Origin of the sequence: Streptomyces sp. NPDC052012 (assembly GCF_040689265.1) — a bacterium.
In the GTDB taxonomy this organism is placed as follows: Bacteria; Actinomycetota; Actinomycetes; order Streptomycetales; family Streptomycetaceae; genus Streptomyces.
On the sequence record NZ_JBFAXA010000002.1, the window covers coordinates 55,321 to 111,726 of the forward strand.

The following is a 56,406-nucleotide window of genomic DNA, read 5'->3' on the forward strand; positions in this document are numbered from 1 at the left end:
GCGCTCGCTGTACAGGCGCTTGGTCAGGATCCCCGCCTCGACGAGCCGCTTCAGCCGCGTGGCGAGGATGTCGCGCGGTGCGCCGATGTTGCGCACCAGCTGGTCGAAACGGCCGTTCCCGAGGCACACCTCGCGCAGCACGAGCAGGGAGTACTTCTCACCGACCAGCGCGAGCGTGTCGGCGATCGAGCAGGGGCGCGGTTCCTTGGGGGCGGCCATGGAGGCAAGTCTAGGGGAGGGTTGGATTTTCCAACTCACGCCGCTATGGTGAGTCCAGATTTCCTACTCACTGGTAATCGCCGCGGTCACCGCAACCGATGACCCCACCGGTCACCACACCAGTCACCGCCCGGACGGCCAAGGAGGCCCGCACCATGCGTGACGCAGTCGTCGTCGAAGCCGTACGCACCCCGATCGGCAAGGGCAAGCCCAACGGCGCCCTCGCCCACGTCCACCCCGTCGATCTCCTCGCCCACACCCTGCGCACCCTCGTCGAGAGGTCCGGCGTCGACCCCGAGCTGATCGACGACGTCATCGGCGGCACCGTCGACCAGGTCGGCGAGCAGGCCATGAACACCACCCGCTACGCCGTGCTGTCGGCCGGCTTCCCGGAGTCGGTGCCCGCGACCACCGTGGACCGCCAGTGCGGCTCCTCCCAGCAGGCCGTGCACTTCGCGGCCCAGGGCGTCCTGTCGGGCGCGTACGACCTGGTGGTCGCCTGTGGTGTGGAGTCGATGAGCAGGGTCCCGATGTGGTCCAACGTGCCCCCCGGCGCGGACCCCTTCGGCCCCGGTGTCGCCGAGCGCTATCCCGAGGGTCTCGTCCCGCAGGGCATCAGCGCCGAACTCATCGCCGCCAAGTGGTCCCTCACCCGCGAGCGGATGGACGCCTTCGCCGTGTCCTCGCACCGCAAGGCGGCGGCCGCCTGGGACACCGGACTGTTCGACGCCGAGGTCGCGCCGCTCGCGGGCGTCACCCGCGACGAATGCGTCAGGCCGGACACCAGCCCGGAGGTCCTGGCCGGCCTCAGGCCCGCCTACCACGACCCGGCGTTCGCCGAGCGCTTCCCGCAGATCGAATGGAACGTCACGGCGGGCAACGCCAGCCCCGTCAACGACGGCGCCTCGGCCGTGCTCATCACGTCGAGCGAGACGGCGGCCCGCCTCGGCCTGCGCCCGCTCGCCCGGCTGCACAGCTTCGCCGTCACCGGATCCGACCCGCTGCTCATGCTCACCGGCGTCGTCCCGGCCACCGAGAAGGTCCTGCGCCGCGCCGCCCTGTCCCTCGACGACATCGACCTCTTCGAGGTCAACGAGGCGTTCTCCAGCGTCGTCCTGGCCTGGCAGCAGGAGACCGGCGCCGACCTCGCCAAGGTCAACGTGCACGGCGGGGCGATCGCCCTCGGCCATCCGCTGGGCGCCAGCGGCACCCGCCTCACCACCACCCTGGTCCACGCGATGCGCGAGCGCGGCGCCCGCTACGCCCTGCAGACCATGTGCGAGGCGGGCGGACTCGCCAACGCGATGATCCTCGAGGCGGTCTGACGAACGTGGCGGAGTGACGGAACGTCAGTGCCCGCGCAGCCGGTGCCGCTTGCGCCACGCCACCACGGCGCCCACCAGGCCCGGCACGGCGATACAGGCCAGCGCGATCAGAAAGGCCGGTGACGTCGGCGTCGAGGCGCGGGCGCCGGCGACCACGTAGGCGGCGGTGTTCGGGATCGAGCCGAGCGCCGTCGCCAGCAGGAACGGCAGCAGGCCCATCCGCGAGACGGCCGCGCAGTAGTTGGCGGCGGCGAACGGCACGCCCGGGAACAGCCGGGTGGCCAGCATCGACCGGAAGCCGTGCCGGCTGAGCTGACGGTCCGCCGCCTTCAGCAGCCGCCCGCGCAGCAGCGGGCGCAGCGCGTCCTGGCCGAGCGCCCGGCCCAGACAGAACGCGATCCCGGCGCCGAGCACCGTGCCGGCCAGCGCGGAACCCAGGCCCAGCTGCGCGCCGAACAGCGCGCCTGCGGCGAGGTTCAGCAGCGGGCGTGGCACGAACGCCACCGTGCACACCCCGTACGCCACCGCGTACGCCACGACCGCCGCCGCTCCGGACAGCTGCGGGGGCCAGCCGTCGGTCAGCAGTTTCTGCGGCTCGAACAGCAGCACCGTCGACGCGGCGGAGGCCAGCAGCACGACGAGCAGGGACAGCCGCGACCACGGCGAGAGCAGGACTCTGGCGCAGCGGGCGGCCAGAGGTGGCGCGGGGACGTGGCCGAGCGCGCCGTCGGGGACGGCGAGATCCGTCGCGGTGGCCCGGGGAGAGGCCGTGGCGGTGCCCCCAGAGCGGGTGGTGGCATCGAGCATCCGGTGACACTAACCGACATATGTGTGTGATCGCCGTAGTGTTCGTCTCATGGGTGTCACAGGGAAGCGATCACCGCGCATACCGGACAGCGCGCTCGCGGACACCGTGCTGGAGCGGCTCACCGCCGCCTACGGGCCCGCCGCCGACCCGGAACGAGCGGTGGCGGTCCGGGCGTACATGAAGGACATCGCCCCCTTCCTGGGCCTGACCGCCCCCGTCCGCCGTGCCCTGGACCGCACCGTCGTGCAGGGCCTGCCCCGCCCCGGCGAGGCCGACTGCACCGCCATCGCCCTGCGCTGCTGGGAACTGCCCGAGCGGGAGTACCGGTACTTCGCCGTGGACCATCTGCGCCGCCATGTACGCAGCTGCTCCTCCGGCTTCCTGCCCGTCGTCCGGCATCTCGTCACCACCGACCCGTGGTGGGACACCGTCGACCTGCTCGCCGCGCATGTCGCCGGCCCGCTGGTCGCCGCCGACCCGAGGCTCACGGCCGTCATGGACGAGTGGATCGCCGACGACGACCTGTGGCTCGCCCGCGCCGCCCTGCTCCACCAGCTGCGCTACAAGGAGCGCACCGACACCGGGCGGCTGTTCGGTTACTGCCTGCGCCGGTCCGGCCACCCGGACTTCTTCATCCGCAAGGCCGTCGGCTGGTGCCTGCGCGAGTACGCCAAGACCGACCCGGAGGCCGTGCGTGCGTTCGTGGCCGAGCACCGGGAGCGCCTCGCTCCCCTGTCGGTGCGGGAGGCACTCAAGAACATCGGCGAGTGAAAATCGTTCGACGGACGGTCACGCGTCGGCGATGATCGTCGTCATGTTCCGGTACGCCTTCCACCTCGCCGCATCCGCCGCCGCGGATGCCCCGAAGGCTGCCGTCTCCTTCTTCCTGGCCGCCGTCGACGGCGCCCGAAGCTGACCCTCCCCGGATCGTTCCGGCGGACCCCGCAGGGGGAGGGTCGGCGAGTGACCGGGGTCCCCGTCCCACCTTCACCAGGCTTCGAGGTACCGCCATGCCCAAGACGGCGTACGTCCGCACCAAACCGCATCTCAACATCGGCACGATGGGCCATGTCGACCACGGCAAGACCACTCTGACCGCCGCCATCACCAAGGTCCTGGCCGACCGGGGCGCCGGCACGTTCGTGCCGTTCGACCGCATCGACCGGGCGCCGGAGGAGGCCGCCCGCGGCATCACCATCAACATCGCGCACGTCGAGTACGAGACCGACACCCGGCACTACGCGCACGTCGACATGCCCGGCCACGCCGACTACGTGAAGAACATGGTCACCGGCGCGGCGCAGCTCGACGGGGCCATCCTCGTCGTCTCCGCGCTCGACGGGATCATGCCGCAGACCGCCGAGCACGTCCTGCTCGCCCGGCAGGTGGGCGTCGACCACATCGTCGTCGCCCTCAACAAGGCCGACGCGGGGGACGAGGAGCTGACCGACCTGGTCGAGCTGGAGGTCCGCGACCTGCTGTCCGCGCACGGCTACGGCGGTGACTCGGTGCCCGTGGTACGGGTCTCGGGGCTGAAGGCGCTGGCGGGCGACCCCCGGTGGACGGCGTCGATCGACGCGCTGCTCGACGCGGTGGACACGTATGTGCCGATGCCGGAGCGGTATCTGGACGCGCCGTTCCTGCTGCCGGTCGAGAACGTGCTCACCATCACCGGGCGGGGCACGGTCGTGACCGGTGCGGTGGAGCGGGGCACCGTGCGGGTCGGGGACCGGGTCGAGGTGCTGGGGGCGTCCGTGGAGACGGTCGTCACCGGTGTGGAGACCTTCGGAAAGCCGATGGAGGAGGCGCAGGCCGGGGACAACGTGGCGTTGCTGCTGCGGGGGGTTCCCCGGGATGCCGTGCGGCGCGGGCATGTGGTGGCCGCGCCGGGGAGCGTCGTGCCGAGTCGGCGCTTCACGGCTCAGGTGTATGTGCTCTCCGCCCGTGAGGGCGGGCGGACCACGCCGGTCTCGTCCGGGTACCGGCCGCAGTTCTACATCCGTACCGCGGATGTGGTGGGGGACATCGACCTCGGTGAGGCGGGTGTCGCGCGGCCCGGGGAGACGGTCACGATGACCGTCGAGCTGGGGCGGGACGTGCCGCTCGAGCCGGGGCTCGGGTTCGCCGTCCGTGAGGGTGGGCGGACCGTCGGGGCGGGGACGGTGAGTGCCCTTCTGTGAGGGGTGGCTTGTGTGCGTGGGGGACTGCGGGCCGGTTCGGGGCTGGTCGCGCCCACGCGGCGGAGCCGCACATCGATGCAGCCCCGCGCCCCTGAGGGCACGCCGCAGGGGGGCACAATGACGAGGTGAACGAGCCGATTCCCGTCACACGGGTCACCGCCCACGGCACCGTCAAGCTCCTGCCCGACGTCGATCGGGAGCGGGCCTGGCTGCTGACCGTGGACGGGGCGCCTCAGTCGTACGTCGATCTGGACGAACCGGCGCATCTGGAGTTCGAGTACGCGCGGCGGCTCGGGCATGTGCTGGACGTCGTGGACGAGCCGGGGCGTGCGCTGGACGTGGTGCACCTCGGGGGCGGGGCGCTGACCCTGCCGCGGTACGTGGCGGTGACCCGGCCCGGCTCGCGGCAGCATGTCGTCGAGGCCGACGGTGAGTTGCTCGAACTGGTCGTGGAGCATCTGCCGCTGCCCGAGGGGGCCGGGATCGCGCTGCACGCGGCGGACGCCCGTCTCTGGGTGGAGGCCGCCCCGGACGACAGCGCCGACATCGTCGTCGGAGATGTCTTCGGCGGCTCACGCGTTCCGGCGCATCTGACGTCCGTCGGCTACGTCCGTCAGGTCGCGCGGGTGCTGCGGGACGGTGGGGTCTACCTCGCCAATCTGCCGGACGCGGCGCCGTTCGCCTTCCTCCGCGCCCAGCTCGCGACCCTCGGCACGCAGTTCGAGGAGCTGCTGCTGATCGCCGAGCCGGGTGTGCTGCGCGGGCGGCGGTTCGGCAACGCGGTGCTGGCCGCCTCGCACCGGCCGGTGGACATCGCCGCGCTGAGCCGGCTCACCGCCGCCGACGCCTTCCCCGCCCGGGTCGAGCACGGGGCCGCGCTGAGGGAGTTCACGCGCGACGCCCGGCCCGTGCGGGACGAGGACGCCGTGCCGTCACCCGAGCCCCCCGACGGGGCGTTCGGCATCGGCTGAGTCGCCGGCCTTCTCCGCCGTGGCGCCGGTGACGTGCACGGCGCGGCGGCGCAGCCGGCGTACGTCGGGCACGCACAGCACCGCCGCCGTGGCCACGACGACCAGCGCGGCACAGCCCCACAGTGCCTGCGGGCGCCCGAACGTCGTCTCGGCGGGGCCCGCCAGCGCGGTCGCCAGCGGCACCAGGGCGACCGAGCCGAACCAGTCGTAGGCCGAGATCCGGGACAGTTTCTCCTCGGGGATCTCCTGGTGCAGCGCGGTCATCCAGGAGACGCCGAACACCTCCACGCTCACACCGGTCACGAGCATCACCGCGCACAGGACCGCCGCCGGGACCGGCACGGCCAGCGCCGCGGACGGCAGGGCGAGCGGGAACACGCACAGGGTGCCCACCAGCAGCAGGCGGCGCGGCTTCCAGCGGGTCATCAGCAGCGCGCCCACCACGGTGCCCGCGCCGAAGAACGCCAGCGCGAGACCCCACGGGCCGGCGCCGCCCAGATGGTCCCGGGCGACCAGTGGTCCGTAGACCGCGTCGGCCGCGCCCACCACCGCGTTGGCGAGGGAGAACTGCACGACGATGCCCCACAGCCAGGGGCGGCCGGTGAACTCCCGCCAGCCTTCCCTGAGGTCGGCCAGCAGTCCGCCGCCCGGGGCGCGCGGCGGGATGTGCCGGACGTCGAGGAAGGCGCGCAGCCCGGCCGCGACCGCGAAGGCCGCCGCGTCCGCCGCGAGCACCCAGCCCGGCCCGATCACGGCGACCATGGCCCCGCCCAGGGCGGCGCCGCCGAGGGACGCGCCCTGCATCGCCATCCGGAACACGGCGAACGCCCGGCCCGCCTGCTCGCCCCGGACCGAGGACAGCAGCATGCCCTCGGCGGCGGGGCTGAAGAACCCCTGGCCGGTGCCTCCGAGCGCGCTGAGCAGCATCATGTGCCACAGCCGCGGCTCGCCCGCCAGCACCAGGGCGGCGAAGGCTGCCTGCGAGCCGCAGTTCAGGACATTGGCCGCGACCATCACCCGGTGCCGCGGCAGCCGGTCCGCCACCGCGCCGCCGATCAGCAGGAACAGCACCAGCGGCAGGGTGCGGGCGGCGGCCACCAGACCGACGTCGGCGCCGTCGCCGCCCGCCTCCAGGACGGCGAACGCGGCGGCGATCAGCGCACCGCTGCTGCCGAGGCTCGTCACCACGGCGGAGGCGGTCAGCAGACTGTAGTTGCGGCCCGCCCAGGAGGGCCGGCGGCCAGAAGCGGTGGCCGGCACCACGTCGCGGCGGTCGACCACCGCCCTCACCTCATCTCTTCTGTCGTCTCACCGATGCGGATACCTGACGATGCGCCAGGCGTTGCGCAGGGTGCCCGAGACTCGAGGTGCGTGATGATGTGACCAGGTGCTGTCATGAACCTGTTGGTTCACCAGCCAGGCGAACTGTACTCAGGATCTTCATGATGGTCGCGTCGGAGAGTTCCTCCGAAACGCCGTGCGCGCCGTACAGGTTGAAGGCGACGAAGTCCCCCGCACTGTTCTTGAAGCCGAAGGAGATGGCCTTGCCGTCGCTGGAGCACTTGGACTTGCCCTTCTGCGGGCTGTTCTTGGACCGGGCCCAGGCGTAGTGCCCCTCGATGCCGGCGTCCGTCTTGAAAGCCTTGGCCTTCTTGTCGAAGGTGATGCTCTTCTTGTCCGGCTGCGTGTAGCCCCCGTAGACCCACCACGGGACCTGGTTGACGGCGACCTCCTGGGTGTTCTTCGCGCCGTTCGCCCCCTTGGTGCCCGCGGTGGCGAGCGCCGTGTCCTCCTCGCGGCCGTCCTTGTCGTCGTCCGACGTGCACCACTTGGACTTCAGGTACGCGGGAGCCGACATGGTGATGAGCGGCTTGCCGCTGTCGTCCTTGTCGTCCTCGAAGCCGATGTAGGTGTCCGGGGAGTCGATCTCCCAGTCGGCCGGGACGTCGAAGGCGGTGCCCCACTTCGGATTGACCACGACCTTCCAGCCCGGAATGGTTGCCTTCTCCTCCTCGCCGCCCCGCGGGTTGTCCGCGGAGGCGGACGTGCTCGGCTCGGCGGAGGAGTTCTTGGAGGCGCTGGCGGAGGGTTTCCCGTCCTTCTTGCCCGCCGTGTCGTCCTTGTCGCCGCCCAGCACCAGGAAGCCGGTCACACCGGCGGCCACCACCACGGCGGTCGCCGCCACGATCGCCACCAGCTTGGTCCGGTTGCCGCCGCCTGAGCCCTGCGGCGGCTGCGGCGCCCCCGCCGGGGTCGGCGCACCCCACTGCGGCTGCTGGCCGTAGGGGTTCGGCTGCTGATAGCCGGGCTGCTGATACGGATTCGGCTGCTGGTACCCCGGCTGCTGATACGGGTTGTTCGCTTGCGGGTTCTGCTCGCCCCCGGGCGGCTGCTGTCCTGGCCACATGGGCAGCAACCCTAGCCGTGCCAGGGACACGATTGGGTCACCGCCCTTTGACAGGGGCGTAGCAACTCGGTCCCGTGCCGGTGCCGGCCGGTCCCGCCCTGGTCAGCCGAGGCTACTCGTGGGTAACCTTCGGTCATGAGCGCAGACCAGATGTCCATCGGCGAGATGCTCGCCGCCACGGTGCCCATGGCCCGGACCTTGAACCTCCAGTTCCTGGAGACCACCTCGGAGCGGGCCGTGGTGGCCCTCCCGGACCAGGCCGACTACCACAACCACGTGGGCGGGCCGCACGCCGGCGCGATGTTCACCCTCGGTGAGTCGGCGAGCGGTGCCATCGTGCTCGCCGCGTTCGGCGAGCAGCTCTCGCGCGCCGTGCCGCTGGCCGTCCGCGCCGAGATCGCCTACAGGAAGCTCGCGATGGGCCCGGTCACCGCCACCGCCACCCTCGGCCGGCCGGCCGCCGAGGTCGTGGCGGAGCTGGACGCGGGGCAGCGGCCCGAGTTCCCGGTGGCCATCGAGATCCGGCGCGAGGACGGCGCCGTCACCGGCGAGATGACCGTCGTGTGGACCCTGCGCCCCAACGGCTGAGGACAAGGACCTCACAGGCGCCGGCGTCTCCCGTCCCACGGAGACTCCGGCGCCTTGCCACATCCCGAGGGTGATCAGGCCCAGGACACCCCGGTGCACGGGCCGGTCAGCCGGCTCCGGACGGCGTGCTGCCCCGGCGGGTCACCGCGGCACTGTGGCAGCGTCGCGGTCGCCGCAGCCGCTCGCACCGCGGTCGCCGCCTCCACCCGCACCGCCGCCGCACCTCGGTCGCCGCGCGTCCCGCCGCCGTCGCACCGCGGCGCGTGGCCGTCCAGCATGGGCCGGTCATCCGGCGCCGGACGGCGTGCTGCCCCGGCAGGTCACCGCGGCACTGTGGCAGCGTCGCGGTCGCCGCAGCCGTTCGCACCGCGGTCGCCGCCTCCACCCGCACCGCCGCCGCACCTCGGTCGCCGCGTGTCCCGTCGCCGTCGCACCGCGGCGCGCGGCCGTCCGGCGCGGCCGGTCAGCCGGCTCCGGAGCGGCGCGTGGCCGTCCGCTTCCGGGGTGGGTATTGCGCCGGATGCCACCGTACGGGCGCGAGGGGCATCGGAACGCCGCAGACTGGTACCCCTCCTGATGCCCGGCGCGCAGCGCACACGCCGACCACCCACGGAGTCACCCATGCCCGAGGAGCAGGACACCCGGACCGTACTGAGCGACGACGAACTGCGCACGCTGGACGCCCACTGGCGGGCCGCCAACTACCTGGCGGCGGGCCAGATCTACCTGCTGGCCAACCCCTTGCTGACCGAGCCCCTGCGGCCCGAACACATCAAGCCGCGGCTGCTGGGCCACTGGGGCACCTCACCGGGCCTGAACCTGGTGTACACCCACCTCAACCGGGTCGTCCGGGCCCGCGCGCTGGACGCGCTGTGCATCTGGGGACCGGGCCACGGCGGGCCCTCCGTCCTGGCCAACTCCTGGCTGGAGGGCAGCTACAGCGAGACGTACCCGGACGTCGGCCGGGACGCGGCCGGCATGGAGCGGCTGTTCCGGCAGTTCTCCTTCCCCGGCGGTGTGCCCAGCCACGTCGCCCCCGAGGTCCCCGGCTCGATCCACGAGGGCGGCGAACTCGGCTACTCCCTCGCCCACGCCTACGGAGCCGCCCTCGACAACCCCGGCCTGCTGGTCGCCTGCGTGATCGGCGACGGCGAGGCGGAGACCGGGCCGCTGGCCGCCTCCTGGCACTCCAACAAGTTCCTCGACCCGGTCCACGACGGCGCCGTCCTGCCGGTCCTGCACCTCAACGGCTACAAGATCGCCAACCCGACCGTCCTCTCCCGCCTCCCCGAGTCCGAGCTCGACGAGCTGCTGCGCGGCTACGGCCACGACCCGATCACGGTGAGCGGCGACGACCCGGCCACCGTCCACCGGGCGCTGGCCCGGGCGATGGACACCGCCCTCGACCGCATCGCCGAGGCACAGCACGCCGCCCGCCAGGACGGCTCCACCGAACGCGTGCGCTGGCCGGTCGTCGTGCTGCGCACCCCCAAGGGCTGGACCGGCCCCGCCGAGGTGGACGGCACACCCGTCGAGAACACCTGGCGCTCCCACCAGGTCCCCCTGCCCGGCGTCCGCGAGAACCCCGAGCACCTGCGGCAGCTCGAGGCCTGGCTGAAGTCGTACCGCCCCGAGGAACTCTTCGACACCGAGGGCCGCCCCGTCGCCGACGTCCTCGCCTGCGTGCCCGAGGGCGACCGCCGCCTCGGCGCCACCCCGCACGCCAACGGCGGACTGCTGGTCCGCGAACTGCCGCTGCCGTCCCTCGACGACTTCGCCGTCCCCGTCGACAAACCCGGCACCGCCCTGCACGAACCCACCCGCATCCTCGGCGACCTCCTCGCCCAGGTCATGAAGGACACCGAGGGACGCCGGGACTTCCGCCTCGTCGGACCGGACGAGACCGCGTCCAACCGTCTCCAGGCCGTGTTCGACGCCAGCGGCAAGGCCTGGCAGGCCGGCACCCTCGACGTCGACGAGCACCTCGACCGGCACGGCCGAGTGATGGAGATCCTCTCCGAGCACCTCTGCCAGGGCTGGCTGGAGGGCTATCTGCTCACCGGCCGGCACGGACTGTTCTCCTGCTACGAGGCGTTCGTGCACATCGTCGACTCGATGGTCAACCAGCACATCAAGTGGCTGAAGACCTCCCGGGAGCTGCCCTGGCGCGCCCCCATCGCCTCGCTGAACTATCTGCTCACCTCGCACGTGTGGCGACAGGACCACAACGGCTTCTCCCACCAGGACCCCGGCTTCGTCGACCACGTCCTCAACAAGAGCCCCGAGGTGGTCCGGGTCTACCTGCCGCCGGACGCCAACACCCTGCTCTCGGTCGCCGACCACGCCCTGCGCAGCCGCGACTACGTCAACGTGATCGTGGCCGGCAAGCAGCCCTGCTACGACTGGCTGTCCATCGACGAGGCCCGCGTCCACTGCGCCCGCGGCGCCGGCATCTGGGACTGGGCGGGCACCGAGAACGGCGGCGAGCCGGACGTCGTCCTGGCCTGCGCCGGCGACGTCCCCACCCAGGAGGTGCTGGCCGCCGCGCAACTGCTCCGCCGCCACCTGCCCGACCTCGCGGTCCGCGTCGTCAACGTCGTCGACATCGCCCGGCTCATGCCCCGCGAGGAGCACCCGCACGGCATGACCGACTTCGAGTACGACGGCCTGTTCACCGCCGACAAGCCGGTGATCTTCGCCTACCACGGCTACCCGTGGCTGATCCACCGCCTCGCCTACCGCCGCACCGGGCACCAGCACCTGCACGTCCGCGGCTACAAGGAGTCCGGCACCACCACCACACCGTTCGACATGGTGGTCCGCAACGACCTCGACCGCTACCGGCTCGTCATGGACGTCGTCGACCGCGTCCCCGGCCTGGCGGTGCGGGCCGCCGCCGTACGGCAGCGGATGGCCGACGCCCGCACCCGCCACCAGGCGTGGATCCGCGAGCACGGCACCGACCTGCCCGAAGTCGCCGACTGGAGCTGGAACCCGTGAGCGCCGAGCACCCTCTTGTGACCCGGTAGGCTTCCGGACCGTGCGCCGGGACCAGGCGCACGGTCCGAAAACGCAGGTCGGGGATCGGAAGGAAACGGCGTTGCACGTCCAGGAGTGGCTCGAGACCGTACCCGCGGTCGCCGTCTACGCGCTGGTGGGTCTGGTCATCGGACTGGAGAGCCTGGGCATCCCGCTGCCGGGCGAGATCATCCTGGTGTCCTCGGCGCTGCTCGCCTCCCAGCACGGCGACATCGACCCGGTGATCCTCGGCGCCTGTGCCGTCGCCGGCGCGATCATCGGCGACTCGATCGGCTACGCCATCGGCCGCAAGGGCGGACGCCCCCTGCTCGCCTGGCTCGGCGCCAAGTTCCCCCGCCACTTCAGCGAGGGCCACATCGCCACCGCCGAACGCTCCTTCCAGAAGTGGGGCATGTGGGCCGTCTTCTTCGGCCGCTTCGTCGCCCTCCTGCGCATCTTCGCGGGCCCCCTCGCGGGCGTCCTGCGCATGCCGTACTGGAAGTTCCTCATCGCCAACGTCCTCGGCGGCATCCTGTGGGCGGGCGGCACGACGGCCGTCATCTACTACGTCGGCATCGTCGCCGAATCCTGGCTCAAGCGCTTCTCCTGGCTGGGCCTGGTGGCAGCGGTGCTGATCGGCGCGACATCCATGCTGATCCTGAAGCGCAAGGCGAAGAAAGCGGGGACGGCAACCCCGGAACCTGCTGTCGCCGGGGACTGAGACGCGCCCCTCAGGGGCGCGGGGCTGTATCGATGTGCGGCTCCGCCGCGCGGGCGCGACAAGCCCCCACGCACCCGCAGCCCGCGACGCTCCTTACTTCCCGAGCTCTTCCCGGTGAAGCTTCCCCAGCTCCGCATACATGGTCCCGTTCAGCGTCACCCCTTGACGCTCCTCCTCGCTCAGCTCCCGCCTGACCTTCGCCGGCACCCCCGCCACCAACGACCCCGGCGGCACCACCATCCCCTGGGGCACCAACGCCTGAGCCGCAACCAAGGACCCCGCCCCGATCACGGCGCCGTTCAGCACGGTCGCCCCCATCCCCACGAGACAGTCGTCCTCCACGGTCGCCCCATGCACGACCGCGTTGTGCCCGACCGAGACCCGCGCACCGATCCGCACCGGAAACCCGGGATCCGCATGCACCGTGCAGTTGTCCTGCACATTGGCGTCGGCGCCGACGGAGATGCTCTCCACGTCGCCCCTCAGTACCGCCCCGTACCAGACACTCGCCCCCGCCTCCAGCGTCACGTCGCCGATCACACTCGCCGTAGGCGCCACGAACGCCCCCGGGTCCACCTTCGGTTCCCTGCCGCCAATGCCGGTGATCAGTGCCTCGTGCGTCATTTCGCCTCCTCGTCGGGTTCGAGAACGAACCGTACGCCACGCCCGTGGGGCGAAGATCACAGCCCCTGGACGGCATGGCACCGCCGTCCGCTCAGTACCGTGAACCCGTGCCGAAAAGCAGGAACACGTTCTCGTCCTGGCCGCGTCGCCTCGCGCAGCGCGCGGTCCATGCGGGCTGGGCGTGGGTGCAGCGCACGGGCTCGGTGACCGCCGCCCACCCGGGCCGCTTCCGCTTCGGCGCCATCGGCGAGGCCACCCGCCTCGCCTTCCCGCTCGGCACCGTCTTCGGCGAACCCTGGATCCATCTGGGCTCCCACTGCATCGTCGGCGAGCAGGTGACCCTCACCGCCGGACTCATGCCCGACCTGGACCTCGGCCCCGAGCCGATCCTGCGCATCGGCGACGGCGTCGTCCTGGGCCGCGGCAGCCATGTCATCGCCGACACGACCGTCACCATCGGCAGCGACTGCTACTTCGGTCCGTACGTCTACGTCACCTCCACCAACCACTCCTACGACGACCCGCACGAGCCCATCGGCAAGCAGTGGCCGCGGATGGAGCCGGTGGAGATCGGACCGGGCTGCTGGATCGGCACCGGCGCGGTGATCCTGCCGGGTGCGCGGATCGGGCGGAACGTGGTGGTGGCCGCGGGTGCGGTGGTCCGGGGCACGGTTCCCGACCACGCCGTGGTCGCGGGCGCCCCGGCCCGTGTCGTACGGCGCTGGACTCCCGCCGACGGCTGGCAGCCGCCCCTGCGCACGCCCGCGCCGGTGCCGATCCCGGCGGGGATCACCCCGGACCAGCTGCGGGCGCTGTCGGAGCTCGACGAGGCGGACGTGGAGCGGCTGGCGGCGCTGGAGCCCGAGGGCTGAACCCCGCCCCACGGGGACGCACCGCAGTACAGTTCGCTGCACAACCAGGTGCACCCCACCGTAGTTCTGCACCGTAGGACTGCGTTCCGCACCGTAGGACTGCCGTACACCGCCGGCCCTCGAACGGAAGCGAACCGAACGGATCCATCGTGTCGGACCTCGACCTGCTGACCCAGTCCCTCGCGCGCAACGTCAAACGCTGGCGCACCGAGCGCGGCTTCACCCTGGACGCGCTCGCGGCCCGCGCGGGGGTGAGCCGTGGCATGCTCATCCAGATCGAGCAGGCCCGCACCAACCCCAGCATCGGCACGATCGTCAAGATCGGTGACGCGCTCGGCGTCAGCGTCCCCACCCTGCTCGACTACGAGCGCGGTCCGCAGGTCCGTATCGTCCCCGCCGACCAGGCCGTACGGCTGTGGCACACCGAGGCCGGCAGCTTCAACCGGCTGCTGGCCGGCACCGAGGCCCCCGGCCCGCTGGAGATGTGGGACTGGCGGCTGATGCCGGGCGAGTCCAGCGACTCCGACCCCCACCCGGCGGGCACCGTCGAGCTGGTGCACGTCACCGCGGGCGAACTGACCCTCACCGTGGACGGCGTGGAGCACCACGTCCCGACGGGCGCGAGCGCGTCCTTCGAGGCGAACACGCCCCACACCTACGGCAACCGGGGCGACGTGCCGATGGAGATGGTGATGGCCGTCTCGGTGCCGCCCGTCCACTGACGTGGGTTACCGTGCGGCCATGCGCGCACCTATCGGAGACTTCGACCACGCCACCCCCGCCCCCGACTGCCTCGACGAGCTCACCGCCCCGGTCGCCGCCGCCGTCCGTACCTGGACCGGCACCGTGCCCGCCGACCAGATCCTCTACGTGGACACGGACCCGCGCTGGGCGGACACCGCCGTCTTCGTCGAGCACTACGGGCAGGACCTGCTGGAGCGGTCGGCGAACTGCGTGGTCGTGGCCGGCAAGCGGGGCGGTGAGACCACGCTGGCGGCGTGCGTGGTGCTGTCCACGACCCGGGTCGACGTCAACAACGCCGTACGCCGCCAACTCGGCGCCCGCAAGGCCTCGTTCGCCCCGATGGACACGGCGACGGGGGAGACGGGCATGGAGTACGGCGGCATCACCCCGCTCGGCCTGCCGGACGGCTGGCCCGTGCTCGTGGACGCGGCGGTCGTCGACCTGCCGTACGTCCTCGTCGGCAGCGGCCGCCGCCGCGGCAAACTGCTGATCCCGGGCAAGGCCTTCGCGGAACTGCCCGGTGCGGTCGTCCTGGAGGGCCTCGGCATCTGACGGCCGCTCTACGCCGTCGCGTGGTGGGCCAGCGCCCGGTGCGGGTCCGCCTCGCCCGGCGCCGCTTCCGGGTCGGCGTGGACCAGCGCGGCCGTGAGGCGGGGGACGGCGTGCAGCAACGCGTGCTCCGCGTCGACCGCGATGCGGTGCGCCTCGCGCACCGTCGACTCGCCGTCCACCACGACCGCCACCTCCGCCCGCAGCCGGTGCCCGATCCACCGCAGCCGCAGCTCGCCGACCCCGCGCACGCCCGGCACGCCCGCCAGGGCGTGCTCGGCGCGGTCCACCAGCGCCGGGTCGACGGCGTCCATCACCCGCCGGAACACCTCCCGGGCGGCGTCCCGCAGCACCAGCACGATCGCCGCCGTGATCGCCAGCCCGACGACCGGGTCGGCGAACCGCCACCCCAGAGCGGCGCCGCCGGCGGACAGCAGTACGGCCAGGGACGTGAACCCGTCCGTGCGGGCGTGCAGTCCGTCGGCGACCAGCGCGGCCGAGCCGATGGCCCGGCCGACGCGGATGCGGTAGCGGGCCACCCACTCGTTGCCGGCGAACCCCACCAGCGCCGCGACGGCGACGGCCGGCAGGTGCTGCACGGGGCGCGGGTCGAGAAGCCGGTCCACTGCCGTCCACCCGGCGAAGGCCGCGGACGCGGCGATGGTGAGCACGATCACCAGGCCCGCCAGGTCCTCGGCCCGCCCGTATCCGTAGGTGAAGCGGCGGGTGGCCGCGCGGCGGCCGAGGACGAACGCCATCGCGAGCGGTACCGCGGTGAGCGCGTCCGCGGCGTTGTGCACCGTGTCGCCGAGCAGCGCCACCGAGCCGGAGACGGCCACCACGACCGCCTGCGCCAGCGCCGTGACCCCGAGCACCGCCAGGGACACCCACAGGGCGCGCATGCCGCGCGCGGAGGACTCCAGGGCACGGTCCACCTTGTCCGCGGTCTCGTGGGAGTGCGGGGCGAGGAGATGGCCGAGACGATGCCGCAGGGAGGCCCGCCCGGCTCCGTGGCCGAGCTGGTGCGGGTGCCCGTGCTGGTCATGGTGCCCGTGCCGGTGGTGGTGCCCGGGCTCGTCGTGGTGATCGTGTCGGTCGCTCACGTGGGGCCCCTTCCGGTGCGCGAGGTGGACGCGATGCCGCCCACGGCGCCATTATGTGCGTATGAGCGCACGCATGCACCTGTCACCTGCGCAGGATGCGCACCCACGCACTCCCGGCGAGGAACAGTTCGCGCTCGCCGCGGAACTCCTCGCCCTCCTCGGTGACCGCACCCGGCTGACCCTGCTGCACGCCTTGAGCTCGGAGGAGGCCGATGTCACCACCCTCACGGAGGTCTGCGGGGCGGCGCGGCCCGCGGTCAGCCAGCATCTGGCTCGGCTGCGCCTCGCGGGACTGGTGGACACCCGCAAGGACGGCCGCCGGGTGATCTACTCGCTGCGCGACGGTCATCTGCGCCGGTTGGTGGACGAGGCGCTGAACGTGGCGGACCACCGGCTCAGCGACCGCCCGCCGCACGACTGACCGCCGCGGGGCATCGCCGCTCAGTATCGCGCGGCCGTACCCAGGTACTGCTCCGCGAAGGCCGCCGCGGCCGTGCGGGAGGTGAACAGGCGCCGCAGGCGGGCCAGCGTGGTGCCCGCGCGGAACGGGTCACCCGCCGCGCTGCCGTGGAACAGCTCGGACAGCCACTGCGAGAACTCCTGGTAGTCCCACACCCTGCGCAGACACGCCTGCTCGTACTCGGCCAGCCCGTCGTCGTCGCCCTTCGTCAGCCGCGCGGCCAGCGCGTCACCGAGCAGAAAGGCGTCGTGCAGGGCGAGATTCATGCCCTTCGCGGCGATCGGTGCCACCAGGTGCGCCGCGTCCCCGGCCAGGAAGAGCCGGCCGTGCACCATCGGCTCGGCGACGTAGTCGTGCATGTCCAGCACGCGCTTCTCGATCAGCGGGCCCTCGGTCAGCGGGGCGGCACCGTCCGCGCCGAGGCGGCGCCGAAGCTCGGCCCATACGCGCTCGTGCGGCCAGTTCTCCGGGTCGTCACCGGGCGGGCACTGGAGGTAGTAGCGGGTCACCTGGGGGCTGCGCGGCATCTGACCGGCGAATCCGTCCGGGTGACAGCCGAACAGTACGCAGTCGGCGGACGGCGGCGCCTCGGCGAGCAACGCCAGCCAGCCGATGCCGTAGTCGTGCCGGGCGATCCGCGCCCGCCCCGGCGGCAGCGCGGCCCGGCTCACCCCGCGGGCCCCGTCGCAGCCGGCGACGAAGTCGCACTCCACGACCTCCCGCCGGTCCGTCTCCGGGCAGACGTACGAGACCGACGGCCCCTCGCTGTCCAGGTCGTGCAGTCGTACGTCCCGCACGCCGAACCGGATCCCTCCGCCGCGCTCGTCCGCGTACTCGCGCACCAGGTCCGTCACCAGCAACGGCTGTGGATAGACCCAGTGATGACTGCCCGTCAGTTCCTGATAGGAGAACCGGTACCGCTCCCCGTCGAAGCGGAACTCGCAGGCGGTGTGCCGCTCGGCCCGCTCCAGCAGATTGCGCGCCAGTCCCCGCTGCTCCAGGCCGCGCACGGCCCACTCCTCGAGCACGCCGGCGCGGGGCCGCCGTTCGATGAACTCCCGGGTCTCGGCCTCCAGGACCAGACAGTCCACACCGGCGGCCCGCAGGATGTTGCCGACGGTGAGACCGGCCGGCCCGGCGCCCACGACCACGACCGGAAACCGTTGCCGGGAAGGGGAGTTGAGGGTGGGGGGCGTCTGGGTCACCGGGTCATTATGGCGGGGGCGCGGAGGGTTGGGGACGCCTTCGCGAAGGGCCGGGGCCGCGGTTACGGGAGCAGGGGGATCTCGATCGCCGGGCAGCGGTCCATCACCATCTCCAGGCCCGCCGCGCGGGTCCGCTCGTAGGCCGCCTCGTCGACGACGCCGAGCTGGAACCACACCGCGTCGGCGCCCTTGGCGACCGCCTCGTCCGCGACGGCACCGGCGAGGTCACTGTTGACGAACACGTCCACGACATCCACGGGGAAGGGGATGTCGGCGAGGGAGGCGTAGCCCTGCTCGCCGTGCACCGTCTCGGCCTTCGGATGCACGGGTATCACGCGCTTGCCGAACCTCTGCAGCACCTGGGCGACGCCGTACGCCGCGCGCTGCCGGTTCGTCGACAGGCCCACCACGGCCCAGGTGTCGCCGAGCTCGGTGAGGATCTTGCGGACCGTTGCCTCGTCGCCGTACACCGTCGGCCTCCTGGGACGTCATGAGTCGTGGAAGAGCTGTTCCCCTCCCACAACGGCGCACGGTACGCGGTGATTCCCGCTCGACCACCGCGACCGCCCCGTCGCGTCCCGCCACGACCCCTCGAAAAACCGTGCGAGATGACTGGGTGCGGGCGGTCGCGCGCCTACGCTCGGCTCGTGCTGCGCATCACCGACGCCCGAACCGGCGAGCTTGTGGACGCCGCCCCCGCCCGGCGGGGCCTGACCCGTGTCGAGGCCCGCACCCAGGGGTTCGACCCGACGAACCTGCGGGTGCTGCTCGTCGCCGACCTCCTGGTGCGTGCCCTGGAACTCGGCGGCACCCCCGTGTGGGCGATGCTCTCCGGCTCGTCGCAGCAGGCGGAACTGCGCGCGGCGGGCGCCGCCCTCGGTGTCCGGCCGTTCGAGGACGAGCGGGACGCCGGCACCGGTCTGGGCGAGGCCCAGGTCCTGCACGTCGTCGCGGACGACGACACCACGGCACCCGAGGGGGTGCGCGTCGCCGTGGCTCCCGTCCACGGGTCGCCCGGCGCACCCGACGGCACCGACCCCACCGCCCTGCGCCTGGCCCTGCTCGCCCACCCCAGGGCCACACCCCTACGGCTCGGCCCGGAGCCCCTGCGCACCGCCGCCGACACCCTGGCCGACTGGCGCAGCGCGGTCGCCGCCTGGGCCCACCACCCGTCGCGGCCCATCCCGGACCCGGTGCGCGCCGACCTGCGCAGCGCGTGGGAGAACGATCTGGACGTACCCGGAGTGCTCCACGTCCTGCGCGAGGTGGCGAGCGCCCCCGACATCCCGGACGGCGCCCGCTTCGAGACGTACGCCTACGCCGACCGGCTGCTCGGCGTGGACCTCACCCGCGACCTGGGATCCCCGGCATGATCGAGCGCGCCGGGGCGGGACCGCTGCGCCACCTGGTCGTGCTGCGCCATGCCAAGTCCGCCCGCCCGCAGGGCGTCCCCGACCACGCACGCCCCCTCGCCCCACGCGGGCTCAGGGACGCCCCCGCCGCCGGTCGGGCGCTGGCCGAGGCGGACATGCTCCCCGGCCTCGCGCTGTGCTCCACCGCCGTACGCGCCCGCCGCACCTGGGAACTGGCCGCCGCCCAGTGGGGCACACCCCCGCCGGTCCGATACGACCCGCGCCTGTACGGCGCCGGCGTCCACGACCTGCTGGCCGTGGTGCACGAGGTGCCCGCGGAGATCGAGACGCTCCTGCTGGTCGGCCACAACCCCGGCCTGGAGGACCTGATCCTGACCCTGGCGGGCGACGGCCTGGACGACACCCTGGACCGCGTCCGCACCAAGTTCCCGACCTCGGCCGTCGCCGTCCTCTCCTGGCGCGGCACCGCCTGGCGTGACCTGACCCCCGGCGGCGCACTCCTCACGTCGGTGACCGTCCCCCGGGGCTCCGGGCACTAGGGAGCGTCCGCAGAGGCGTCCCCTGGCCGGCGCGGCCCGCCCGCGCACCGGAGCATAGGCTGGCCCGATGCAGGACGAGTACCGCACCGTCGCGCGCGCGGGTGTGCACGAGACCGAGATCAACCGCTCCCGCTTCCTGTGCGCCCTCGCCCCGGCCGCCAGCGAGGCGGAGGCGCAGGAGTTCATCGCCGCCGTGCGCAAGGAGCACGCCGACGCCACGCACAACTGCTGGGCGTACGTCATCGGTGCCGACGCCTCCGTACAGAAGGCCAGTGACGACGGCGAGCCGGGCGGCACCGCGGGCGTGCCCATGCTGCAGATGCTGCTGCGCCGCGACATGCGGTACGTCGTCGCCGTCGTCACCCGTTACTACGGCGGCGTCAAGCTCGGCGCGGGCGGCCTCATCCGCGCCTACGGCGGCGCGGTCGGCGAGGCGCTCGATGCCCTCGGCACGATCACCCGGCGCCGCTTCCGCCTGGCCACGGTGACCGTCGACCACCAGCGGGCCGGCAAGGTGCAGAACGACCTGCGCTCCACCGGGCGCGAGGTGCGCGACGTGCGCTACGGCGAACACGTCACCATCGAGATCGGCCTCCCCGACGCCGACGTGGACGCCTTCCGCGCCTGGCTGGCCGACGCGACCGCCGGGACGGCCCGGTTCGAACTGGGCGGGGAGGCGTACGGGGACGCATGAGTCCCGTTTTGGCGTATTTCGTTCACCAGTGGGCATAACGCCCCGGTGTCCAGGCGGTCATGACGGAGCGATACGGGAGTAACCGCCCGTGATGTCAGACCCGGCCGTTAGTCTCGGGGATCATGAGACTGCTGCACACTTCCGACTGGCACCTCGGCCGGGCGTTCCACCGGGTCGGCATGCTCGGTGCCCAGGCCGAGTTCATCGGCCACCTCGTCACCACCGTGCGTGAGCACGAGGTCGACGCGGTGGTCGTGTCGGGAGACGTGTACGACCGCGCGGTGCCGCCGCTCGCCGCGGTCGAGCTGTTCGACGACGCCCTGCACCGCCTCGCCGACCTCGGCGTGCCGACCGTGATGATCTCCGGCAACCACGACTCCGCCCGCCGCCTCGGCGTCGGCGCCGGGCTCATCGGACGCGCGGGCATCCACCTGCGCACGGAACCGTCCGCGTGCGGCACCCCGGTGGTGCTGTCCGACAGCCACGGGGACGTCGCCTTCTACGGGCTGCCGTATCTCGAACCGGCCCTGGTCAAGGACGAGTTCGGAGTCGAGAAAGCGGGCCACGAGGCGGTGCTCGCCGCCGCCATGGACCGCGTCCGCGCCGACCTCGCCGCCCGGCCGTCCGGCACCCGCAGCGTCGTCCTCGCGCACGCCTTCGTCACCGGCGGCGAGGCCAGCGACAGCGAACGGGACATCACCGTCGGCGGCGTCGCGGCCGTACCCGCCGGCGTGTTCGACGGCGTCGACTACGTGGCGCTCGGACACCTCCACGGCTGCCAGACCCTCAGCGAACGGGTCCGCTACTCCGGCTCCCCTCTGGCTTACTCCTTCTCCGAGGCAGGCCACCGCAAGAGCATGTGGCTCGTCGACCTCGACGCGGATGGAGCCGTCACCGCAGAGCGCGTCGACTGCCCGGTGCCCCGACCGCTCGCCCGGATCCGCGGCACCCTGGAGGAGCTGCTCGCCGACCCCGCGCTCACCCGGCACGAGCAGGCCTGGGTCGAGGCCACCCTCACCGACCCGGTCCGCCCCGCCGACCCCATGGCCCGGCTCACCGAGCGCTTCCCGCACACCCTCAGCCTCGTCTTCGCTCCCGAGCACGCCCCGGACGACCCCGAGGTGTCCTACGCCCGCCGCCTCGCCGGCCGCAGCGACCAGCAGATCGCGGAGGACTTCGTGGCCCATGTCCGCGGCGCCGCACCCGACGAGCGGGAACAGGCCGTGCTCCGGGACGCCATCGACGCCGTGCGCGCGGACGACGCCCGCAAGGAGGTGGCCCGGTGAGGCTGCACCGCCTGGACATCACCGCCTTCGGCCCCTTCGGCGGCTCCCAGAGCGTCGACTTCGACGAGCTGTCCGCGGCCGGACTCTTCCTGCTGCACGGCCCCACCGGCGCCGGAAAGACCTCCGTCCTGGACGCCGTGTGCTACGCGCTGTACGGCTCCGTCCCCGGCGCCCGGCAGACCGCCCAGGGCATGACCCTGCGCAGCGACCACGCCGCCCCCGCCACCCGCACCGGCGTCACCCTGGAACTCACCGTCGCCGGGCGCCGACTGGAGATCACCCGGCAGCCGCCCTGGGAGCGCCCCAAGAAACGCGGCACCGGCACCACCCTCGACAAGGCTCAGACCTGGCTGCGCGAGTGGGACGCGGCGGCCGGGACCTGGAAGGACCTCAGCCGCTCGCACCAGGAGGTCGGCGAGGAGATCACCCAGCTGCTCGGCATGAGCCGCGAGCAGTTCTGCCAGGTCGTGCTGCTGCCCCAGGGCGACTTCGCGCGCTTTCTGCGCGCCGACGCCGAAGCGCGCGGCAGGCTCCTCGGCCGGCTCTTCGACACCCGCCGCTTCGCCGAGGTCGAGAAGCGCCTCGCCGAGCGCCGACGCGCCACCGAGACCCAGGTGCGCGACGGCGACGCCGCCCTGCTCGCCGACGCCCACCGCATGCAGCAGGCCGCGGGCGAGTCCATGGAGCTGCCCGACCTGGCGCCCGGCGACCCCGGGCTCGCCGATGCCGTGCTGAGCGCCGCCGCCGTCGCCCGCAGCACCGCCCGCGAGCAGCTCACCGTCGCCCACAGCCGCCTCGCCGCCGCCGAGTCCGCCCGGGCCGCCGCCGACCGCGCCTTGGACGAGGCCCGCGAACAGGACCGGCTGCAACGGCGGTTCGCCGAGACACGGGAGCGGGCCGCCCGCCTCGAGGAGCGGGCCGGCGCCCACCAGGAGGCGCAGCGGCGCATGGAGCGGGCCCGCAAGGCCGAGGCGGTCGCCCCCGCCCTGGAACTGCGGGAGTCCGCCGACGCCGAGCACCGGCGCGCGACGGACGCCGAGACACGCGCGCGTGCCCTGCTCCCGGCCGACCTCGTGGACGCGGGCGCGGCAGGGCTCGCGGTCGCCGCCCGCCGCGCCGCCGAGGAACTGGGCGGTCTTGAGTCCGCCCGCCGAGCCGAGCGCAGACTCGCCGAACTCCTCGAGGAGCGCGCCGGCCTGGACCGACAGGAGCGCGCCGACGAGGAGATCCTCCAGGACGCCGAGACCTGGCTCGCGGGCTGGGAGGAGACCCGGACCGCCCTCCAGGCCGCCATCGACTCCGCCCAGCAGGCCGCGGCCAGGGCCGAACAGCTCGCCGAGCGCCGTGAACCCGCCCGCCGCAGGCTCGCCGCGGCCCGGCAGCGCGACGAGCTCGCCGCCGACACCGAGGACGCCCAGCGCCGGGCACTCGCCTCGGCGGAGCGCGCCGTCCAGGCCCGCACGCACTGGCTGGACCTCAAGGAACAGCGGCTCAACGGCATCGCCGCCGAACTGGCCGCCTCCCTCACCGACGGTGAGCCCTGTGCGGTGTGCGGGTCCACCGACCACCCCGCCCCCGCCCGCAAGGACGCCGGACACGTCGACCGGGCGGCGGAGGAAAGAGCGCTGGCCGCGTACCAGCGCGCCGAGGAACTCCGCGCCGAGGACGAGCGGCGCCTCGGCCTCGTGCGCGAGGCACTGGCCGCCGCCGGGGCGGAGGCCGGGGACACCCCGACCGAGCAACTGGCTCACGCGCTCGACGAGTTGGAGCGGGCGTACGCGCAGGCCCGCGGCGCCGCCTCGGCCCTGCACTCCGCGCAGGAGCGGCTGCGCCAGGCGGAGCACGAGCACGCGCTGCGGGTCTCGGCCCAGCGTGACGCCGCCGTCCGGACCGCCGCCCGGGTGGGGCACCGGGAGCGGCTGGAGCGTGAACGGTCCGTGCTGGAGCAGGAGCTGGCCCAGGCGCGGGGAGAGGCGCACAGTGTGGCCGCCCGCGCCGCCCAGCTGGAGGAGAGCGTCGCCCGGCTCACCGACGCCGCCGACGCCGCCCGTGCCGCCGACGACACCGCCCAGCGGCTCAAGACCGCCGACGCCCGGCTCGCCGACGCCGCCTTCAGGGCCGGCTTCGACACCCCGCAGGCCGCCGCGGACGCCCTCCTCGACGATGTGGCCCATCGCGAACTCCAGCGCCGCCTGGACGCCTGGCAGCACGAGGAGGCCGCGGTGCGCGCGGTCCTCGCCGAGCCCGAGACCGTCGCCGCGGCCGCGCGGCCGCCCGCCGATGTGGTCTCCGCGCAGCGCGCCGCCGAGGAAGCGGACCGGCGGGTGCGTGCGGCTGCCTCCGCCCGCGACGCCGCCGCCCGCCGCTGTACCGAGCTGGACCAGCTCTCCGCCCGCGTGGCCGCCTCGATACGGCGGCTTGCGCCGCTGCGCGAGGAGCACGACCGCGTCGCGCGCATGGCGGGCCTCGCCGCCGGTACGGCCGCGGACAACGAGCGCAAGATGCGGCTGGAGTCGTACGTGCTGGCGGCCCGGCTGGAACAGGTCGCCGCCGCAGCGACCGTACGGCTGCAGCGCATGTCGTCCGGCCGCTACACCCTGGTGCACTCCGACGACCGCACCGGGCGCGGTCGCAGCGGCCTCGGCCTGCACGTGGTCGACGCCTGGACCGGCAGGGAGCGGGACACCTCGACGCTGTCCGGCGGTGAGACGTTCTTCGCGTCCCTCGCCCTCGCTCTCGGGCTCGCGGACGTCGTCACCGACGAGGCCGGCGGGGTGCGCCTGGACACCCTGTTCATCGACGAGGGCTTCGGCAGCCTCGACGACCAGACCCTGGACGAGGTGCTGGACGTGCTGGACTCCCTGCGCGAACGCGACCGCAGCGTGGGCATCGTCAGCCATGTCGCCGATCTGCGGCGGCGCATCCACGCCCAACTGGAGGTCGTCAAGGGGCGGTCGGGCTCGGTGCTACGGCAGCGCGGGACCGGCTGAGCACGCTCAGCGTCCCAGGGGGCGGCGGGGGAGCGGGGACGAGTAGACCACGCTCGTGGTCACCGAGCCGAGCCCCGCGATGCGGCCCGACACCTCCTCCAGATGCCGCATGGAGCGGGCGGCGACCTTGATGACGAAGCAGTCGTCGCCCGTGACGTGGTGCGCCTCCAGGATCTCGGGCGTCACGGCGACGAGGTCGTGGAACGGCTTGTAGTTGCCGGTCGGATAGCGCAGCCGGACGAACGCCAGGATGGGCAGGCCCAGCCGCTCCGGGTCCACCACGGCCGTGTAGCCCCGGATGACGCCCGCCTCCTCCATGCGGCGCACCCGCTCCGTGACCGCACTCGCGGACATGGAGACGGCACGGGCCAGTTCGGCGAAGCCGGTCCGGCCGTCGCGCTGGAGGACGTCGAGGATGCGCCAGTCCGTGGCGTCCGGGGAATACGCGGTCATCCCCGAGAAGTAGCAGGGAAATCCCCGGTCGATCAAGCCGAACGCCGGGGAATCTCACTTCATGGAGTGGATCAAGGGCCGTAGGTTCTTGTCCATGACGACGACCACTGCGAACCCCGTCCTGCGTGTCGCCCCCGCCTCCCCGGCCGCGGCCGCCGCGCACTTCCGGTCCCGGCTCGCCTTCCACACCGACGTCTCCGACGTGGCCGCCGCGCTCGCCGCCGACGGCGACACCGGATTCGTCCTGGTGGACTCCCGCTCCACCGAGTCCTGGGACCAGGGCCACGTCCCCGGCGCCGTCCACCTGCCCACGGCGCTGATTCCCGAGCAGGCCGAGGAACTGCTGGACAAGTCGGTGCCGGTGGTCGCGTACTGCTGGGGCCCCGGATGCGACGGCGCCACCCGTGCCGCTCTCGCCCTCGCCGAACTCGGCTACCAGGTCAAGGAGATGCTCGGCGGCTTCGAGTACTGGGTCCGCGAGGGCTTCGCGTACGACACCTGGCAGGGCCGCGAGCAGCGCGACCGCGACCCGCTCACCGGCCCGGTGGACAGCAGCGACTGCGGCTGCTGAACCGTAGGCGCGGACAGGGATCCCGTGGTGGCGCAGGCCTCGGTCGACGCCGAGGGCGTGGTCCGCTTCCCTTGGGCGATGAGTGAAGCGCCCCGACAGGGGCGCGGGGAACTGCGCGACCAGCCACAACGGACCCGCAGCTGAGAAGCCACGGCCGACGGCGGCGAACGGCCGGCCGGGGAACGCGCCCACGCCGCGACCGCTGCCGACGGTCCCAGAGGCGCCGGCTGATATCGGCGTGCGCCGGAGCCCCGCGCAGCCCATCATGGGCAACCATGCCCCGACTTCCGCACCCCACCCCCGAAGCCCTCCGCCGTGACCCCCTGCCGCTGCGCGGGCGGACCGCGCTGGTCACCGGGGCCAGCCGCCGCGGCGGCATCGGGCACGCCGTGGCCCGCCGCCTCGCCGCCTACGGAGCGAGCGTGTACCTGCACCACCACGTGCCGCACGACGCCGCCATGCCCTGGGGCGCCGACCGCGTCGAGGACGTGATCGCGTCCGTCACCGAGGCGCTCGGCGATCCGGAGGCCCGCGTGGCCGCCGGGCCGGGCGATCTCGCCGACCCTGCCGCGCCCGCCGAACTCCTCGACCGCGCCGCCGGCGCCCTCGGCGGGCGGCTCGACATCCTCGTCGCCAACCACGCCCTCAGCGGCAGCGACGGCGACCTCGACACCATCGACGCCGCCATGCTCGACGCCCACTGGGCCGTCGACACCCGTTCGGTCCTGCTGCTCGTCCAGGCGTACGCCCGCCACCGGGCCACCCTGGAGCCGCGCACGCCGGGCGGCCGGGTGGTGATGATGACCTCCGGCCAGGACATCGCGGGCGGCATGCCCGGCGAGATCGCCTACGCGCTGCAGAAGGGCGCCCTCGCCTCCATCACCCGCTCACTGGCGACCACCCTCGCCGAGCAGGCGGTGACCGTCAACACCGTCAACCCCGGCCCGGTCGACACCGACTACATGACCGGCGAGGACTACGAGGCCATCGCGGCGATGTTCCCCGCCGGGCGCTGGGGCATGCCCGACGACCCCGCCCGCCTCATCGCGTGGCTGGCCACGGACGAGGCGGACTGGGTCACCGGTCAGGTGATCAACTCCGAGGGAGGGTTCCGCCGTTGACGAGCCCTACAGCGCGGCCAGCTCGTCCACCAGGTCGTCCAGGCCCAGCGAGCCCTGCGACAGCGCCGCCATGTGCCAGGCCTTGAGGTCGAAGGCGTCGCCGTGCCGCTGCCGGGCCTTCTCCCGGCCCAGCAGCCAGGCCCGCTCGCCCAGCTTGTAACCGATCGCCTGACCCGGGATCGTCAGATACCGGGTCAGCTCGCTCTCCACGAAGTCCGCGGGACGGCTGCTGTGCGCCCCGAAGAACTCCTGCGCCAGCTCCGGCGTCCAGCGCTCACCCGGGTGGAACGGCGAGTCCGCCGGGATCTCCAGCTCCAGGTGCATGCCGATGTCGACGATCACGCGCGCCGCCCGCATCATCTGGGCGTCGAGGTACCCGAGCCGCTCCTCCGCGTCCGTCAGGAAGCCCAGTTCGTCCATCAGCCGCTCCGCGTACAGCGCCCAGCCCTCGGCGTTGGCGCTAACCATGCCGACGGACGCCTGGTAGCGGGAGAGGTTCTCCGCCACGTGCACCCACTGCGCGAGCTGGAGGTGATGACCGGGGACACCCTCGTGGTACCAGGTCGAGACCAGGTCGTAGACCGGGAAGCGGGTCAGGCCCATGGTCGGCAGCCAGGTGCGCCCCGGGCGGGAGAAGTCCTCCGACGGGGGCGTGTAGTACGGCGCCGCCGCACTGCCCGGCGGAGCGATGTGCGACTCCACCTTCCGTACCCGCTCGGCGAGTTCGAAGTGGGTGCCGTCCAGCGACTCGATCGCCTGGTCCATCAGGCCCTGCAGCCAGTCCCGGACCTCGTCCACGCCCTCGATGTGCCGGCCGTGCTCGTCGAGGTGCGCCAGCGCCACCCACGGCGTCTCGGCGCCCGGCAGGATCTTCTCGGCCTCCTTCTTCATCTCGCCGAGGATGCGATGGAACTCCGACCAGCCGTAGGCATACGCCTCGTCCAGGTCGAGGTCGGTGCCGTTGAAGTAGCGGGCCCAGCGGCCGTACCGCTCCCGCCCGACCGTGTTCGGGGCGCCCTCCACCGCGGGCGCGTACACGTCGCGCATCCAGTCGCGCAGCTCCACCACCGCCGCGGTCGCCCCCCGCGCGGCCTCGTCCAGCTCCGCGCGCAGCGCCTCGGGTCCCGCCGACGCGAAGTCCTCGAACCAGCCCCGGCCCTCACCCGTGTCGGCCCACTCGGTGAGCTGCCCGACGAACGTGGCGGTCGGGCGCGGAGCCGCGTACAGCTTGCGGTCCAGCCCCAGCTCCAGCGACTCGCGGTAGCCGGCCAGCGCGCCCGGCACCGCGCGCAGCCGCTCGGCGATCGCCGCCCAGTCCTCCTCCGTCTGGGCCGGCGTCACCGTGAACACCTCGCGCACCGAGTGGGCGACGGTCCCGAGGTTGCCCACCGACCGCAGGCCCTCGTCGGCCTCGTGCACGGCGAGTTCGGCGGTGAGCCGCTCCCGCAGCAGCCGGGCGCAGCGGCGCTCGATGTCGCTGTCCGCACCGGGGCGGCGCTCGGCCTCGTCCAGCCGTGCCAGCGTGGCCCGCTGGAGCTCCGCCAGGGCCTCCTGGCCCGCCGGCGAGAGATCGGGAAGCCGCGAGGAACTCTCCTTCACACCGAGGTAGGTACCGGTCACCGGGTCGAGGGCGATGAGCTCGTCGACGTAGCCGTCGGCGACTTCGCGGGGCAGCGCGTTGTTGGTCTGTGACATGCGGACCATCCTGGTACGCGCCCCGCCGCACGTCACCCGGATTGAGCCGAGGGCGAAGGCGGCAACAGCGGTCCGCAGTCCCACTGCTGGAAGATCAGCCGGGTCTCCACCCGCGCCACCTCCCGCCGCGCGGTGAACTCGTCCAGCACCAGCCGCTGCAGATCCGCCATGTCCGCGACCGCGACATGCACGAGATAGTCGTCCGGGCCGGTCAGATGGAACACGGTCAGCGACTCCGGCAGCGCCCGGATACGCTCCACGAACGGCCCGACCAGCTCCCTCCGGTGCGGCCGCACCTGCACGGACAGCAGCGCCTGGAGCCCCCGCCCCAGCTTGGCCGGATCCAGCTTCAGCCGGTGCCCGAGGATCACGCCGGAACGGCGCAGCCGGGTCACCCGGTCCAGACACGTAGACGGCGCGACCCCCACCTGCGCGGCCAGATCCCGGTACGTCGTCCGGGCGTCGTTCTGCAACAGCCGCAGCAGATGAAGGTCCACCGGATCCAGTACGACAGTTTCGGCCATGGGCCGAACGTAACACGGTCCTCCACCCCGCCCGCCCGGCCGGTGTTCACCCTTCCCTTCATGGATCTGGGCATGGACACGCGCACACCGCGTTCACCGCGCACATCGCGAGCGCTGGCCACCGAAGCCGTGCACGCCGGCCGCGACGACCTCGCCGGCCAGGGACTGCACGCCCCGCCGATCGACCTGTCGACCACCTACCCCTCGTACGACAGCCGCGGCGAGGCCGCCCGCATCGACGCGTTCGCCGCCACCGGCGCCGAACCGGACGGGCCGCCCGTCTACGGGCGGCTCGGCAACCCGACCGTCGCCCGCTTCGAGACCGCTCTGGCCCGCCTGGAGGGCACCGAGGCGGCGGTCGCCTTCGCCAGCGGCATGGCCGCCCTCAGCGCCGTCCTGCTGGCTCGCGGCTCGATGGGCCTGCGGCACGTCGTCGCCGTACGGCCCCTGTACGGGTGCAGCGACCACCTGCTGACCGCCGGGCTGCTCGGCTCGGAGGTGACCTGGACCGATCCGGCCGGTGTCGCCGACGCGCTGCGGCCCGACACCGGGCTGGTGCTGGTGGAGTCACCGGCGAACCCGACGCTCGCCGAGATCGACCTCAGGGCCGTCGCCCACGCCTGCGGTTCCGTGCCGCTGCTGGTGGACAACACCTTCGCCACGCCGGTGCTCCAGCGCCCGGCCGAGCACGGGGCGCGGCTGGTGCTGCACAGCGCCACCAAGTACCTCGGCGGGCACGGCGACGTGCTGGCGGGTGTGGTGGCGTGCGACGAGGAGTTCGCGGGGCAGCTGCGGCAGATCCGCTTCGCCACGGGCGGCGTCCTGCACCCGCTGGCCGGCTATCTGCTGCTGCGGGGCCTGTCCACCCTGCCGGTGCGGGTGAGGGCCGCCTCCGCCGGCGCCGCCGAACTCGCCCGCAGGCTCGCCGCCGACCCGCGGGTGTCCCGCGTGCACTACCCGCGCATCGGCGGGGCGATGGTGTCCTTCGAGGTGAGCGGCGACCCGCACGAGGTGATCCGGCGCGTGCGTCTGATCACCCCGGCGGTGAGCCTCGGCAGCGTGGACTCCCTCATCCAGCACCCGGCGTCCATCAGCCACCGCATCGTCGACGCCGACGACCGCAGGGGAGCAGGCGTGAGCGACCGGCTGCTGCGCCTCTCGGTCGGTCTCGAGGACGTCGAGGACCTGTGGGCCGACCTGGACGGGGCGCTGGGGGAGTCCGCCCGGCCGTCGGCGCACCAGGAGGCGCTGGCCCAGGGCTGAGGCCGGGCCCGCGGGTGACTCGGCCGTCCCGCTCCGGGGGAGAGGACGGCCGTCACAGGGCGGGGCGGGGCAGTGCGGCGCCGGGCGGGGCTACGGCCGGCTGACGCGTTCCCCGTCCTGCCGCTCCGGCACGCCGTGCGGACGCACGCCGTCCAGGCGGGCCGTGATGACGAGGGTGCCTTCCTCGATCTGGTAGTCCAGGGGGAGGGCGAGGGCGCGCATCGCCGCGACCATGCCGGTGTTGGAGGACTGCGTCACCGCGTACACGTCGGTGCAGCCCGCCTCGGCGGCCATCGCCACCAGCCGGGACAGCAGCTCACCCCCGATGCCCCGGCGCTGCCAGGCGTCCTCGACGATCAGGGCGACCTCGGTCTCGTCGCCGTCCCACAGCAGATGGCCGAGGCCGACGATGCGGCCGGACGCGGTCTGCGCGGCGAGGGTGCGGCCGAAGCGCGGGCTGAGCAGGTGGCTCAGATAGCGGTCCACGTCACCGACGGGACCGTGGTACCGCAGGCGTAGCGTCTGTGCCGAGCACCGCTCGTGCATCTCCGACGCGGCATCCAGGTCACGGGTGTCCGCCCGGCGCACCGTGATGTCACTGCCCTCGGGCAGGGTGAGCACGTCCCGGCCGCGCGGGATCCGCGGGCCGAGCCGTGCGTCCAGCTCCACCAGCGCCCGCGCGCGGGCGAACTCGGTGGGCGTGAACGGCAGATACGGCCGCTCCACGATGATCACGCCGCCCTCCGGGGCGCGCAGCCGCATCACCGTGTCCTCCAGGGCCCCCTCCACCGGCCCGCTCTGCGGCGCCCGGTGGCCGAAGGCAGGCGCGGCGGGCAGCGAGCGGATGGTGCACCGCCCCAGCAACTGCCTCAGCGCCAGCGGCAGTTCAGCCGCGTCCGTGGCGGTGCGGGCGGCCAGGCCCAGCACTCGGGTCGGGGCGTCCACCAGATCGTGGGCGTCGGCCCGCTCGATCCAGGTGTCCCAGCCGCCGGCGCCCGAGGCCGCGTCCGTGAGGTCGTGGCCGTCCAGGTCGGCCGGGGCGCGCAGCAGGAACTCGTCCACCACGCCGTCGCCGAGCGGATGCGTCTGCAGGCTCAGGATGTCGACCCCGTGCCCGGCGAGCGCCGCGCACAGCGCGGCCAGTGAGCCCGGCTCGTCGCGCACCGTCGTCCGCATCCGCCACAGCGTGCTGTGCCCGGCTTCCGCGGACGCCGGCCGGGCACCGCCGGTATCGGACACCGGCGGTGCGTGACCGTGGCGGCGTGCCCACCATGTGTGGAAGGCGGCCGTGCCGCGGGCCGCGAGTTTCGCCAGTCCCTGCCGGGTGTGCGTCACTTCAGACATGTCTCGACTCATGCACACCACTGTGAAGGATTCGTGTTTCGTGATCACGAACTCACTGTGACCGGCGAGTAAAGAGTTCTTTTGTCCGATTTGCTGCGCTACTGTCCGGCCAGTCCCGGCCGCAGCGTCTTGGTGAACAGCACCGTGCCGTCCTGTTCCCGCATCCGCACCGTCAACTCTCCGCTGCCGCCGTCGATGTCGACCTCGCCGAAGAACTGGTACCCCTCGGCCGGCGACACGTTCGCGGCGGTCGGTGCCTTCACGAACACCCGCTCCGGACCGAAGGTGTCGTCGAGCGCGCTGGCGGGGAAGGCGCCGGCGTTCAGCGGCCCGGAGACGAACTCCCAGAACGGCTCGAAGTCGCCGAACGCCGCCCGCGACGGCTGGTAGTGTTGGGCCGACGTGTGGTGCACATCGGCCGTCAGCCACACCGTGCCCGTGATCCGCCGGTGCTTGATGAACCGCAGCAGCTCGGCGATCTGCAGCTCCCGCCCGAGCGGCGCCCCCGGGTCGCCCTGCGCCACCGCCTCGACGTGCTTGCGCCCCTCGCCGGTGTCGGGCACGACGAGCCCGATCGGCATGTCGGCGGCGATCACCTTCCACACCGCCCGCGACCGCGCCAGCTCCCGCTTCAGCCACTCCAGTTGCTCGCGTCCGAGGATGCCCTGCGGGTCGACGGTCTGGTCGCCGGGGGAGTTGGCGTTGCGGTACGTCCGCATGTCCAGCACGAACACGTCCAGCAGCGGGCCCTGCCGCAGCACCCGGTACACCCGGCCCTCACGGGCACCCGGACGCAGCGTCGACATCGGGAAGTACTCGCTGAAGGCCCGCCGGGCCCGGGCCGCCAGCACGTCGACGCTCTTCTCCGTGTAGCGGGTGTCGGTCTCCGCGATGCGCTGTCCCGGGTACCAGTTGTTGCGCACCTCGTGGTCGTCCCACTGCACGATGGAGGGTACCTGGGCGTTGAACCGCCGCAGGTTCTCGTCGAGCAGGTTGTAGCGGAAGTTGCCGCGGAACTCGGCGAGCGTCTCGGCGACCTTGGACTTCTCCTCGGTGGTGACGTTCCGCCAGACGCGGCCGTCGGGGAGCGTCGCGGTCGGGGCGATGGGTCCGTCGGCGTAGATGGTGTCACCGCTGAACAGGAAGAAGTCCGGGTCGAGCCGGGCCATCGCGTCGAAGATCCGGTATCCCCCGATGTCCGGGTTGATGCCCCAGCCCTGCCCGGCGAGGTCACCCGACCACACGAACCGCACCCCGTTCCGCCGCCGCGCGGACACCGTACGGAACGTGCCGGCGACCGGCTCGCCGGTACGGCGCGGGTCGTCGGGGTCGGCGAGCAGCACCCGGTAGTGGATCTGCTCCCCGGACGGCAGGCCGCGCAGCCGGGTCGTGCCGGTGAGGTCCGTGTCCGGGCCGAGCAGCGGGCCGTGCCATCTGCGCGGGTTGCGGAACGACTCGGTCGCCGACGTCTCGACGATCATCCGGGCCGGACGGTCGGACCGCACCCACACCAGTCCCGAGTCACGGGTCACGTCGCCCGTCTGCACGCCCCACCGCGCCTGCGGGCGCCCGGACCGGGCGAAGGCGGGCGCCGCCCCGAGGGCGGTGGGCAGGGTCAGGGCCGCCGAGGCCGCGAGGGAGCCGCGCAGCAGGGCGCGGCGGCCGGGGAACGGACGATGTGACATGGATGCGCCTCCAGGGACGGGATCCGGCCGGTGTGCGCAGCCACAACTACTCGGACGGCACGGCTCGCACGCGAATACCAAGTGAACAACCGATCGCGGGTACGACGAATCGCTGACGCGGGCACGGCGTGTCCAGGGGGAGGTGGTCGGGGCGGCGCGCACCCGGCGGTGGACGGCGTGCGCACGCGACGGTGGGGGCGCGCACGCGGCCGGGGCCTGCGCGGCACGCGGCGGTGGGCGGGGCGCGCACGCGGCGGTGGCCTGCGCGGCACCCGGCGGTGAGCTGCGCGGTCAGCCTCTGACGGCCTGCGCCATCAGCCGTACGCCCTCGTGGATGCGCGCGGGAGGCACGTGCGCGTACCCCAGCACCAGGCGCACGCCCTTGTCCTGTTCACCCTCCTCGTCCGCGTGGCCGTAATGCCCTAGCGGCCGTACCGCCACTCCCGCCTCGGCCACGCGGGCGAGGAACCGCCGGCTCGGTCCGTAACGGGCGGGCAGTGAGGCGATCACGTGCAGGCCCGCCGCGATGCCGGACACCTCGGCCCCGGGGAAGTGCTCGGCGAGCGCGGCGACCAGGGCGTCGCGCCGCTCGCGGTACGCGCGCTGGCAGCGGCGCAGCTGACGGTCGTAGTCGCCGTGCTCCAGGAACCGGGCGAACAGCGCCTGGTCGAGCGACGGATGACCGAGGTCCATGGTCCGCTTGCGCTCCACCACCTCCTCGGCCCAGGCCTGAGGCACCAGCAGCCAGCCGAGTCGCAGGCCGGGGGCGAGGGACTTGCTCACCGAGCCGGTGTACGCCACGTGTTCCGGGTCGAGCCCCTGGAGGGCGCCGACGGGGGCCCGGTCGTAGCGGAAGTCGCCGTCGTAGTCGTCCTCCAGGACGATGCCGTCCACGAAGCGTGCCCAGTCGAGCAGTTCGGCGCGACGCCGCGCGGAGTAGGCGATCCCGGTGGGGAACTGGTGGGAGGGCGTGGCCACCACGGCGCGTACGCCGCAGGCCCGCAGCGGTTCGATCGCGAGCCCCTCCTCGTCGACCGGCACGGGCACCACCGTGACCCCGGTGGACGTGTACAGGGCCTCGTGCTGCGGGCTGCCCGGGTCCTCCACGCCGACGGTGCGCAGTCCCCGCGCGTGGAGCACGAGTCCGAGCAGCGCCGATGCCTGGGCGACCCCGGAGACCACCACGATCCGCTCCGGGTCGGCCACCACGCCCCGCCGCCGCGTCAGCAACTCGGCCAGCGCGGTGCGCAGTCGGGGCAGGCCGCGCGGATCCGGGTAACCGAGCTCGTGGTGCGGCAGCTCCGCCAGCACACCGCGCTGCGCCGCGGCCCACGCCGACCGCGGGAACAGCGACAGGTCGGGAGTGCCGGGGACGAAGTCGACGCGGGCGCCGGGGGAGCGCGGGGCGAGATCGCGGGCGCGCGGACGGGCCGCCCGCACCGCCTCGCTCACCCACGTTCCGGAACCCCGCCCGGCCCGCAGATACCCCTCCGCGGTCAACTGCTCGTACGCCTCGGTGATCAGCCCGCGCGACACCCCGAGGTCGGCGGCGAGGTCCCGGCTCGACGGCAGGCGCGTCCCGGCGACGAGCCGCCCCGCCCGCACCGCCTCCCGCAGGGCCTCCTGCAAGGCCCGCCCCCGCCCACGCGCGGGCGCGGAGGCGGCGGGCAGAAGCAACTCCCAGGCGGGGGAGCCCCCGGCCGCACCCTGCTCCGGATCCGGGTCCGCGCCGGTCGGTGCTGGCTTCATGGCGGGACCCCACACGTCGCGTCGGCTCGGTCGGCCCTACTGTACGAGGTCTGCCCGGGCGCCCTACGCGTGTACGAGGGTCTGCCCTGGCGCCCTACGCGTTACCGCCCTGCAGCACGGCAGCACCGAGCGGGGCCCTCCCGGACTCGGACGCTCGCGGGCGGCTGCCGTCCAGGATGACGCGGGCGACCAGGGCCGGGTCGTCGTTCATCGGGACGTGGCCGCAGCCGGGGAGCCGGACCAGCCGGGCGTGCGGGATGGTGCGCTTGGCGCGGATGCCCTGCCGGGGCAGCAGCAGCCGGTCCCTGTTGCCCCAGGCCACCGTGACGGGCACGCCGGGGACCGTGTCGGTGAACTGGACGGCGCGTCCGGCCCGCAGCGTCTCGAAGAACCCCTCGGCGTGCGCCAGGGCGAGCGTCTCGGCGACCACGGCCTCGGGGGAACGCCGCGCGGGACGGGCGTAGATGGTGCTGGTCAGGGCGACCCGGCCGGCCGCCGAGCGGGACAGCCGCTCGACCATCGGCAGCGGCAGCCGCTCCGCGATCCGCCGCATCCCGAGCAGCACGCCGAAGGCGTACCGCCGCTCGGCCTCGGTCCAGAACCCAGCCGGGGAAAGGGCCGTGACGGACCGTACGAGCTTCTCGCGGCCGAGTTCCAGGGCCAGCAGGCCACCGAGCGAGTTGCCCGCGACATGCGGCCGGTCGAGCCTCAGCGCCTCGCACAGGGCACCGAGCGCGGCGTTCATGGTGGGCAGGTCGTGGGCGAGCCCGTCCGGCAGCGCCGGGGACGCGCCGAACCCGGGCAGGTCCACCGCGATCACCTCCCGCTCGGTGGCGAGGATGTCGACCACCGGGTCCCAGGCCTGCCGGTGGTGACCGATGCCGTGCAGCAGGAGCAGCGGTTCGCCGCTGCCCACGCGCGCGTAGGAGAGGGTCACGTTCTGCGGGCCGTGGGGTGAGGTGACCTCGAAGGAGACGGTCGCTGGCATGAAGGTGCTCCTCGTCTGGGACTCGCGGACGGTACGGGCGGGGCGGGCGCGGACGCCGTAGACAGCTTGTCAGCAATTACTACCCACGGGTAGCCCCTCGGTCAGTACCCACGGGTGGCCCCTCGGTCCGTATCCACGGGTGGCCCTCGGTCCGCTCTGCCGCTCCCTCCGCTCCCGGAACTGCCTGGACAGCGCCGGAAGCGTCGGCTGGGATGGTGCCGTGACCACCGACACCGTGACCGAGGTCTTCGAAGAGCACCGCCCCGTCCTCCTCGGGGTCGCCTACCGCATGCTGGGCCGGGTGGCCGACGCCGAGGACGTGGTCCAGGAGGCCTGGCTGCGCTGGTCCGGCGGTGACCGCTCCGAGGTGCGCGAACCGCGCGGGTACCTGGTGCGCGTCACCACCCGCCTGGCCATCGACCGGCTGCGCCAGATCAAGGCCCGCGGCGAGACCTACGTCGGCCCCTGGCTGCCCGAGCCGTACGTCACCGACTTCGGCGACCGCGTCCCGGACACCGCCGAGCGGGCCGTGCTCGCCGACTCCGTCTCCCTCGCCGTTCTCGTGGTGCTGGAGTCCCTCTCGCCGCTGGAGCGCGCGGTGTTCGTGCTGCGGGAGGCGTTCGGCTACCCGTACGCCGACATCGCGGCGTGGCTCGACCGCGGCGAGCCGGCGGTGCGGCAGCTGGCGGGGCGGGCCCGCAAGCACGTCGAGGAACGCCGCCCGCGCTACGAGGTCGACCCCGCCCAGCGCCGCGACCTCACCGAGCGGTTCCTGGCCGCGGCCGCCGACGGGGACCTGGAGGGGCTGCTGGAGCTGCTCGCCCCGGACGTGCGGCTCGTCGGCGACAGCGGCGGCAAGGCACGGGCACCCCTGCGGGCGCTGGAGAGCGCCGACAAGGTCGGCCGCTTCCTCATCGGCGCCGCGCGCAAGGGCGTGCGCGACTTCTCCGTCCGCTTCGTGGAGGTCAACGGCGGTCCCGCCCTGCTCGCCCTGTCCGGCGGCAAGCCCGACGCGGTCTTCCAGCTGGACGTCGCCGACGGGCGCATCCAGGCGGTGTACATCATCCGCAACCCGGACAAGCTGCGCTCACTGGCGGCGCTTCCGTAACAGCGGTCGCCCGTTCGACAGGCCCCCGTCATGTGGCGGGGGTCTCCTTGTCGCGCGGATTGGTATTGACCAAGGGGTGGGGCCGCCTTATGGTCGCAGATAAGTGAAACAACCTTTAATAAACAAGGGCGCTAAAACGCCGCCGGACACGGCGATCGTGGAGGACAGGGTGGGGACCACGCAGCTGGAAACGGTGCCGGAACCGAAGTACTGGCACCTCAGGACCGTGCTCAGCGAAGCGCTGGAGACGGAGTTCTCCGTGGGCGAGATCCTGCCCAACGAGCGTGATCTCGCCGCCCGTTTCGGCGTCGCCCGTGCGACGCTCCGGCAGGCCCTGGAACAGCTCGAACTGGAAGGCCGGCTGCAGCGCCGCCGCGGAGTGGGCACGACGGTCGCCCCGCCGCGCATGGGCGTCTCCGTCGGGACGGCGCAGCACGGCTGGCCGGGTGGACCCGGCGACGCCTGGCAGGCCCTCGACTGCACCCTCGAAGTGCCGCCTGCCTCCGTCGCCGAGGCCCTGGTCACCGGCCGGGACGAGCCCGTCCACATCGTGCGCCGCTCCCGTGTCTCGCACGGCCAGCCCGTCGCCGCCGAGCTCCTCCACATCCCGGCGACCTCGGTACCCGACCTCTCCGGCATCGACCTGCCGTCCGGTGCGGCACGCGCGCGTGCGGTGCTGCGGGAACTCCAGCGCCTGGAGCTGGAGCGCCAGGAGAACGCCGTGGAGCTGGGCTCCGCCCGCGCGGACGACGCCCGCGAACTGGACCGCCTGCCCGGCGCCCCCGTCCTCGTCGTCACCACGCGCTTCATCAGCCGCGGCCGCACCGCCGCGCTCTCCGTCGCCACCTACCGCGCGGACACCTGCCGCCTGACCTTCGGCGACACGGGCGCGGTGGAGATCCACCACGGTCCGGAACGCCGCGCCTCCTGAGCCGACAGGGCCCGCACATCGGCGCTCGCGGGGCGCTCGGCCGGCAGGCACACAACCTGCCCCGGCGAGCGCCGCACCTCGAGCGCGGCCTCGCGGTGCGCGGGCCGCGTCCAGGCCCGATCGTCGTGTTCCGGGCCCGATCGTCGTGTTCCGGGCCCGGTCGTCATGTTCCGGGCCCGGTCAGGGACCGGCGCGCCGTGCGTCCCGGGGCGCCCCCGGCCCTTCGTGCCTGACCGGCCCGCGGGCTAGCGGCGGGCCGTCACCGTGCCCTCGACCGCGAAGAGTTGTTCCTCCACGTGGTCGAGGGCCAGGCGCAGCGCACCCGTCGCCACCGCCGCCTCGCCGAGGAGGGACAGGGCGACCTTCGGCGGGCGCAGGCAGTAGCGGGCCAGTTCGCGGCGCAGGGGGTCGAGCACACCGTCCAGGCCCGCCGCCCAGCCGCCGATCACGACGAGTTCCGGGTCGAGGGCCAGCACCAGCGCGGCGACGTCGTGGACCAGCCGCTGGATGAAGCGGTCGACCGCCGCGAGCGCCCGCTTGTCGCCCTCCCGGGCCTGCGCGAAGACCTCGGCGACCGCCTGCTCGTCGAGCGGATGCAGCGGCTCGTCGGTGGTGGACAGCAGCGCCTCGGGCGTGGCCTCCCGGCCCAGCAGGTGCAGTGCCCCGATCTCACCGGCCGCCCCGCCGTACCCGCGGTGCAGCCTGCCCCCGATCAGCGAACCCGCCCCCGGACTCAGCCCGGCCAGCACGAACACCACGTCGTCGGTCTCCTTGGCGGAGCCCTTCCAGTGCTCGGCCACGGCAGCCGCGTTCGCGTCGTTCTCCACCAGCACCGGGCACTTGAAGGACCGGCTCAGCCGCGCGCCGAGACCCAGCCCCGTCCAGCCGGGCAGCGCCGTGCCCAACCGCACCGTGCCGTCCGCCTCCACGATGCCGGGCGTGCCCACGCCCACGGCGCGCAGGGAGTCCCGTGGCACCCCGGCCCGCCGCAGCAGCTCGGCGACGGCGGTCCGTGCCCGCTCCACCCGCTCGTCGGCCTCGACCGTCTCGTCGACGTCCTCGACCTCGGCTCCGATCACCCGGCCGTCCAGGTCGGCGAGCAGCGCCGCCACCCGGTGCGCCCCGATCTCCAGGCCCAGCAGATGCCCGGCCTCCGCCCGGAAGCGGAACCGCCGGGCCGGCCGCCCCTGCCGCCGCGCGGCACCCTCGTCGGCCGCCGCCTCGACGACGAGGCCCGCCTCGATGAGCCCCTCCACCACGCCTTCCACGGTGGGCCGGGACAGGCCCGTCACCCGGGTGACCTCGGTCAGCGTCGCGCAGTCCGTGGCCCGCAACGCGTGCAGCACCACCGCGGAGTTGATCCTCCGCAGCAGCGAGGGGTCCCCGCCGGTCAGCCGACCCACCGTCCGTCCTCCCAGCTCGTGCGCGTGTGGGGCGGATCGTACTCGGCGCGACGAACCCCGGCGACCTCCGGGCAGGGTCACCGGACGCGGGCCGCCGGAGCGTACGGCTCACCCGGGCGCCACGAACCCCGACTCGTACGCCGTGATCACCGCCTGGGTGCGGTCACGCGCCCCCAGCTTGGCCAGCACGGAGCTCACATGGGACTTCACCGTCTCCGTGCCCACCACCAGCCGCCCGGCGATCTCCGCGTTCGACAGGCCCCGCGCCATCAGCCGCAGCACCTCCGCCTCCCGCTCCGTCAGCCGCGCCCGCTCCAGCACGTCCCGGGCCGCTCGATTGCCGCCGCCCCCCTCCCCGTACTCGGCGGCGAGCCGGCGCACCGAGGCCGGGAACAGCAGCGACTCGCCCTCGGCGACCAGCCGCACCGCGTGCACGATCTCCGCCGGCCGCGCCCGTTTCAGCAGGAACCCGTCGGCGCCCGCGCGCAGCGCCTCGTAGACGTACTCGTCGTTCTCGAAGGTCGTCACCACGAGGATCTTCGGCGGATCCGCGACGGTCCGCAGCAGCGCACGCGTGGCCTCGATCCCGTCCATCAGCGGCATGCGTACGTCCATGGCGACGACGTCCGGCCGCAGTTGCCGCACCAGCGGAATCACCGCGGCCCCGTCGGCCGCCTCCCCGACCACCTCGATGTCGGGCTGCGCCTCCAACACGGCCCGCAGACCCGCGCGTACGAGGGGTTCGTCGTCGACGAGCAGAACGGTGACCGGCATCCGGCCAGCCTAGATCAACTCACCGGCAGCTCGACGCGTACCTGCCAGTCGCCGCCCTCGGGGCCGGTGCGGGCGCGGCCACCGAGGAGCGCGGCGCGCTCGCGTATGCCGCGCAGACCGCTGCCGCGGACGGGGCCCTGACCGGGGCCGGGCGTCGCGGCGGGCAGTGGATTGCGTATCTCCAGCGTCAGGGTGCCGTCCGCCACGCCGACGCGGACCCGGGCCGGGACCGCGCCCGCGTGCCGCAGCACATTGGTCAGGGACTCCTGCAGAATGCGGTACCCCTCGCGGGACACGGGGCCGGGCACCGTGTCCAGCGGGCCGGTCACCTCGGCGTCCAGCTTCGCCCCGGAAGCCCGCGCGGACTCCAGCAGCCGCTCGGCGTCCGCGAGCGTCGGCCGGCCGCTCACCGGCTTCTCGGGCTCGCGCAGGATGCCGAGAACCCGCTCCAGATCCTCCAGCGCGGCCCGGCCGGTCTCCTCGATGGCGTCGAGCGCCCGGTCGGTGAACTCAGGATCACCCGCCGCCCGCGCGGCGCCGGCCTGCACCACGGCGACCGTCAGCGCATGGCCGATGGAGTCGTGCAGTTCACGGGCGATACGGGTGCGCTCCAGAAGCTGTTCGGTCCGGGCCTCCAGCGCGGCCAGACGCTCGGCGGGGGAGGGGCCGAGCAGCCGGCGCGCGGCCACGGTGGCCAACTCGCCCAGGCCCACCACCGACGCGTACAGCAGGATCAGGGGGACCGGCACCAGCAGCGCGTACGCCCAGTGCGGTCGCGCCTCCTCCAGAACGGGCACGCCCCCGGGCGAGCCGCCCGCCGCGACGTCGGCCGCTGAGTAGGCCAGCAGCGGCAGCCAGACCGTGATGACCGTCGTCACCCCTGCCAGGACCACCCGCACCGCCAGCCACAGCGCGGTCCGCGACCGGTCCCGCCACGTCGCCGACGGCTCCTCGGAGATGCCCGGCTCCCGCTCGCCGGGCATGAGCAGCAGCCGGGCCTGCACACCCTCGCCCGTACGGACCGCGGGGATCAGGCCCAGCGGCACCAGCACCAGCGCCGGCACCCACGGAGTCGCCGGGTGGATGAACATCCACACGCTGAACGGCAGCGCCGGCACCCACAGGTGCAGCAGCCGGGTGTACGTCGTCCCGCGAAGCAGCGGGCGAAGGAGCGGTCCCATGCCGACATCGTGCCAGCGGCCACTGACAACCGGCCTCCCCCGCACGGGGGAGACGATCTCCACCGGCGGGGGAGGCCCCAAGGCCCCGCCCACGGCCACGCTGGGGCACATGACCAGCATCGACGTCCACGCACTCACCAAGGAGTACGGCACCCGACGCGCCGTCGACCACCTCACCTTCCGCGTCCAGCCCGGTCGCGTCACCGGCTTCCTCGGGCCCAACGGGGCGGGAAAGTCCACGACCATGCGCCTCGTCCTCGGGCTCGACCACCCCACGTCCGGAACCGCCACCGTCGGAGGCCGGCTCTACACCACCCTCGACGAACCCCTGCGCCACGTCGGCGCCCTGCTCGACGCGCAGGCCGCGCACGGCTCCCGCACCGGCCGCGACCATCTGCGCGTCCTCGCGGCGAGCAACCGCATCCCGGACCGCCGGGTCGACGAGGTGCTGGAGGAGACCGGCCTGGCCTCGGTGGCACGCCGGCGCGTACGGACGTACTCCCTCGGCATGCGCCAGCGCCTCGGCATCGCCGCCGCGCTGCTCGGCGACCCGGCCGTGGTCATGCTCGACGAGCCCTCCAACGGCCTCGACCCCGAAGGCATCGTCTGGATCCGCGGGCTGCTGCGCCGACTGGCGGACGAGGGGCGCACCGTCCTGGTCTCCAGCCATCTGATGCACGAGACCGCCTCGTTCGCCGACCACCTCGTCGTCCTCGGCCGGGGACGCCTGCTGGCCGACACCCCGATGCGGGAGTTCATCCACGCACGCGTGCGCCCCGGCGTCCGTGTCCGCACCAGTGACCCGGCAGCGCTGGAGAACGCCCTCACCCGGCACGGCCACGATGCCGAACAGCACCCGGACGGGCACTGGAGCGTGCCGGACGCGCGCGTGGAGGACATCGGGCGGCTGCTGTCCGCAGCGGGCGTACCCGTCCTCGAACTCACCGCCGACGAGGGCACGTTGGAGCAGGCATACCTCGACCTCACCGCCGCCGACACCGAGTTCACCGCACAGCCCCAGGAGGCCTGACCATGCCGTTCGCACCCGTCCTCCACGCCGAGTGGCTGAAGATCCGCACGCTGCGCTCGCTCCTCGGCGCGCTCTTCGCGCTGTTCGCCGCGACCACGGCGTTCTCCGCGATCGCCGGCGCGACGCAGACGGCCGATCCGGACTTCGACCCGCTGTTCACGGCCCTGTCCGGGGCCATGCCGGGGCAGATCGCCGCCATCTCCTTCGGGGCCATGGCCGTCTCGGCGGAGTACCACAACGGCGCCCTGCGTCTGTCGCTCGCGGCCGTGCCGGACCGCACCCGCTGGTTCGCGGCCAAGGTGACCGCCATCGCGGTCCCCGCCCTGCTGGTGGGCCTGGTGACGTCCCTCGCCGCGCTCCTCGCGGCGCGGGCGGGCCTCGGGGCCGCGGCGGACGGGCTCACCGTGGGCGAGCAGGCGCGCGGAGTCGTCGGATGCGGCCTCTATCTGGCGCTCATGGCCCTGTTCGCCGCGGGCCTCGCGACCCTCCTGCGCAGCGGTGTGGCCACGCTGTCCCTGCTGATCCCGTTCATCCTGGTGGTGTCCTTCGTGATCGGCGACGCGGCCGGCGGTGTCACCGACTTCCTGCCCGACAAGGCCGGACAGATCGCCCTCCAGCAGACGCACGACGGCACGCTCGGCCCCTGGTCGGGGCTCGCGGTGACCGCGCTGTGGACGGCTGCCGCCCTGGTGGCCGGGGCGTGGAGCCTGCGCCGCCGGGATGCCTGACCGGGAGTCGGCTGACGGACCGCCAAGTGTCAGTGGCGGCGGGTTTACTGGACCCCATGGACATCGCACAGCACATCGCCCTCATCGACGAGCTGTGCTTCCGCCCCTTTCCGGCGGAGCACGGCCCGTCGGACGTCGGCTTCTCAGGACCCGGCCACCACGTCGCGGTCCTGCGGGACGGCCACACACTGCACGACGGCGATCCGGGGGACTGGGCGGTGACGGCGGATCAGTACGAGAAGGAGCGGGACGCGGTCCACGAGGTGCTGGCCGCACGCTGGGGCGAGGCCGACCTGTGGAATCTGCAGACGGTGCTGCTGCGCACCGAGGCCGAGGAGATACCCGAGCCATGGGCCCGGCTCGCCGCCTGCGCCCGTACGGCCTGGTTGTGGCAGGTCCCGGGCACCGGCCGCTGGGCCGCCGTGGCGGTCGCCGACCAGGACCCGGCCGGCGCGGTCCAGCTGCTGGCGGTCGTCACGGAAACGGCTCCGCCCTGACCAGCGTCCGGACCGCCGCCCGTCACCGCTCCGCGGCCTCGCGCAGCCGCGCGAACTCCTCCGCGAGCGTCTGCGCCGTCCAGTGCGCGTTCAGCCCGCTCGGGTTGGGCAGCACCCACACCCGCGTGTCACCGATGATCCGCTCCTGCGGCCCCACCTGCGCCTTGGGTTCTCCGAACGCCGCCCGGTACGCGGTCACGCCCACCACGGCCAGCCACCGCGGACGCAGCCGGCCCACCTTCACGGCCAGGAGCCGCCCGCCCTCCCGGTACTCCTCCGCGCTCAGCTCGTCGGCCCGGGCCGTCGCCCGCGCCACGACGTTGGTGATGCCGAGCCCGTAGGCCAGCAGCTCCCGCTGCTCCGACGGCTTCAGCAGCCTCGGGGTGAAGCCCGACCGGTGCAGTGCGGGCCAGAAGCGGTTGCCGGGGCGGGCGAAGTGGTGGCCCGTCGCGGCCGTCATCAGGCCGGGATTGATGCCGCAGAACAGCACTCGCAGGCCCTCCGCGACCACGTCCGGCACCAGACGGTCGCGGGCGGCCTCGAGCTCCTCGCGGGTGAAGCGCGTCAGAGGATCGCCCCGGGGGTGTAACCGGCGGCCTCCGGGTGCTGCTTGACGATCTCCTCGATCCGCGCGACGACCGTGGCGACCTGGTCGCTCGCGGCGCCCGTGAAGGACAGCTTGTCCGCCATCAGGGCCTCCAGCTCGGCGCGGTCGAGCGGGAGACGCTCGTCGGCGGCGAGCTTGTCGAGCAGGTCGTTGCGCTCCGCGCCCTGCTCCCGCATGGCGAGGGCGGTGGCGACGGCGTTCTCCTTGATGGCCTCGTGCCCGACCTCACGCCCGACACCCGCACGCACCGCGCCCATCAGCACCTTCGTGGTGGCCAGGAACGGCAGGTAGCGGTCCAGCTCCCGGGCCACGACCGCCGGGAAGGCGCCGAACTCGTCGAGCACGGTCAGGAAGGTCTCCAGCAGACCGTCGAGCGCGAAGAACGCGTCCGGCAGCGCGACCCGGCGCACCACGGAGCAGGACACATCGCCCTCGTTCCACTGGTCGCCCGCCAGCTCGCCGGTCATCGAGGCGTAGCCGCGCAGGATGACCATCAGGCCGTTGACGCGCTCGCAGGAGCGGGTGTTCATCTTGTGCGGCATCGCGGAGGAGCCGACCTGGCCCGGCTTGAAGCCCTCGGTGACCAGCTCGTGCCCGGCCATCAGCCGGATCGTCTTCGCCAGCGACGACGGCGCCGCAGCCAGCTGCACCAGCGCGGTCACCACCTCGTAGTCCAGCGAGCGCGGGTAGACCTGGCCGACGGAGGTGAACGCCTCGGAGAAGCCCAGATGCCCGGCGATCCGCCGCTCCAGCTCCGCCAGCTTGGCCGCGTCGCCGCCGAGCAGGTCCAGCATGTCCTGGGCGGTGCCGACCGGGCCCTTGATGCCGCGCAGCGGGTAGCGGCCGAGCAGCTCCTCCAGCCGGCCGTACGCCACCAGCAGCTCGTCGGCGCCGGTCGCGAACCGCTTGCCCAGGGTGGTGGCCTGCGCGGCCACGTTGTGTGAGCGGCCGGCCATGACCAGCTCGCCGTACTCACCGGCCAGCTTGCCCAGCCGGGCCAGCACGGCCACCGTGCGGTCGCGCATCAGCTCCAGCGACAGCCGGATCTGCAGCTGCTCGACGTTCTCCGTGAGGTCGCGGGAGGTCATGCCCTTGTGCACGTGCTCGTGCCCGGCGAGGTCGTTGAACTCCTCGATCCGCGCCTTCACGTCGTGCCGGGTGACCTTCTCGCGCTCGGCGATCGAGGCCAGGTCGACCTGGTCGAGGACACGCTCGTAGTCGGCGATCGCCGCGTCCGGCACCTCGATCCCGAGGTCCTTCTGGGCCCGCAGCACGGCGAGCCAGAGCTGGCGCTCCAGCTTCACCTTCTGCTCGGGCGACCAGAGCGTGGCGAGTTCGGCGGAGGCGTAGCGTCCGGCGAGGACGTTCGGGATACGGGGCTTTGCGGGCGCAGCAGTCACGTGGAGTGATTCTACTGGCGATTCCTGCAGGCCGGCGCCGCGGGGCGGTTCGGTGGAAGCTACAAGGCGCCGTGGAGGGGGTCGCCGTCGTACGGCAGCAGCTCGGGGCGCTTCGGCGGCAGGCCGTCGCCCGAGGAGCGGCCGGTGAGACGGCGGCCTATCCACGGCAGCAGATGGCGGCGGGCGAAGCGCACGTCGGCGACCCGGCGGGCCACCCAGTGCGGCGGCAGGGTCGCCTCCGGGGGCAGATGCCAGTCGGGGTCCTCGGGCGGGTAGCCGAGGGTCTGCCAGACCGCCTCGGCGACCCGCCGGTGTCCCTCGGCGGTCAGATGCAGCCGGTCCACGTCCCACAGCCGGGGATCGCCGAGGGCCGGCGCCCCGTACAGGTCGACGACGACGGCGCCGTGCTTCTCGGCGAGTTCGTCGATGCAGTCGAACAGTGCCTCCATGCGCGGGCGGAACCGCTCCAGCACGGGCCCCTGCCGGCCCGGGCTGCGCATCAGCACCAGCTGCCCGCAGTGCGGGGCCAGCCGCTCCACGGCCTCGGTCAGCAGACCGCGGACCTGCCCCATGTCGCACTTGGGCCGCAGCGTGTCGTTCAGCCCTCCGACCAGGGTGACCACGTCGGCCCGCATCGCGGCCGCCACGTCGACCTGCTCGTCGACGATCTGCCGGATCAGCTTGCCGCGCACCGCGAGGTTGGCGTACCGGAACCCGGGGGTGACGGCCGCCATCCGGCCGGCGAGCAGATCGGCCCAGCCCCGGTAGGTGCCGTCGGGCAGCAGGTCCGACATGCCCTCGGTGAAGGAGTCGCCGACGGCGACCAGGCTGGTGTGGGTGGGACGGGGCTGCGTCGTGTGGGTCGTCTCCATGGCGACAGAGATGCTATCCCGTGCACATACCCGCCGGTCGGTCGGCTCCCCTCTCCGCAGCGCCGTCCCCTCAGCTCACCCGGCTCCGGCCGCTCAGGTCTGCTCGGCCCGCTGCCCGAACAGCTCCTGCAGCACGTCCTCCATGGTCACCAGCCCCGCCAGCCGTCCGTCGGCCCCGATCACGGCCGCCACATGGGTACGGCTGCCGCGCATGGCGGTGAGCACGTCGTCCAGCGGAGTGCTCTCCCGCACCCGAGCGATGGGCCGCATGTCCCGCAGCCGGAACGGCAGATCCCGCGGCGAGGCGTCGAGGGCGTCCTTCACATGCAGATAGCCCACGATCCGCCGCCCCTCGTCCACCACCGGGAAGCGCGAGAACCCGGACTCCGCCGAGAGCCGTTCCAGACCCTCCGGGGTGACGCCCACGCGCGCGTAGACCACACGCTCCAGCGGCAGCACCACGTCGCGCACCGGCCGGCGACCCAGCTCCAGCGCGTCGTGCAGCCGCTCCTGCGCGCGGTCGTCGATCAGACCGGCCTCGCTGGAGTCCTTCACGATCTGCGCCAGCTCGGCGTCCGAGAAGGACGCCACCACCTCGTCCCGCACGTCGACCCGCAGCAGCTTCAGCAAGGCGTTGGCGAACGCGTTGATGGTGAAGATCACCGGACGCAGGGCCCGGGACAGCGCCACCAGGGGCGGGCCCAGCAGCAGCGCGCTGCGCACCGGCTCCGCGAGCGCGATGTTCTTCGGCACCATCTCGCCGAGCAGCATGTGCAGATACGTCGCCAGCGCCAGCGCGATCACGAAGGACACCGCGTGCCCCGCGCCCTCCGGCACGCCCACCGCGTGGAACACCGGCTCCAGCAGATGCGCGATGGCCGGCTCGGCGACCACGCCGAGCACCAGCGTGCACAGGGTGATGCCGAGCTGGGCCGCCGCCATCAGAGCGGAGACGTGCTCAAGGCCCCACAGCACGCTCTTGGCGCGCCGGTCGCCGTGGTCGGCGTACGGCTCGATCTGACTGCGGCGCACCGAGATCAGTGCGAACTCGGCGCCCACGAAGAAGGCGTTGACGACGAGCGTCGCCAGACCGATCAACAGCTGTACGGCGGTCATCGCTGCACCCCCTTCTCGTGCTTCGAGCGCTTCTCGTCCCGCGGGTCCGCGGGACGCTGGTCGTCGAGGGGCGCGTGCAGCAGGACGCGGGCCGCGCGGCGGCCCGCGGCGTCCATGACCTCCATCCGCCATCCGGCGACCGACAGGGCGTCACCGACGGCGGGTATGCGTCCCAGCGTCGTGGCCACGAGCCCGGCCAGCGTCTCGTACGGGCCCTCCGGCACGCGCAGACCGACCCGTGCGAGCTGGTCCATGCGAGCCGAACCGTCGGCCGAGAACAGGGCGTGCCCCTCCTCGTCCGTGCCGGCCCGCGCCAGGTCGGGGGTCTCGTGCGGGTCGTGCTCGTCACGGACCTCGCCGACGACCTCCTCCACGATGTCCTCCAGCGTGGCCACGCCCGCCGTGCCGCCGTACTCGTCGATCACCACGGCCATGGTGCGCCGGCCGGACAGCCGGTCCAGCAGCCGGTCGACGGTCAGCGACTCCGGCACCAGCAGCGGTTCACGCATCAGCTCCGAGACGGGCACCCTCGCCCTGCGCTCCGCCGGCACCGCCAGCACGTCCTTGACGTGCGCGGTCCCGACCACCGAGTCGAGCGTGTCGCGGTAGACGGGGAACCGGGACAGCCCGGTCGCCCGGGTGGCGTTGGCCACGTCCTCGCAGGTCGCCTGCACATCCAGGGCGATGACCTGCACGCGCGGAGTCATCACGTTCTCCGCAGTGAGGTCGGCCAGGTTCAGGGTGCGGACGAACAGCTCCGCCGTGTCGGCCTCCAGCGCACCCTCCTTGGCCGAGTGGCGTGCCAGCGCCGCGAGCTCCTGGGGACTGCGACCGGAGGCCAGCTCCTCGGCGGGCTCGAGGCCCATGCGGCGCACGATCCGGTTGGCGGTGTTGTTCAGGTGGGTGATGAAGGGGCGGAAGGCGGCGCTGAACCACCGCTGGGCGTTGCCCACGCGCTTGGCGATCGCCAGCGGCGACGAGATCGCCCAGTTCTTGGGCACCAGCTCGCCGACCACCATCAGGAACACGGTGGACAGAGCCGTGCCGATCACCAGCGCCAGCGAGTGTGCCGTCGCCTCGGACGCGCCGATGTCCTTCATGGGGCCCGCGATCATCGCGGCGATCGACGGCTCGGCGAGCATGCCCACGATCAGGTTGGTGACCGTGATGCCGAGCTGCGCGCCGGACAGCTGGAAGGTCAGATTCCGTACGGCTTTGAGCGCGCCCGCGGCGCCCCGCTCGCCACGCTCCACGGCGCGCTCGAGCTCGGCGCGCTCGACCGTGGTGAGGGAGAACTCGGCCGCGACGAACGCGCCGCACGCGAGCGAGAGCAGGATCGCCACCAGAAGGAGGAGCACTTCGGTCATCGGGTCACCTCCGTCCCATGGTCGAACAGGACGGGGACAAATGCGCGATGTCTGCTACTGGGAGGCTCGCCCATGGACGGACGCACACCAACCTTTCTTCAGGACCGGATGAACCGAGTGACCCTCCAAGAGTAAAGGATCAGCAAAAGAGTGCCGACGGCCGCGTCCAGTCCTTGTGGATCATCCGCTGAGCGGCTTGACCCAGCGCCGCCACTGCTCCTGCGGCGCGTACCCCGCGGCTGCCCACGCATGATGGGCCGTCTCGTTGCGCCGGAGCACCATCGCGTCCGCGCGGCGCCCCCCGAGCCGGGCGAACCGCTCCTCGGCGGCGGCCAGCAGGGCGGAGGCGACGCCCTGTCGGCGATGCTCCGGGTGCACCGCGAGCCGGTACAGATGGCACCGCCAGCCGTCGAACCCCGCGATCACGGTGCCGACCAGCTCACCGCCCCGCTCGGCCAGAATCAGCGCCTCCGGGTCACGCCCGACCAGGCGCTCCACGCCCTCCCGGTCGTCACTGATACTGGTGCCCTCGGCGGCCACCTTCCAGAAGGCCAGCACGTCATCGAGATCCTCGGGCGTCGCGGCCCGTATCCGCAGCTCACTCATGCGGTGATCACAGCACGCGGTACGACCGGCACCCGCACATTTCCACGATGCGGACGCCTCGGGGCCGGGTCACTCGTGCGCGATGGCCTCCAGCACGTTCATGCGCGACGCCCGCAGGGCCGGCAGCAGGGCCGCCGCGATGCCGACCAGGGCCGAGCCGATGACGACCGCCACGATGGTGCCCCAGGGGATCGCCAGCGCGGTCATGCCCTGCAGCGCCAGCACCTGCTGGACGCACAGCCCCCACACCAGGCCCAGCGCCAGCCCCAGCACCGCGCCGAAGACCGCGATCACCACCGACTCCAGCCGGATCATCCGCCGCAGCTGCCGCCGTGCGAGCCCGATCGCCCGCAGCAGCCCGATCTCCCGGGTGCGCTCCACCACCGAGAGCGCCAGGGTGTTGACCACGCCGAGCACCGCGATGATGATCGCCAGCCCCAGCAGGGCGTAGACGAGGTAGAGCAGCACGGCGATCTGGTCGTGCACCAGGTCCTTGTAGTCGGCCTGGTCACGGACCTGCACCTGCGGATACGGGTCGAGCGCCGTCTCCAGCCGGCCGCGCAGCTCGTCCGCGCTCGTGCCATCGGCGGCGTTGACGTACAGCGCGGAGTCCTGCCCGCCCGGCACGAACCGTTCCACCGCCGCGATGCCGAGGAACAGCCCGCCCTGCATGCCGAAGCCCTCTCCGCCCTCCATGTCGGTGAGCGCGGCCACGGTCAGCTCGGTGCGCCTGCCGCCGGGGAACTCGACCGGGATCGTGCTGCCGACCCGCACGTCGTGATCCGCGGCGAAACCGGCGTCCATGGCGATGCTGCCGTCCGCCAGGGCAGCGGCCGTGTTCCCGCTCGCGTACGTCACGCGTGCGACGTCGTCGACCCGGTCGTCGTACCCGGCGGCGGTGGTCTCGATCCGCTCCCCGTCCGGCAGCCGCACCGCCAGCGGCGCGAACCGCTGCCGTACGACCAGACCCACGCCCTCCGTGTCCCGCACCCGCTCGGTGACCTCCTGGGAGAAGGGCATGAAGTTGGCGTTCTGGATCACGAAGTCGGCGCCCAGCGTCTTGTCGATCTGCTCGTCGAACGAGCGGGACATCGAGGCGCTCGCCACCGACATGCCGCCGACGAGGGCGAGCCCCACCATCAGCGCGGCGGCGGTGGCACCGGTACGGCGCGGATTGCGCAGGGCGTTGCGCTGGCTCATCCGGCCCACCGAGCCGAACAGCGCCGGGAAGGCCGCGCCCAGCACCCGGATCACCGGCCGCACCAGCAGCGGGCCGGCGATCACCGTGGCGATCAGGGTCAGCACCACGCCGAGCCCCAGCAGGGAGGCCGCCGACGATGTCTCGGACGCGACCACACAGCCCACCAGCGCGGCCACCCCGAGCGCACCCACCACGCTGCCCACCACCGCGCGGGTCCGCAGCGGCCGCCCCACCCCGGCGATCTCCGCGTCGGCGAGCGCGGCCATCGGCGACACGGCCGCCGCACGCCGCGCCGGAAGGTAGGCCGCGACGAAGGTGACGCCGACCCCCACCACGTAGGCGGTGACGGGCGTGGCCCACCCGATGACCATCTCCGTGGTCTTCAGATTCATGCCGAACGCGCTCATCAGCCGGATCAGCCCGAAGGCCAGCCCGATACCGGCCGCCAGACCCAGCGTCGAGCCGACCAGGCCGAGCAGCACCGCCTCGGTGAGCACCGAGCGGCGCACCTGCGTCCGGTCGGCGCCGATCGCCCGCAGCAGCCCCAGTTCCCGGGTGCGCTGGGCGATCAGCATCGAGAACGTGTTGACGATCAGGAAGATGCCCACGAGGACGGCGATGCCGGCGAACCCGAGCATCACGTACTTGATCACGTCGAGGAACCCGCCGAGTTCCTCGGCGGCCGTCTCGGCCTGCTCGTCGGCGGTCTTCACGTCATAGGGGCCGGTGCCCAGCGCCGCGGCGACCCGGCGCTTCAGCTCCGCGTCGCTCACGCCCTCGGCCGCGTCGATCGAGATGCTCGTGGCACGGTCGGGGGAGCCCAGCAGCTTCGCGGCCGCCACCCCGGGATCGAGGAAGACCAGCGCCGCACCGGGATTGGTGGTGGTGAACGTGGCGATGCCCACGACCTGAACCCGGAAGGTGCCGGGCTGCGCCTGGACCGACAGCGTGTCACCGATCTCCACGCCCTTGGCGTCGGCGGTGTCCGCGTCCAGCACGGCCTCGCCGTCCCCGCGCGGGGTGCGTCCGGAGGTCAGCTCCACGACGCTGCGCTCGTCCTCGTACCAGTCGACGGCGAGGGTCGGCGCGCCCGTCGTCGGCCCCACCGACTCGTTGTCGCTGTCGACGACGGTGATGTTCTCGACCTCGACGTCCGGATGCGCCGACTCGACGCCCTCGACACCGGTCAGCCGCTCGGTGAGCGAGGCCGGCACGGTCTGCACCGCGCCCGTGGGCACCGACGACTCCAGGTCCTCCCGGGGCGTGACGGTCACATCGGCGGAGGTGGAGGCGAACAGCCGGTCGAAGGTACGGGAGACCGTGTCCGAGAAGATGAGACTGCCCGCGACGAACGCCACGGACAGAAGGACGGCCAGTGCGGACAGCACCAGCCGACCCTTGTGCGCGAGAAAGCTCCTGAGCGTCGCCTTCAGCACGGCGTCAGTCCTTCTCGAGGGTCGTGGCGCCACCGGCGCCGGTGTCGGACTGCGCACGGATGACGTCGAAGCGCTTCATCCGCTCCAGCACGGCCTCCGCCGTGGGCCGCCGCATCTCGTCGACGATCCGCCCGTCCGCCAGGAACAGCACCAGATCCGAGTGAGCGGCGGCACCGGGATCATGGGTGACCATCACGACCGTCTGGTTCAGCCGGTCCACGGCCTCCCGCAGAAAGCCGAGCACCTCCAGACCGGCCCGCGAGTCGAGATTCCCGGTCGGTTCGTCCGCGAAGATCAGCTCGGGCCGGGAGGCCAGCGCCCGCGCGCACGCCACCCGCTGCTGCTGTCCGCCGGAGAGCTGCGCGGGCCGGTGCTTGAGCCGGTCCCTGAGCCCGAGCGTGTCGATGACCTGGTCCAGCCATGCGTCATCGGCCTTCTTGCCCGCGATGTCCATGGGCAGGGTGATGTTCTCCAGCGCGTTCAGCGTCGGAATCAGATTGAACGACTGGAACATGAACCCGATCCGGTCCCGGCGCAGCCGGGTCAGCTCACGGTCCTTCAGCCCGGTGATCTCGGTGTCTCCGAGCCACACCTGTCCCGCCGAAACGGTGTCGAGCCCCGCCAGGCAGTGCATCAGCGTGGACTTCCCCGACCCCGACGGCCCCATCACCGCCGTGAACCGCCCGCGCACGATGTCCACGTCCACCGAGTCCAGGGCCAGCACGGTCGTCTCACCCGAGCCGTACGCCTTGGTCAGACCGCGGGCGCGAGCCGCGATCCCGTCGGCCGACGCGAGGCCGGGCGCGTGCTCCGGAGCAGGTGTGGACAAGACCGCCTCCTCGATAGCTCAGCTGGTGCTCGTCGCGCCCGAGGGTAATGTGACCCACCCCACAGTCGGTATCCCCCCTGAGTGCAGGACCGTCTCCACCCCAGGTCTGGTCCGGGAGACCGATGTAAGGGACAAGCACACCCCGCCCTTGTGGGTGCTAGCGCATCGGCGCTAGCTTGGGAGCATGGCGAAGACCCAATTGAACGTGCGCGTGGACGAGGGCACCGCCCGCGCCGCACGCGAACGCGCCCTGGCCCGCGGGATGAGCGTCAACCGCTACATCGAAGAGCTGGTCCGGCGGGACACCGGCGAGGTCGGCCACACCTTCGTGGAGGCCGCCGCCGACTTCATGAAGCAGTACGAGGCGGTCTTCGCCGAGGAGTTCGGCGCGGAGCGCGAGGGGCGCCGCTGATCCCTTGAGCAACCTCAGGATCGACCTCGCCTGGCTGCTGATGCTGGCCGAGCAGCAGACCCCGGGGGACCCCCAGGTCACCGACTGGGGCGCCCTCGTCGCCGCGGTGGCCCGCCACCAGGCCGAGATCTTCGACGTCCCCGTCTACGACACCCCCCACGCCCGCGCCGCCTCCCTGCTCCAACTGCTCATCCACGTCCCCGCGCTGGAACGCTCCAACGCCCTCTTCGCCTCCGCCGTCGCCTACGCCTACCTCGTGGCCAGCGGTCTGAAGGTGGTCACCTCGCCCGAACAGGTCCGCGACCTGGCCAGGCTGGTCAAGAGCGGCGAGGCGTCCGTGGCCGACATCGCGGCCGAGCTGCGCGGCTGGAGCGAGTGATCAGGTGTCCGTCGCCACGGGCCGCCACGCCGTGCCGATGACACAGAACGACTGAGGCAGCGCCGGCCCGTTCTCGGGCATCATCATCCGCCGGTAGGGCCCCAGTTCGAACCCGGCCGCCCGCAAGGAGCCGATCGGATCCCGCGCCAGGTGGCAGCCGCCGGCCAGCAGCGGCCACACCGTGGCGTCCATCGCGCGCTGGGTGAACCGCATGGCCCGGCCACCGCCCCGGCCGTGCTCGAAGAACCGCACCTCGCCGCCCGGCCGCAGCACCCGCCGCACTTCCGCAAGCGCCCGCGGAACGTCGCGCACACTGCACAGCACCAGCGAGACCACCGCCGCGTCGAACGCCTCGCTCTTGACCGGCAGCGCCTCCGCCGCGCCGGGCGCGACGTCCACCGGCACCTGGGCGCGCAGCGCGGCGTCGACGGCCAGCTTGCGCAGCTGCCGCTCCGGTTCGATGGCCACGACCTCGGAGACGGTGCCGGGGTAGTGCGCGAAGTTCAGGCCGTTGCCCGCGCCGATCTCGATGACCCGCCCGGACAGCCCGTCGAGCAGCCGTCGACGGACCTCGGCCATGCCCATCCGGGTCTCGGCGGAGACGCTGACCCGGGCGTAGTAGCGGGCGAACAGGGGATGGTGCACGGCATCCCGCGCCACCTTGGTGGATCCGCCGGACCGCAACGACATCGCAACCTCCCCGGGACGGGCCATACCGCGATTCTCCCCCGCAGGGGCCGCCCGATGCGTGTCCGGTACGGATCCTTGAGCGAAGGTTCCGCCCTCGCGCCGTCGCCGGCCGGGGCTGGGTTTCGCTCGCCCGCGCTTGCGGGGTGCCGCCGCGCCCACCCTCCCCCACTCTCGGCTTCGCTCGAGCGGGGGGACCCCCCCAGCGCCACGACTGCCCGCAGCCACGCACGTACAGCCGCGCGCGGCGGGCAAGCTGCACGCACCGTAGGCGTGCCGCAGCCGCCCGCGGCGGGGAGGGGACGGGGCGGTGGTGTCCGCCCGCAGCGGCTGGCGCGTCCGCGCCCCGCACCCTTTGAGTGACCGATTCCGCGCCAGACCGAGGACGGACACCACCGCCCCGGCCCCGACTCACCCACCACCCGTAGGCGCTACGCGCACCCCCACCGGACCCGCACAGGCGCCGCAGGCATGGCAACGCGCGCCCCCACCGGACCCGCACAGGCGCCGCAGGCATGGCAACGCGCGCCCCACCGGACCCGCACAGGCGCCGCAGGTATCAGGCGCGTACCCCCACCGGAGCCGCACGCACCCGGAACACCTCCGCGTCCCACGTACCCTCCAGCCGCGGCGCCAGCCACTGCGGTGCCGCCGCACGGAACGCCTCCGGGGCCAGCCCCCCCGCCCCCTCCGGCACCGCACCCACCAACGGCACACCCGTCACGTCCGGCAGGTCCAGCAGATTGCACCGCGAGGCCAGATCCGGCTCCGCCGGCCAGCTGCCGATCACCACCCCCGCGACCTCCAGCCCCCGCCTCCCCAGTTCACGCACCGTCAGCTCGCTCACGTTCAACGTCCCCAGCCCCGCCGACGCCACCACGACCACCGGCGCCCCCAACAGCCCCGCCGCATCCGCCAACGTCCCCCCGGCCGCGTCGAACCGCACGAGCAGCCCACCCGCACCCTCGACCAGCACCAGGTCGTGCTCCGTCGCCAGCTTGGCCGCCCGCTCCGCGATCTCCTCCGGATGCACCGGCACCCGCCCCGCCCGCCGCGCCGCCGTCGCCGGCGCCAACGGCTCCGGATACCGCGCCAGTTCGCTCGCCGTGACATCACCTCCGGCCAGCCGCGCGACCTCCTCCGCGTCCCCCCGCTCGCCCGGCGCCACGCCCGTCTGCGCCGCCTTCAGCACAGCCACGGACCGTCCGGCCACCGACGCCGTGGCGGCGACCGCCGCCGTCACCACCGTCTTGCCGACCTCGGTGCCCGTCCCCGTGATCACCAGTACCGGCATGTCATCCCTCCTTCGCCGCCGCACACACCGCACGCGCGATCCGGGCGACATCCGCGTCACCCGTCACGTACGGCGGCATGGTGTAGATCAGATCGCGGAACGGCCGCAACCACACACCCTCACGCACAGCGGCCCGCGTCGCCGCCTCCATGTCCACGGCGTGATCGAGCTGCACGACCCCGATGGCACCGAGCACCCGCACATCCCGCACGCCCGGGAAGCCGGCCGCCTCAGCCAGCCCGTCCCGCAGGCCCGTCTCGATCCGCTTGACCTCAGCGATCCAGTCCTGCCCCAGCAGCAGCTCGATCGAGGCGCACGCCACCGCCGCCGCCAGCGGATTCCCCATGAACGTCGGCCCGTGCGCCAGGACCGGCACCTCACCGCGCGAGATCCCGTCAGCCACCCGCGAGGTGCACAGCGTCGCCGCCATCGTCATATAGCCACCGGTCAGCGCCTTGCCGACGCACATCACATCCGGC

The 56,406-nt window shown here is 73.2% G+C and carries 55 protein-coding genes (2 of these 55 cut by a window edge); 26 read left to right on the forward strand and 29 right to left on the reverse strand.

Features of this window, described 5'->3' with window-relative positions; all coding sequences use genetic code 11:
* Positions 1-219, reverse strand: the 5' portion of a protein-coding gene (locus AB0412_RS03920) for a helix-turn-helix domain-containing protein (protein WP_366400868.1). 252 nt of this gene lie to the left of the window's left edge; only the first 219 of its 471 coding nucleotides appear in the window; it begins with the start codon at positions 217-219; its stop codon lies off the left edge, out of view.
* Between the two features lie 155 nt (positions 220-374).
* On the opposite strand from AB0412_RS03920, the gene AB0412_RS03925 reads away from it, so the two are divergent.
* Positions 375-1,544, forward strand: coding sequence for a thiolase family protein (locus AB0412_RS03925; RefSeq protein ID WP_366400869.1), 1,170 nt, complete (start codon positions 375-377; stop codon positions 1,542-1,544).
* 24 nt (positions 1,545-1,568) lie between these two features.
* Here AB0412_RS03925 and AB0412_RS03930 read toward each other — a convergent pair whose 3' ends face one another.
* On the reverse strand, positions 1,569-2,351 hold the full coding sequence (locus tag AB0412_RS03930) for a TVP38/TMEM64 family protein (RefSeq protein WP_366400870.1): 783 nt from the start codon (positions 2,349-2,351) through the stop codon (positions 1,569-1,571).
* 49 nt (positions 2,352-2,400) lie between these two features.
* On the opposite strand from AB0412_RS03930, the gene AB0412_RS03935 reads away from it, so the two are divergent.
* The 3 genes from AB0412_RS03935 to AB0412_RS03945 all read left to right on the forward strand — a co-directional run bounded on the left by AB0412_RS03935 (position 2,401) and on the right by AB0412_RS03945 (position 5,503).
* Positions 2,401-3,123, forward strand: coding sequence for a DNA alkylation repair protein (locus AB0412_RS03935; RefSeq protein WP_366400871.1), 723 nt, complete (start codon positions 2,401-2,403; stop codon positions 3,121-3,123).
* A 239-nt stretch (positions 3,124-3,362) separates the two neighbouring features.
* Positions 3,363-4,532: an elongation factor Tu gene (gene tuf, locus AB0412_RS03940; RefSeq protein WP_366400872.1), complete on the forward strand. Its 1,170-nt coding sequence runs from the start codon at positions 3,363-3,365 to the stop codon at positions 4,530-4,532.
* A gap of 125 nt (positions 4,533-4,657) precedes the next feature.
* On the forward strand, positions 4,658-5,503 hold the full coding sequence (locus tag AB0412_RS03945) for a fused MFS/spermidine synthase (RefSeq protein ID WP_366400873.1): 846 nt from the start codon (positions 4,658-4,660) through the stop codon (positions 5,501-5,503).
* Here the strand turns inward: AB0412_RS03945 and AB0412_RS03950 are convergent.
* Together AB0412_RS03950 and AB0412_RS03955 are read right to left on the reverse strand one after the other, a co-directional pair.
* On the reverse strand, positions 5,465-6,763 hold the full coding sequence (locus tag AB0412_RS03950; RefSeq protein ID WP_366401485.1) for an MFS transporter: 1,299 nt from the start codon (positions 6,761-6,763) through the stop codon (positions 5,465-5,467). The two genes, AB0412_RS03945 and AB0412_RS03950, sit on opposite strands and share 39 nt — an antisense overlap.
* Before the next feature lie 133 nt (positions 6,764-6,896).
* Positions 6,897-7,910, reverse strand: coding sequence for a hypothetical protein (locus AB0412_RS03955; protein ID WP_366400874.1), 1,014 nt, complete (start codon positions 7,908-7,910; stop codon positions 6,897-6,899).
* Between the two features lie 135 nt (positions 7,911-8,045).
* On the opposite strand from AB0412_RS03955, the gene AB0412_RS03960 reads away from it, so the two are divergent.
* The 3 genes from AB0412_RS03960 (at position 8,046) to AB0412_RS03970 (ending at position 12,237) form a co-directional block, all read left to right on the forward strand.
* Entirely contained in the window at positions 8,046-8,498 is a 453-nt protein-coding gene (locus tag AB0412_RS03960) for a DUF4442 domain-containing protein (RefSeq protein WP_366400875.1), read from the forward strand.
* Between the two features lie 621 nt (positions 8,499-9,119).
* A complete protein-coding gene (locus tag AB0412_RS03965; RefSeq protein ID WP_366400876.1) occupies positions 9,120-11,498 on the forward strand; it encodes a phosphoketolase family protein in 2,379 nt (792 codons plus the stop codon).
* A gap of 100 nt (positions 11,499-11,598) precedes the next feature.
* Entirely contained in the window at positions 11,599-12,237 is a 639-nt protein-coding gene (locus AB0412_RS03970; RefSeq protein WP_366400877.1) for a DedA family protein, read from the forward strand.
* Between the two features lie 93 nt (positions 12,238-12,330).
* On the opposite strand, the gene AB0412_RS03975 is transcribed toward AB0412_RS03970, so the two are convergent.
* Positions 12,331-12,861, reverse strand: a complete 531-nt coding sequence (locus AB0412_RS03975; protein ID WP_366400878.1) for a gamma carbonic anhydrase family protein — start codon at positions 12,859-12,861, stop codon at positions 12,331-12,333.
* A gap of 107 nt (positions 12,862-12,968) precedes the next feature.
* Between AB0412_RS03975 and AB0412_RS03980 the strand changes: the two genes are divergently transcribed.
* The 3 genes from AB0412_RS03980 (at position 12,969) to AB0412_RS03990 (ending at position 15,029) form a co-directional block, all read left to right on the forward strand.
* On the forward strand, positions 12,969-13,733 hold the full coding sequence (locus AB0412_RS03980) for an acyltransferase (protein ID WP_366400879.1): 765 nt from the start codon (positions 12,969-12,971) through the stop codon (positions 13,731-13,733).
* Between the two features lie 149 nt (positions 13,734-13,882).
* Positions 13,883-14,455 (forward strand): XRE family transcriptional regulator, encoded by a 573-nt coding sequence (locus tag AB0412_RS03985; protein WP_366400880.1) that lies wholly within the window; start codon positions 13,883-13,885, stop codon positions 14,453-14,455.
* Positions 14,456-14,474: 19 nt separating this feature from the next.
* Positions 14,475-15,029, forward strand: coding sequence for a YbaK/EbsC family protein (locus AB0412_RS03990; protein WP_366400881.1), 555 nt, complete (start codon positions 14,475-14,477; stop codon positions 15,027-15,029).
* 8 nt (positions 15,030-15,037) lie between these two features.
* On the opposite strand, the gene AB0412_RS03995 is transcribed toward AB0412_RS03990, so the two are convergent.
* Positions 15,038-16,129 (reverse strand): cation diffusion facilitator family transporter, encoded by a 1,092-nt coding sequence (locus AB0412_RS03995; protein WP_366400882.1) that lies wholly within the window; start codon positions 16,127-16,129, stop codon positions 15,038-15,040.
* A gap of 61 nt (positions 16,130-16,190) precedes the next feature.
* Here AB0412_RS03995 and AB0412_RS04000 point away from each other — a divergent pair, with 61 nt between their 5' ends.
* Positions 16,191-16,550: a metalloregulator ArsR/SmtB family transcription factor gene (locus tag AB0412_RS04000; protein WP_366400883.1), complete on the forward strand. Its 360-nt coding sequence runs from the start codon at positions 16,191-16,193 to the stop codon at positions 16,548-16,550.
* Positions 16,551-16,570: 20 nt separating this feature from the next.
* Here the strand turns inward: AB0412_RS04000 and AB0412_RS04005 are convergent, their stop codons facing one another.
* Together AB0412_RS04005 and AB0412_RS04010 are read right to left on the reverse strand one after the other, a co-directional pair.
* Positions 16,571-17,794 carry a 4-hydroxybenzoate 3-monooxygenase gene (locus AB0412_RS04005; protein ID WP_366400884.1) on the reverse strand — a complete coding sequence of 408 codons (1,224 nt, stop codon included), beginning with the start codon at positions 17,792-17,794 and terminating at the stop codon, positions 16,571-16,573.
* A gap of 62 nt (positions 17,795-17,856) precedes the next feature.
* Positions 17,857-18,264 carry a CoA-binding protein gene (locus AB0412_RS04010; protein ID WP_366400885.1) on the reverse strand — a complete coding sequence of 136 codons (408 nt, stop codon included), beginning with the start codon at positions 18,262-18,264 and terminating at the stop codon, positions 17,857-17,859.
* Positions 18,265-18,441: 177 nt separating this feature from the next.
* On the opposite strand from AB0412_RS04010, the gene AB0412_RS04015 reads away from it, so the two are divergent.
* From AB0412_RS04015 to AB0412_RS04035, 5 genes are all read left to right on the forward strand, one after another.
* Complete coding sequence (locus tag AB0412_RS04015) at positions 18,442-19,167, forward strand: hypothetical protein (protein ID WP_366400886.1); 726 nt, start codon at positions 18,442-18,444, stop codon at positions 19,165-19,167.
* Positions 19,164-19,706 carry a histidine phosphatase family protein gene (locus tag AB0412_RS04020; protein ID WP_366400887.1) on the forward strand — a complete coding sequence of 181 codons (543 nt, stop codon included), beginning with the start codon at positions 19,164-19,166 and terminating at the stop codon, positions 19,704-19,706. The genes AB0412_RS04015 and AB0412_RS04020 overlap by 4 nt, the downstream gene beginning before the upstream one ends.
* A 67-nt stretch (positions 19,707-19,773) precedes the next feature.
* Positions 19,774-20,400, forward strand: coding sequence for a YigZ family protein (locus AB0412_RS04025; protein WP_366400888.1), 627 nt, complete (start codon positions 19,774-19,776; stop codon positions 20,398-20,400).
* A 122-nt stretch (positions 20,401-20,522) separates the two neighbouring features.
* A complete protein-coding gene (locus AB0412_RS04030) occupies positions 20,523-21,686 on the forward strand; it encodes an exonuclease SbcCD subunit D (protein WP_366400889.1) in 1,164 nt (387 codons plus the stop codon).
* Positions 21,683-24,676, forward strand: a complete 2,994-nt coding sequence (locus tag AB0412_RS04035; RefSeq protein ID WP_366400890.1) for an SMC family ATPase — start codon at positions 21,683-21,685, stop codon at positions 24,674-24,676. The genes AB0412_RS04030 and AB0412_RS04035 overlap by 4 nt, the downstream gene beginning before the upstream one ends.
* A gap of 6 nt (positions 24,677-24,682) precedes the next feature.
* On the opposite strand, the gene AB0412_RS04040 is transcribed toward AB0412_RS04035, so the two are convergent.
* The gene (locus AB0412_RS04040; protein WP_366400891.1) at positions 24,683-25,129 is read right to left on the reverse strand and encodes an Lrp/AsnC family transcriptional regulator; all 447 of its coding nucleotides are present in this window, start codon (positions 25,127-25,129) and stop codon (positions 24,683-24,685) included.
* 94 nt (positions 25,130-25,223) lie between these two features.
* Here AB0412_RS04040 and AB0412_RS04045 point away from each other — a divergent pair, with 94 nt between their 5' ends.
* Entirely contained in the window at positions 25,224-25,700 is a 477-nt protein-coding gene (locus AB0412_RS04045; RefSeq protein ID WP_366400892.1) for a rhodanese-like domain-containing protein, read from the forward strand.
* Positions 25,701-25,975: 275 nt separating this feature from the next.
* Positions 25,976-26,821 carry an SDR family oxidoreductase gene (locus AB0412_RS04050; RefSeq protein ID WP_366400893.1) on the forward strand — a complete coding sequence of 282 codons (846 nt, stop codon included), beginning with the start codon at positions 25,976-25,978 and terminating at the stop codon, positions 26,819-26,821.
* A gap of 6 nt (positions 26,822-26,827) precedes the next feature.
* Here the strand turns inward: AB0412_RS04050 and AB0412_RS04055 are convergent, their stop codons facing one another.
* Both AB0412_RS04055 and AB0412_RS04060 read right to left on the reverse strand, forming a co-directional pair.
* On the reverse strand, positions 26,828-28,516 hold the full coding sequence (locus AB0412_RS04055; RefSeq protein ID WP_366400894.1) for a DUF885 domain-containing protein: 1,689 nt from the start codon (positions 28,514-28,516) through the stop codon (positions 26,828-26,830).
* Positions 28,517-28,548: 32 nt separating this feature from the next.
* On the reverse strand, positions 28,549-29,040 hold the full coding sequence (locus AB0412_RS04060) for an Lrp/AsnC family transcriptional regulator (protein WP_366400895.1): 492 nt from the start codon (positions 29,038-29,040) through the stop codon (positions 28,549-28,551).
* 60 nt (positions 29,041-29,100) lie between these two features.
* Between AB0412_RS04060 and AB0412_RS04065 the strand changes: the two genes are divergently transcribed.
* The gene (locus AB0412_RS04065) at positions 29,101-30,303 is read left to right on the forward strand and encodes a PLP-dependent transferase (protein WP_366400896.1); all 1,203 of its coding nucleotides are present in this window, start codon (positions 29,101-29,103) and stop codon (positions 30,301-30,303) included.
* A 90-nt stretch (positions 30,304-30,393) separates the two neighbouring features.
* Here AB0412_RS04065 and AB0412_RS04070 read toward each other — a convergent pair whose 3' ends face one another.
* The 4 genes from AB0412_RS04070 to AB0412_RS04085 all read right to left on the reverse strand — a co-directional run bounded on the left by AB0412_RS04070 (position 30,394) and on the right by AB0412_RS04085 (position 36,069).
* A complete protein-coding gene (locus tag AB0412_RS04070; RefSeq protein ID WP_366400897.1) occupies positions 30,394-31,647 on the reverse strand; it encodes a GNAT family N-acetyltransferase in 1,254 nt (417 codons plus the stop codon).
* A gap of 98 nt (positions 31,648-31,745) precedes the next feature.
* Positions 31,746-33,332 (reverse strand): alkaline phosphatase D family protein, encoded by a 1,587-nt coding sequence (locus AB0412_RS04075; protein WP_366400898.1) that lies wholly within the window; start codon positions 33,330-33,332, stop codon positions 31,746-31,748.
* A gap of 291 nt (positions 33,333-33,623) precedes the next feature.
* Positions 33,624-35,081: a PLP-dependent aminotransferase family protein gene (locus AB0412_RS04080; RefSeq protein ID WP_366400899.1), complete on the reverse strand. Its 1,458-nt coding sequence runs from the start codon at positions 35,079-35,081 to the stop codon at positions 33,624-33,626.
* A 94-nt stretch (positions 35,082-35,175) separates the two neighbouring features.
* The gene (locus tag AB0412_RS04085) at positions 35,176-36,069 is read right to left on the reverse strand and encodes an alpha/beta fold hydrolase (RefSeq protein WP_366400900.1); all 894 of its coding nucleotides are present in this window, start codon (positions 36,067-36,069) and stop codon (positions 35,176-35,178) included.
* A 220-nt stretch (positions 36,070-36,289) separates the two neighbouring features.
* On the opposite strand from AB0412_RS04085, the gene AB0412_RS04090 reads away from it, so the two are divergent.
* Both AB0412_RS04090 and AB0412_RS04095 read left to right on the forward strand, forming a co-directional pair.
* Positions 36,290-37,177, forward strand: a complete 888-nt coding sequence (locus AB0412_RS04090; protein ID WP_366400901.1) for an RNA polymerase sigma-70 factor — start codon at positions 36,290-36,292, stop codon at positions 37,175-37,177.
* A gap of 169 nt (positions 37,178-37,346) precedes the next feature.
* Positions 37,347-38,108, forward strand: a complete 762-nt coding sequence (locus AB0412_RS04095; protein ID WP_366400902.1) for a GntR family transcriptional regulator — start codon at positions 37,347-37,349, stop codon at positions 38,106-38,108.
* Positions 38,109-38,353: 245 nt separating this feature from the next.
* Here the strand turns inward: AB0412_RS04095 and AB0412_RS04100 are convergent, their stop codons facing one another.
* From AB0412_RS04100 to AB0412_RS04110, 3 genes are all read right to left on the reverse strand, one after another.
* Complete coding sequence (locus AB0412_RS04100) at positions 38,354-39,511, reverse strand: ROK family transcriptional regulator (RefSeq protein ID WP_366400903.1); 1,158 nt, start codon at positions 39,509-39,511, stop codon at positions 38,354-38,356.
* A 108-nt stretch (positions 39,512-39,619) separates the two neighbouring features.
* Complete coding sequence (locus AB0412_RS04105; protein WP_366400904.1) at positions 39,620-40,285, reverse strand: response regulator transcription factor; 666 nt, start codon at positions 40,283-40,285, stop codon at positions 39,620-39,622.
* Between the two features lie 14 nt (positions 40,286-40,299).
* Positions 40,300-41,466 carry a histidine kinase gene (locus AB0412_RS04110; RefSeq protein ID WP_366400905.1) on the reverse strand — a complete coding sequence of 389 codons (1,167 nt, stop codon included), beginning with the start codon at positions 41,464-41,466 and terminating at the stop codon, positions 40,300-40,302.
* A gap of 109 nt (positions 41,467-41,575) precedes the next feature.
* Between AB0412_RS04110 and AB0412_RS04115 the strand changes: the two genes are divergently transcribed.
* From AB0412_RS04115 to AB0412_RS04125, 3 genes are read left to right on the forward strand one after another with little or no spacing between them, the layout of a single operon-like run.
* Entirely contained in the window at positions 41,576-42,496 is a 921-nt protein-coding gene (locus tag AB0412_RS04115; protein ID WP_366400906.1) for an ABC transporter ATP-binding protein, read from the forward strand.
* Between the two features lie 2 nt (positions 42,497-42,498).
* Positions 42,499-43,224, forward strand: coding sequence for an ABC transporter permease subunit (locus tag AB0412_RS04120; RefSeq protein ID WP_366400907.1), 726 nt, complete (start codon positions 42,499-42,501; stop codon positions 43,222-43,224).
* Positions 43,225-43,280: 56 nt separating this feature from the next.
* Positions 43,281-43,721, forward strand: a complete 441-nt coding sequence (locus AB0412_RS04125) for a hypothetical protein (protein ID WP_366400908.1) — start codon at positions 43,281-43,283, stop codon at positions 43,719-43,721.
* Between the two features lie 22 nt (positions 43,722-43,743).
* Here AB0412_RS04125 and mug read toward each other — a convergent pair whose 3' ends face one another.
* The 8 genes from mug to AB0412_RS04165 all read right to left on the reverse strand — a co-directional run bounded on the left by mug (position 43,744) and on the right by AB0412_RS04165 (position 53,155).
* Positions 43,744-44,241, reverse strand: a complete 498-nt coding sequence (gene mug, locus AB0412_RS04130) for a G/U mismatch-specific DNA glycosylase (protein WP_366400909.1) — start codon at positions 44,239-44,241, stop codon at positions 43,744-43,746.
* Positions 44,242-44,285: 44 nt separating this feature from the next.
* A complete protein-coding gene (gene purB, locus AB0412_RS04135) occupies positions 44,286-45,728 on the reverse strand; it encodes an adenylosuccinate lyase (protein ID WP_366400910.1) in 1,443 nt (480 codons plus the stop codon).
* Positions 45,729-45,787: 59 nt separating this feature from the next.
* Positions 45,788-46,600, reverse strand: a complete 813-nt coding sequence (locus AB0412_RS04140) for an SGNH/GDSL hydrolase family protein (protein WP_366400911.1) — start codon at positions 46,598-46,600, stop codon at positions 45,788-45,790.
* A 93-nt stretch (positions 46,601-46,693) separates the two neighbouring features.
* Positions 46,694-47,716 carry a hemolysin family protein gene (locus tag AB0412_RS04145; RefSeq protein ID WP_366400912.1) on the reverse strand — a complete coding sequence of 341 codons (1,023 nt, stop codon included), beginning with the start codon at positions 47,714-47,716 and terminating at the stop codon, positions 46,694-46,696.
* A complete protein-coding gene (locus tag AB0412_RS04150; RefSeq protein ID WP_366400913.1) occupies positions 47,713-49,083 on the reverse strand; it encodes a hemolysin family protein in 1,371 nt (456 codons plus the stop codon). Before AB0412_RS04150 ends, AB0412_RS04145 begins: the two co-directional genes overlap by 4 nt.
* Positions 49,084-49,263: 180 nt before the next feature.
* Positions 49,264-49,689, reverse strand: a complete 426-nt coding sequence (locus AB0412_RS04155) for a GNAT family N-acetyltransferase (protein ID WP_366400914.1) — start codon at positions 49,687-49,689, stop codon at positions 49,264-49,266.
* A 69-nt stretch (positions 49,690-49,758) separates the two neighbouring features.
* A complete protein-coding gene (locus tag AB0412_RS04160) occupies positions 49,759-52,326 on the reverse strand; it encodes an ABC transporter permease (protein ID WP_366400915.1) in 2,568 nt (855 codons plus the stop codon).
* Between the two features lie 4 nt (positions 52,327-52,330).
* Positions 52,331-53,155: an ABC transporter ATP-binding protein gene (locus AB0412_RS04165; RefSeq protein WP_366400916.1), complete on the reverse strand. Its 825-nt coding sequence runs from the start codon at positions 53,153-53,155 to the stop codon at positions 52,331-52,333.
* Positions 53,156-53,339: 184 nt separating this feature from the next.
* Between AB0412_RS04165 and AB0412_RS04170 the strand changes: the two genes are divergently transcribed.
* Entirely contained in the window at positions 53,340-53,567 is a 228-nt protein-coding gene (locus tag AB0412_RS04170) for an antitoxin (protein WP_366400917.1), read from the forward strand.
* Positions 53,568-53,571: 4 nt separating this feature from the next.
* Complete coding sequence (locus AB0412_RS04175; protein WP_366400918.1) at positions 53,572-53,946, forward strand: fic family toxin-antitoxin system, toxin component; 375 nt, start codon at positions 53,572-53,574, stop codon at positions 53,944-53,946.
* Here the strand turns inward: AB0412_RS04175 and AB0412_RS04180 are convergent, their stop codons facing one another.
* From AB0412_RS04180 to AB0412_RS04190, 3 genes are all read right to left on the reverse strand, one after another.
* The gene (locus AB0412_RS04180; RefSeq protein WP_366400919.1) at positions 53,947-54,636 is read right to left on the reverse strand and encodes a class I SAM-dependent methyltransferase; all 690 of its coding nucleotides are present in this window, start codon (positions 54,634-54,636) and stop codon (positions 53,947-53,949) included.
* 556 nt (positions 54,637-55,192) lie between these two features.
* Entirely contained in the window at positions 55,193-55,927 is a 735-nt protein-coding gene (bioD, locus tag AB0412_RS04185) for a dethiobiotin synthase (RefSeq protein ID WP_366400920.1), read from the reverse strand.
* 1 nt (position 55,928) lies between these two features.
* A protein-coding gene (locus AB0412_RS04190) for an adenosylmethionine--8-amino-7-oxononanoate transaminase (RefSeq protein WP_366400921.1) crosses the window boundary here: on the reverse strand, positions 55,929-56,406 show its end. 803 nt of this gene lie beyond the right edge of the window; only the last 478 of its 1,281 coding nucleotides appear in the window; its start codon lies beyond the right edge, outside the window — the gene reads right to left on this strand; it ends in the stop codon at positions 55,929-55,931.

Bases quoted from the DNA above. Each gene is read 5' to 3' on its own strand.
- AB0412_RS03925 (WP_366400869.1), top strand. From the start codon at position 375: ATGCGTGACGCAGTCGTCGTCGAAGCCGTACGCACCCCGATCGGCAAG.
- AB0412_RS03930 (WP_366400870.1), bottom strand. From the start codon at position 2,351: ATGCTCGATGCCACCACCCGCTCTGGGGGCACCGCCACGGCCTCTCCC.
- AB0412_RS03935 (WP_366400871.1), top strand. From the start codon at position 2,401: ATGGGTGTCACAGGGAAGCGATCACCGCGCATACCGGACAGCGCGCTC.
- tuf (WP_366400872.1), top strand. From the start codon at position 3,363: ATGCCCAAGACGGCGTACGTCCGCACCAAACCGCATCTCAACATCGGC.
- AB0412_RS03955 (WP_366400874.1), bottom strand. From the start codon at position 7,910: ATGTGGCCAGGACAGCAGCCGCCCGGGGGCGAGCAGAACCCGCAAGCG.
- AB0412_RS03960 (WP_366400875.1), top strand. From the start codon at position 8,046: ATGAGCGCAGACCAGATGTCCATCGGCGAGATGCTCGCCGCCACGGTG.
- AB0412_RS03965 (WP_366400876.1), top strand. From the start codon at position 9,120: ATGCCCGAGGAGCAGGACACCCGGACCGTACTGAGCGACGACGAACTG.
- AB0412_RS03975 (WP_366400878.1), bottom strand. From the start codon at position 12,861: ATGACGCACGAGGCACTGATCACCGGCATTGGCGGCAGGGAACCGAAG.
- AB0412_RS03990 (WP_366400881.1), top strand. From the start codon at position 14,475: ATGCGCGCACCTATCGGAGACTTCGACCACGCCACCCCCGCCCCCGAC.
- AB0412_RS04000 (WP_366400883.1), top strand. From the start codon at position 16,191: ATGAGCGCACGCATGCACCTGTCACCTGCGCAGGATGCGCACCCACGC.
- AB0412_RS04020 (WP_366400887.1), top strand. From the start codon at position 19,164: ATGATCGAGCGCGCCGGGGCGGGACCGCTGCGCCACCTGGTCGTGCTG.
- AB0412_RS04025 (WP_366400888.1), top strand. From the start codon at position 19,774: ATGCAGGACGAGTACCGCACCGTCGCGCGCGCGGGTGTGCACGAGACC.
- AB0412_RS04030 (WP_366400889.1), top strand. From the start codon at position 20,523: ATGAGACTGCTGCACACTTCCGACTGGCACCTCGGCCGGGCGTTCCAC.
- AB0412_RS04040 (WP_366400891.1), bottom strand. From the start codon at position 25,129: ATGACCGCGTATTCCCCGGACGCCACGGACTGGCGCATCCTCGACGTC.
- AB0412_RS04045 (WP_366400892.1), top strand. From the start codon at position 25,224: ATGACGACGACCACTGCGAACCCCGTCCTGCGTGTCGCCCCCGCCTCC.
- AB0412_RS04050 (WP_366400893.1), top strand. From the start codon at position 25,976: ATGCCCCGACTTCCGCACCCCACCCCCGAAGCCCTCCGCCGTGACCCC.
- AB0412_RS04055 (WP_366400894.1), bottom strand. From the start codon at position 28,516: ATGTCACAGACCAACAACGCGCTGCCCCGCGAAGTCGCCGACGGCTAC.
- AB0412_RS04060 (WP_366400895.1), bottom strand. From the start codon at position 29,040: ATGGCCGAAACTGTCGTACTGGATCCGGTGGACCTTCATCTGCTGCGG.
- AB0412_RS04065 (WP_366400896.1), top strand. From the start codon at position 29,101: ATGGATCTGGGCATGGACACGCGCACACCGCGTTCACCGCGCACATCG.
- AB0412_RS04070 (WP_366400897.1), bottom strand. From the start codon at position 31,647: ATGTCTGAAGTGACGCACACCCGGCAGGGACTGGCGAAACTCGCGGCC.
- AB0412_RS04075 (WP_366400898.1), bottom strand. From the start codon at position 33,332: ATGTCACATCGTCCGTTCCCCGGCCGCCGCGCCCTGCTGCGCGGCTCC.
- AB0412_RS04080 (WP_366400899.1), bottom strand. From the start codon at position 35,081: ATGAAGCCAGCACCGACCGGCGCGGACCCGGATCCGGAGCAGGGTGCG.
- AB0412_RS04085 (WP_366400900.1), bottom strand. From the start codon at position 36,069: ATGCCAGCGACCGTCTCCTTCGAGGTCACCTCACCCCACGGCCCGCAG.
- AB0412_RS04105 (WP_366400904.1), bottom strand. From the start codon at position 40,285: ATGCCGGTCACCGTTCTGCTCGTCGACGACGAACCCCTCGTACGCGCG.
- AB0412_RS04110 (WP_366400905.1), bottom strand. From the start codon at position 41,466: ATGGGACCGCTCCTTCGCCCGCTGCTTCGCGGGACGACGTACACCCGG.
- AB0412_RS04115 (WP_366400906.1), top strand. From the start codon at position 41,576: ATGACCAGCATCGACGTCCACGCACTCACCAAGGAGTACGGCACCCGA.
- AB0412_RS04120 (WP_366400907.1), top strand. From the start codon at position 42,499: ATGCCGTTCGCACCCGTCCTCCACGCCGAGTGGCTGAAGATCCGCACG.
- AB0412_RS04125 (WP_366400908.1), top strand. From the start codon at position 43,281: ATGGACATCGCACAGCACATCGCCCTCATCGACGAGCTGTGCTTCCGC.
- AB0412_RS04140 (WP_366400911.1), bottom strand. From the start codon at position 46,600: ATGGAGACGACCCACACGACGCAGCCCCGTCCCACCCACACCAGCCTG.
- AB0412_RS04145 (WP_366400912.1), bottom strand. From the start codon at position 47,716: ATGACCGCCGTACAGCTGTTGATCGGTCTGGCGACGCTCGTCGTCAAC.
- AB0412_RS04150 (WP_366400913.1), bottom strand. From the start codon at position 49,083: ATGACCGAAGTGCTCCTCCTTCTGGTGGCGATCCTGCTCTCGCTCGCG.
- AB0412_RS04155 (WP_366400914.1), bottom strand. From the start codon at position 49,689: ATGAGTGAGCTGCGGATACGGGCCGCGACGCCCGAGGATCTCGATGAC.
- AB0412_RS04170 (WP_366400917.1), top strand. From the start codon at position 53,340: ATGGCGAAGACCCAATTGAACGTGCGCGTGGACGAGGGCACCGCCCGC.
- AB0412_RS04180 (WP_366400919.1), bottom strand. From the start codon at position 54,636: ATGTCGTTGCGGTCCGGCGGATCCACCAAGGTGGCGCGGGATGCCGTG.
- bioD (WP_366400920.1), bottom strand. From the start codon at position 55,927: ATGCCGGTACTGGTGATCACGGGGACGGGCACCGAGGTCGGCAAGACG.